Raw genomic sequence first — 57,671 nt, 5'->3', positions numbered from 1 at the left:
GCCCAATTCCATGCACTTGCGGGAAGTGCCCAAGCCGAAAGTATCGGACGTGCCAAATGGCCGCGGCGTGCTGGTGAAAGTGCTGCGCGTCGGGGTTGATGGCACGGACAAGGAGATCAATGCCGCCGAATACGGCGCCGCGCCGCCGGGTTACGACTATCTCATCACCGGCCACGAATCCTTTGGCGTCGTTGCAGAGGTGGGGCCGAATGTGACCGAGCTGAAAGCGGGCGACTATGTCGTGGCAACCGTGCGGCGTCCCGGTAGCTCGCTCTATGATCAGATCGGCACCTACGACATGACCACCGACGACCTGTACTACGAGCGCGGAATCAATCTGCGTCACGGCTTCCTGTCCGAATACTTCGTCGAGGATCCCGAGTATCTCGTCAAATTTCCGCGCGGCTTGAAGGAAGTTGGCGTCTTGCTGGAGCCCACCACTGTGGTGGAGAAAGGCATTGCGCAGGCTTATGAGATTCAGCGCCGGTTGCGTGTCTGGCGCCCACGCAAGGCCGCAGTGATGGGCGCAGGCACAGTCGGTTTGCTGGCAACACTGGTCTTGCGCCTGCGCGGACTCGAAGTCGTGACGTTCGGGCGAACACCCAAGCCCTATCTCAATTCCGACTTGCTCGAGGCCCTGGGCGCGCGCTACGAATCGACCACCAGCATCTCGATTCTCGCGGGCGCGCAGCAGTATGGTCCTTTTGACCTCATTTTTGAAGCCACCGGCTCATCCGCCGTGGTTTTCGAGAGCATGCAGGCGCTGGGCAAAAACGGTGTGCTGGTGCTCGCCAGCGTTACCGGCGGCGGCAAGAGCATCGAAGTGCCGGCGGACAAAATCAATCTCGAATACGTGCTGGGCAACAAGGTCACCGTCGGCACGGTCAATGCCAATCGTGAGTATTTTGAAATGGGCGTGAAAGACTTGGCGCATGCCGAGGCCGAATACCGCGGCTGGCTCAGGCGCCTGCTCACTCATCCGGTCAAAGGGCTGGAAAACTACCAGGAGATGCTCGACAAACTCACCACTGCCAAGGGCGCCATCAAGGTCTTTTGCGAGGTGGCGGAATTGTAGCCGGATTGTGAAGGACAACTTTGCCAGTGGCACCAAAGCCCCGAGCGACCATTCCGGATTCGCCGGGGCTTTGAGATTCGCGTTCAGGCTGCCGGCTGTACACCACAGCGGCATGCCGGCGATTTTTTTTCTCTTGCCATGTAAGTTTTCTGGCCTTCGCCCGACCAAGCTCCAGGCGAATTGACTCTGGCCGGAGGCCTGCCGAGTACGCCGGTCGAATTCCACCAAGGCGGCATGTTACCGCTGAATGCGGCACGAACGATTGTTTGAGATGAATGCTCATGTCTTTGAAGAAGAAACTGGTGATTTGGCTGGCGCATAGACTGCCGCCCTGCCAGGAGGTGACACGCCTGGCCTCGGAGGCCATGGACCGTAGGCTGCCGTTGCAGCATTGGATCAAGATGAAATTGCATTTTCTGACCTGCAGTCTGTGTCTGCGCTACTTTCAGCAGTTGCAGCTCATGCGGGAGTTGGCGCACCGGCACGGCGCCCAAGCCGATGACAACAAGCCTTCGACAAATGCCGCCCTCTCGCCGGCCGCGCGTGAGCGGCTTAAACGCATGCTCGACTCCTCCTCACCGGAATAGAGACGCAACCCCTCGACGCGGCAGAAGGTGCGGCGTTCCGCAGGACGATCGCGGCACGCCGTTCACGTTCAGCAAAATTCACCAGCCGAAGCGAATCATCCTGCCTTGCCGCACCTTCCTTTCCCTCTGCCTTCCCGCACCTCACGCTGTAAGGATTGTCCCCGGCACCCGACCAACCGGAGAAGAAATCAAACCAGGCAGTGAATGCTCGAAACACGAGGGCTACACCGTGGCCACCATTCTGCTCAACGAATCCGATTCCCGCCGCCGGCAATGGCTGCGCGCGCGGCTGCAGCGCCAGGGGCATGTCGTCTGGCCGGCACATCACCTCAATGACATCATTGCCACGCTGCATGACGTTGCCATCGATGTCATGATCCTCGATCTCGACCTGCATAATCTCGACGAGCTGATTGCATTTGCCGGTCGCTGGCGGGGCGTCAAGATTCTGTTGCAAAGCAGCGCACCGGCACCCGCGCACGATTTCCGTTCCTGGATGGCGGATCAGTTTGTCCACAAATCCTACAACAGTGAAGACGTCGTTCGCGCCGTCGCGCAGCTTTTGCAGAAGAATCCCGCGCCGCTGGGTCTCTCCGCCGAGGGGGATGCCGGCCGCGCCTGCCTGCAATTGATGGCGGCATGAACCTGCTCACGAGTCGCGCAAGCCGGCGGCGAGATTGCGCGCGACAACGCCGGCAATCCTGATCAATCAACTCGCGACGATCTCACGGAAACGGACATGGCAATCATTTTCGACAAAGACATCACGCAGAATTTTGCCGCGGCCTCGAGCCGCGAATGGCTCGAGACCAATGGCTTGGGAGGGTGGGCCAGCTCGACGATTGCCGGCGCACACACCCGGCGCTATCATGGCTTGCTGGTCGCGGCCACCCAGCCGCCAGTGGGTCGCATGGTGCTGTTGTCCAAGCTGGACGAGACGATGGTGATCGCCGGGCAGCGCTACGAACTGGGATGCAACCGTTATCCCGGGGCAATACATCCCCGCGGCTTTGAGCACTTGCAGCGTTTCGAGAAGAATCCGTTTCCGGTTTTCGAGTATGCCGCCGGCGGCGTGAGGCTGCGCAAAACCATCGCCGCAGTGCATGGTGAAAACACGACCTTGCTTCTTTTTGAAGTTCTGGCAGCGGCGGCGGCGTTTTTCTTGGAACTGCAGCCGTTCATCGCCTTCCGCGACTACCACAGCCTGGCGCATGCCAACGCTGCCCTCCGGCGCGAGGCGAATTTTGAGGACGGCGTTCTTCACCTGCAACCTTATGCCGGCGCGCCGGAATTGTTCATCGCCGTTCCCGGCAGCCGCTTCGCAGCGCAACCGGACTGGTATCACCGTTTCGAATACGCGCTGGAGCAGGAGCGCGGCTTGGATGATCACGAGGATCTTTTTACCCACGGCCGCTTCACGCTCCAACTGCAAGCCGGTGACCGCCTCGGGGTCATTGTTTCAACTGACCGCCCCGCGCGCCGCGACGCCTTCGCGCTGCTCGAGAAGGAAAGGCGCCGGCGCGCACGACTCTGCGAAAGTCTCCCCAGCCAGGATGAGTTTCTCAAAACGCTGGCGCTCGCCGCCGATCAATTCGTGGTCAGGCGCGGGGAGGCGTTGCGCACGCTCATCGCCGGCTATCATTGGTTTTCCGATTGGGGCCGGGACACCATGATCGCGCTGCCGGGCATTTGCCTGGTTACCGGCCGGTGCGAGGATGCCAAAAAAATCCTGCGTGCCTTCGCGGGCAGCACGAGCCAGGGCATGCTGCCCAATCGCTTCCCGGATGCCGGCGAGCAACCGGAATATAACACGGTCGACGCCACGCTGTGGTTTTTCATCGCCCTCTACAAATATCTGCAAGCGACCGGCGACGAACGCTTCGTGTGCGGCGAGTTGATGCCGGTTTTGCGTGACATTTTGCAATGGCATGAGCGCGGCACGCGCTATCACATCCACGTCGACGCGGATGGCCTCCTGTCTGCCGGCGAACCGGGCGTGCAACTCACGTGGATGGATGCCAAAATCGGCGATTGGGTGGTGACGCCGCGTTCGGGCAAGGCGGTCGAAATCAATGCGCTGTGGTACAACGCCCTCATGGTTTTTGCGGAGTTGGCGCAGCGCTGCGGGAATGCCCAGGAAGCGCAGGCGATCGCACAAAAAGCGACACGGGTGCAGCAGAGGTTCGTGGAAGTCTTCTGGAATGAAAGCGCCGGTTGTCTTTACGACTATGTCGACGGCGAGCATCGCGATGCCACGGTGCGGCCGAATCAAATCTTTGCCCTGAGCCTGCCGTTTCCGCTGTTGGCCGGCGAGCAAGCCAAAAGCGTTCTAAAAATCGTGGAAGAGCAACTCTACACACCATTTGGGTTGCGCAGTCTGGCACGGGGTGAGCCGGGCTATCGGCCGCATTATGGCGGGGATCAATGGTCGCGCGACAGCGCTTATCATCAAGGCACGGTGTGGAGCTGGCTGCTCGGCCCGCTGTTTACCGCGATCGTGCGGCTCGAAGGTGAAGCCGGCCGCCGGCGCGCCCGCCGCATGTTGGAAGATTTCAAACCGCATCTCCTGGAGGCCGGAGTGGGAACGGTCTCCGAAATCTTCGAGGCCGAGCCGCCGCACGCGCCGTGCGGCTGCATGGCTCAGGCATGGAGCGTGGCCGAAATTCTGCGCGCTTGCGCGGAAGACCTCATGAAAGCATCCGCTCCGAACGCCGCTCGCCGCGCCTCTCATCCAGAAAAGATTTCGTGAAGATCTGGACACACTCCCAAGCCATTCACTTGATTTGGTACGGGAGGTTTCTCACTTGACCAGGCCAGATTCGCCGCGGAGACACAGAGTTCGCTGAGTGTTCAGACAAACTTGCGCGTGAAATCCGTGACGCTGGTGTCATTCGGTTCTTTGAAATCGAGTCGCCGCCAGGAAAGCAAAGTCTTGTTCGTAGGGTGCGATTTGGGCCGGTATTGATGCGGGTTTCATGATATTGCTGCCCGCGGGACTTCGGATTTCAGCTTGACGGAAATCTGGCGCAGGCGATAAGGCGCGCAAAGTCTGAATAGAATTCTGAAAGATTCTTGATCACAAAGCAAACGCTTGCACCGCAGAGCCACGGAGTTTTGAATTCAAGAGATTCCTTCCCGGCGGTCTCAGCGTCTCGGCGGTGAGCTTTTGAGGTGTTTGGCGAAGGCGTGTGCCCCAATCTTCACAGGATCCTTACTGGATGACAGCCGGAGGACAGTGGTGGTGGATACCTCGTGCGAGACAACAGTGGACGAATCGGCCTGATTGCTGCCCGCGGGGCTTCAGATTTCAGCTTGACGGAAATCTGGCGCAGACGGTTGTCTTGAAAAACATATCCAGCTTCCCGGGCACCCCGAAGTCACCCGCAAAGACTCAACCACCGCGTCGAGTCTTTTGCGAGATTCCTGCGATTTGCGGGGGGAGGAGGGAAAGCAAATTCAACGCGAGGATGCGGCCTCCAGCCAGTGCACTTCCAGGCTGCGCCGCAGCATGGCGCGGGCGCGATGCAGCATCACCCAGAGATTGTTGGGGGAGATGGCGAGGATTGCGCAGATTTCTTCGCTGCTGTAGCCGTCGATTTCGCGCAGCGTGAACGCTTCGGCGAGGCGCTGCGGCAGTTGCGCCAGACAGCGGTTGAAGACTTTCCAAAATTCTTCCTGCTCGAGCAACTGGCTGGGATCGTTCGCCCATTCTTGCGGCGCGCCCTCTTCCGTCCAGTGCCCCGCCCATTCCCCCGCCTCCCGGAAGAGCTCATCCGCACCGCCTTCAATATCGGCCACAGGCTGCTCGCGCCGGGCGCGACGATAATGATCGACGATCTTGTGCTTCAGAATGCCCACCAGCCAGGTTCGCTCGGATGATTGCCCCGCAAAATTCTGGCGCCCCTTGAGCGCAGCCAGAAACGTTTCCTGCACGATCTCTTCCGCCAGCTCATGATCGCGCAGCCGCAACAGGGCAAAGCTGTACAAGTAGTCGCCGTGCTGGTCAACCCACGATTCCGGATTCACGGCCGGCGTTCGACTGCGCTGCGGGCGCGGGCCGGCGAGGGTTGTACTCGTGCTGGGCATCTCCAGGCTGGTCACAGCATCCACCTCTCTTTTGGTATTGCGAGCCGTTGCCTGATTCGTTGAAACTCACGGCCCGGCCGATTTATTCCAGTACACTCGAGGACAGACCGGCGGCATGCAACAGGTTGCGAAGATCCATACCGGGATTCATCACGCGCATGCTGCCGCGCAAATGGCTGATGAGTATTTCGATGGCAGCGGCACTCAAGGCCCAAACCTGACTGAAATCGAGTAAGATATCCCGCTTCTCACCCGGCTGCAGCGCCGCCAACTGCTCCTGCCACAGCGGCAAAACCTCGTCAGTCACTTTTCCCTCGATCTTGTGAATCTCGACTGAGCCGTTTGCGAAAATTTTTGTCATTCTAAACATGGTGCTCTTGGTCACGTATCGCCGGAGAATTCTCTCTTATCACTCAATCCGCTCAACCGTCTCGACTGATCAGGGGGAGGCGAATCTGATGCAATCACCTACCAAAATCGTGCCGCGCTACCAGCGCTTCGGGCTACACGTTAGGGCCTTGTGTTTCCTGCTGTTGTGATGATGATCGAGATTCACAATTGAGGAGAGTTGCGGCGCGGCTGTCAAAATAATGACAGGTGTCAATATTCTGACAGCATCACAATGACGGTTGGTGCTTGCAGGTAGTTGGTCAGGACAGAGGCTTGTGCGACGGGGAGGAATCTCCGCTCGGCTTGCGCAGTTGCCGGCGGAATCTGCGGCGCTGCAGGCCGCGGAGTTCACTGCGGCTTTGCGATGCCGAGCTTTTTCATGCGGGCCAGCAGAGTGGTGCGATTCAGGTCAAGCCGCCTGGCTGCGCCGTGTGGACCGCCGATGACCCAATGCGCGTCTTGCAGTGCTTGGAGAATGTGCCGGCGCTCAGCCTCCTGCAAGGTCAACACTTCCGCTTCGGGTTTGACCGTCGGCGCCGCAAGCCCGAGGTGATCATGGTGCAGCACGCTGCCGTCGCAGAGGATCACGGCGCGCTCCAGCACGTTGGCGAGCTCGCGCACATTTCCGGGCCAGTCATACTGCGCCAGGCGCGCCAGCGCCTCGGCGGAGACGCGATCGATCTTTTTCCCCAGCCGCCGGGAGAATTTTCCCACGAAATGATGCGTGAGAATCGGGATGTCGTCGCGCCGCTCGCGCAGCGCAGGCAGATGAATCGGGAAGATGTTCAGCCGGTAGAAGAGATCGGCGCGGAACGAGCCGAGCTTGACGCCCTGTTCGAGATCGCGATTGGTGGCGGCGATTACCCGGGTGTTGACCTTGATGGTTTGGGTGCCGCCGACACGCTCGAATTCCTGCTCCTGCAACACGCGCAACAGCTTGGTCTGGGTTTCCAGCGGCAATTCGCCGATTTCATCGAGAAAAATGGTGCCGCCGTCGGCCAGCTCGAAGCGGCCCTTCTTTTTCGTGGTCGCGCCGGTGAAGGCGCCTTTCTCATGGCCGAACAACTCGCTTTCGATCAGGCCGCCGGGCAGGGCGCCGCAATTCACCGTGATCAACGCGCTGTCCTTGCGGTGGCTGGAAGCATGAATCGCACGCGCCACCAGTTCCTTGCCGGTACCGGTTTCGCCGGTGATGAGCACGGTGGTGTCGGTGCGCGCCACCTTTTCGAGATTGCGGAAGACGGCGCGGATGGCGGCGGAGTTGCCGGCCATTTCTTCGAAGTTCTGTTGCGTGCGGATTTCCTCCTGCAGGTAAACGTTTTCCGCCTGCAACCGGTTTTTGAGTTGTTCCACTTCCGCGAGCGCGGCGCGCAGCGCTGCTTCGGCGCGTTGGCGTTCCGCCACTTCCTGTTTCATTTCCTCGTAGAGGCCGGCATTCTGCAGGGCAATCGCGGCCTGCGCGGAGAGCATTTGCGTCACCGCAATGCGGTCCGGCGTGAACGCGCCGGTGGTCAGGTTGTTTTCGAGATACAGAATGCCGGTGAGCTTGCTCTGCTGCAGCACCGGTAAACAGAACAGCGAGCGGGTTTGATGCTGCGCGAGGTAGGGATCATGCGCAAAGCGGCTGTCGCCGGCGGCGTTGGCCAGCACCACGCTTTCGCGGGTGCGCCGCACATAGTTGATAATGGTCTGTGCCAGCGCCGGGCTGGTTTCAGCCGGAAGGCTGCGCCGCACGATGACTTCCTCGTCGCGGCCGGCCGGCGCCGCCGCTGCCGGCATGGAATCCTTTTGCGCCAGCACCGCTTCCGCTTCGATCACGAGGTTGCCTTCCTTTTCCAGCATCAGAATGGCCTTCTGTGCGCCGGCATTCTCCATCACGATGCGCATCAGCTTCTCCAGCAGCCGCGCCAGTGTGATTTCACCGGAAATGACATGCGAGGCTTTGATCACGGCCTCCAGATCGAGCGACTCCGGCCGGCGGCCAATGGTGAGCTGCGTGGCCTGCCAATCGCCGGCGGAGGAGTGGCCGTCAGCGGCCTGCACCAGCAATTGTGGATAGCGCTGCTCCAAATGCTCGACTTTTGCCAGCGCGCCCCATTGCCGATAGCATTGATGCGCCGCGAGCAGGCAACTGCGCGCGATTCGGTCCTGCTTGCGCGCCAGCCAGAACTTCCCATATAACTCATGGGCCAGGGCCTCGTGTTGCAGAATGCCCTGTTCGTGCGCCGCTTGAATGGCCTGCTCGTAGCAGGTGATGGCCTCCTCCGGCCTGCTGCAGATTCTTGCCCACTCCGCTGCCAGCAGCAGCGCCTGGTGCCGGAAGTTTTCCGGGCAATGCTCGGCCCAATGCTGCATTTGCGCCAGCAAGTCTGCGAGCTTTGCCGCGTACGCCTGCCGTTCCGCCGCACCGGCGGAATCATGCAGCGCCGCCAGCGTCAAGCCATGATAGCAGCACAAGGTCGTCATCCACAGCGTGCCGAACAGCGCAGGGATCACCGCTTCGGCACGTAACGCCATGCGGCGCGCCTCGGCATGGTCCTCGAACAGGTAATGCAGATGCAGTTTCGTGGTGAAATAGAACGTTTCGAAAAACGCGGCGCCGGCATACTCGCGCACATAGGTTGCTTCATTGAAATCCGCACCGCTGAGCGAGGTTCTGTCCGCGGTCCCGCCTTGCAGCGCCAGACCCCAATGCAGGATCAGACGCTGCGCCTCGGCAAAGCTGTGATTCTTGATCTGCAGCAGGAAGTCGACATTGGGCGCATACTCTTTGTGAAATTCGTGCAAATCACTGCCGCAGAAGAAGGCATGCCAGCTTTCGTGAATCGCGGCGTAAGTGGCGTAGACGAAGTCGCCGCTCTCCAGCCCGGCGCGCAAGGCATTCTTGGAGTGGGGAAAACACGTGCGGATCGGCCGGCGCCAAAAGTTCACGAAGCAACTGAACATGTGATGCACCTTGGCGCGCAGCTTCACGTCGTGAAACTTGTCATTGACTGCCAGCGCCAGCCGGCCGTATTCATAGCCGGAGGCATAATCGCCCAGACTCGAGCCGACCGTGATGGCGTGCGTCACATAGCCGTAGCTCGAGGCTTCGGTATTACCGTATTGCAGCGACAACCGGACCATCATCGCCGAAACCAGCCGCACCAGGCTGCCGTCGCCCGCGATGTACGCCGGCGCCCACACCGTCATCAAGAGCTTCATGCTCATTTGCATGTCGGCCTCGGCCATTACCGGCAAATGAATCAAATCCGCGATGGCACGCTGGCCGCGCAAGTTGGCGATGGCCTGCAATTCCGCGGCAAAGGCGGTTTGCTTGGCCGGTTCTTCCTCCGGCAGCACGATGCCGAACAGCTCCAATCCCTCGCGTCCCGCCTGCACCGCCGCGGCGTATTGCGCCATATTTTCATGTTGAATGATGCGCAGGTTGTGAATCTCCGTATGTTCCCGCCGGCTCCTGGCCTTGCTCAACAGCAGGGCCAGCCAGCGCTCCGCCGCCTCGAAATTGCCGCAGAGATATTCACACTCGGCCAGCTCGCGGTGCAGGGCAAATGCCAGCGTGTAGTGGGAAGACCAGCCCTCGTCGCCCAGCAGAGCCGTTCCGGTGTTGAAGTAATTCAACGCCGGCTTGAACGCCGCCGCTGATTTGGCCTTGAGGCCGGCGTGCAGATTCAATTCCGCGAGTTGGGCGGCCTCGCCTGCCTCGGTCATCAGATCTCTGCCGCGATTCAGATGATTGACGATGTCAAAGATTTTTTCTTCGCGCTCGGCCGCACCGCAGTGTTGCAGCATCAGCCGCCCAACCTGCAAATGCACCGCCTTCTTGCGCTCCGGCGGGATGAGCGCATAAGCGGCCTGCTGCACGCGATCGTGCAGAAACCGGTATGCCGGCGCCGGGCTTGCCGAAGAATCAGTGGGAAAAAGATCGTTGGGGTTGCCGATCGGCAGGATGAGGCCTTCGGCCAAAGCTTCCCACAGATCCCGCGCGGCTTGCGGCACCGGCCTTTCGAGCACCAGCGCCAGCGTTTTGCAGTCAAACTGATTGCCGATGCAGGCGGCGAGCTTGGCGGCTTGTTGGGTTGCCGCTGGCAGTTTTTGGATCTTGCCCGCCATCAGCTCGACGACGTTGTCGGTCATGCCGAGGCGCTGAATGCGCTCGAGATCGTATTGCCAGTGGCGGCCGCCATAGTCGAACTGCAGCAAGCCTTCCTGATGCAGCGTCTGCAAAAACTGCGTGACGAAGAAAGGATTGCCAGCGGTCTTCTGCATGATCAAGTCGGACAGCGGCGTTGCGCTGCCGGCCTCGCAGCGCAGCGCTTCAGTCACGAACTGATCGAGATGGCTGGGCGCCAGGGCTTTCAACGTCAGGTTGCTCAACTGGCAGCCGGACGTGGTTACACTGTTTTTGGCAATTTCGGCCAGCGTGAGCAGCAGGGGGTGGGCGGGACCGACTTCATTGTCGCGATAGGCGCCGATGACGAAGAGAAACCGGCTGTGGCGGTCCGTCAGCAGCGCGTGCAGCAGTTTCAGCGTGGCGGAGTCGGCCCACTGCAGATCGTCCAGGAAGATCACGAGCGGGTGTTCTTTTTGGGCAAACACACGCAGAAAGCGCTGAAACACCAGCGTGAAGCGGTTCTGCGATTCCGCCGGCGGCAGCTCCGGCACGGCGGGTGGCTTGCCGATAATCCATTCCACTTCGGGAATGACGTCGGTAATCACCTGGGCATTGGCCGCAAGCGCCGCGCTGAGCTTGCTCTTCCACGCCGCAATTTGGGCCTCACTCTCGGTCAACAGCAGCCGCAGCAATTCCTGCAGGGCATGAATGATGGCGCTGTAGGGAATGTTGCGTTTGAATTGATCGAATTTGCCGGAGACAAAATAGCCGCGTTGCTTGATGATCGGTTTGTGGATTTCGTTGACCAGCGCGGATTTGCCGATGCCGGCATATCCCGAAACCAGCATCAGCTCGAGTCCGCCCTGGCTGACGCGCTCGAAGGCCGCGAGCAGCGCCGCGATTTCCGGCTCGCGGCCATACAGCTTTTGGGGAATGTGAAAACGGTCGGAGAAATCCATTTGCCCGGGAATAAAGCCGGTGATCCGTCCGCCCGTCTGCCATTGCGCGAAACAGGCCGCCAAATCCGCGTGCAACCCATGCCCGCTTTGATAGCGGTTCTCCGCGGTTTTGGCCATCAGCTTCATGACGATCTCAGAAAGCGCCTGCGGCACTGCCGGGTTCAGCGCGCGCGGCGGCGCCGGCATTTTCGCGAGATGGGCGTGCACCAATTCCAGCGGATCGGCGAACTCGAAGGGCAGGCTGCCGGTGAGCATCTCATAAAACGTGACGCCGAGCGAGTAGAAATCCGTACGATAGTCGACCGTGCGATTCATGCGGCCGGTTTGCTCCGGCGACATGTAGGCCAGCGTGCCCTCGAGCAAATTGGGATGGCTGATTTTTTGGCTCTCGTGCGGCAGGCGTGAAGCAATGCTGAAGTCGATGAGTTGCACTTGCCGGCTGGCGGGATTGACGACGATGTTCTTCGGCGCAATGTCTTTGTGGATGATGCCGTGCTGGTGGATGGCCGCGAGCGTGGCGGCAAGCTGCAGCCCGATTTCAAAAAACAGGTCGAGCGTGATTCCGCGGGCGTCCAGCAAGTGCCGCAAGGACTCACCGCCGATATCTTCCAGGATCAATACCAGATTGGGGGGATGCAATTCCAGCGCGCAGGCTTGCGCGATCCCCGCGATGGGCAGGCTTCTGAGCAGTTCGTACTCGCGCTCCATCTCCGCCACGGCCGCCGGCTGCGGCAGCTCGTTACCCAGCGCCTTGATAATCACCGGCGCTTCCTCCGGCAGCCGGAGGCCGCGATAGACGATGCGTTTGCGGCCGCGATGAATTTCGGCCAGAATTTTGTAGCCCGGGATCACGCCAATTTTCCTTGTGATTGGAATTCATACGATCCCACCAAGCGCAATTACAGCGGGCATGCCAGTCTTCATCTCGGCTTTCGTGAGACGTATGATAAGAAAAATCGGACAATCCGCAAGGGGGAAGGTAAAATGGTCCCCCACAGAAAGGAAATCCCACGGCGCAGGATTCTACCTGCAAGGCCGAGGGATTTTTTACTCGGGCCGGCGATGATGCCCCTGCCCGAAGTAATGGGTGCCCGCCCGAAAACGTTACAACCTCGGCTGAGCCGAGGTTTCTGAAACTCCGGGGGGCGTGAAAACTCTGAGAGCTTTGAAGCAACGGCCAAGCCGCTGCAGGAACGTTTTCGCAAATATTTGCAGTCTGGGACGGACAGCAATTACAGTTGCAGTCCGCTGGCAATCAGTATTGCCCTCATGCGGCATGCGGCCGCAGTTTGTCGCCGAGCAGGGGAATCTCGTAACGGTGCAGGAAGAGCACGCCCGCGCTCGCCAGCAACACCAGCACCGCCAGCGCGAACAGCAGGCCGCGGTCGTTTTTGACTTCGAGGCCGAGAATGGTGAGATGGCTCAGAATCGCGCCGCTCATCACGCCGAGCGCAAGCAACGCGCCCAGGGTGGTGGTGCGCGGCACGAGCAGCAGCACCGCGGCGATCAGCTCAACGACGCCCGAGCCGATCCGGCCCCAAGGCTCGAGGCCCAGCGTGCTGAAAATGAACTTCGATTCCTCGGCGCCGGTGAATTTGAAAAACAGCGTTTGCAGCAGAATGCCGGCCGCTGCCAGACGCAGTGCCCAGCTCAGGACGAGTTGTGTTTTGGTCAATTCCATCGCAAAGACTCCTTGATTTTAGTTGCAGCCACGGTTTTGAGCAGATTCCATCTTGCGCCGCGCCCGCGCGGAAATGCCGAGCTTCAGCTCACCATCATGGACGCCTGCCGGTGGGCAACACCTGCCGGCGCATTACGCACGAGGCGGTGGGCAGAGGCATAAGCGTTCAACATGCGCCCCAGCAGCTTGCGGCCCCGGCTCAGCCGCGACATGACTGTGCCGAGCGGGCAGCCGACCGCGTGCGCGATTTCCTTGTAGCTCAAGCCGCTTACGTCGGAGAGCAGCACGATCATGCGATAATGCTCCGGCACGCGGTCGAGCGCAGTGGCGATGGTGTCATCAAACAAATCTTGGTAGTTCTCCGCCACCCCGGCATTGGACAGCCGGTCGGCGTCATGTGTTTCCTCGTGGGGTAAGACTGCATTGCCCGCCTCGAGACTTACCCAGCGCGGCTCGCGCTTCTTTCTGCGGTAACGATTGATGAAGTTCGTGATCAGGATGCGGGATATCCACCCGCCAAAGTTGGTGCCGGGAGTGAATTGATGATAGAAGCGACACGCCTTCAGAAACGTTTCCTGCACCAGGTCTTCAGCATCCAGCCGATTTCTGGTCAGGCGCAGCGCGGTGTAGTAAAGTTGGTTGAGCAGGGGCATGGCGAGGGCTTCAAAGGACTCGCGTTCGCCTGCCTTGCCGAGAGGTCGAGCATTGGTCGGTGCTTCTCTTGTCATGAGCGCCTCCTTTCCTCCATTCGTCGCCGGCGGCGGACAATCCTTACAGCCGGCCCCCGGAAAATTTCCGGCCTCAGGCGTGGGCATTCGAGGCGTGTTCGTTGCTGCCGCAGTGCACGCACGGCTGGTGTTCGCCGGTGGCATGCTCGCGGCTGCGGCAATGCACGCACGGTTTGTGCTCGCCGCTGCTGTGCGCGTCTCCGCCGCAATAGGCGCAGGGTTTGTGCTGGCCGCTGCTGTGCTCGCGGCTGCCGCAATGAATGCAGAACATGGTGATTCTCCTTTATGGCTGCGAAACGTTCGACTCGAATGCTGCCGGCCGGCGTTGCCAGACAGCACACGCGTGGTCTGTTACCTTGAACTGTATGGCCACCACCCATGTCATCCTGCAAGGATCCTATGAAGATTTGAGCACGCGGCCAAGTACCTCGCAAGATTCCTCCCGAATGACACGCGCAATCACTTGTACAAATCAAAGTCACGAAGCCCCAACGATAAACCGCAACTCAAAGGGAATCGCCAACGGATTGAAACAACCCAGCGGACTAAAAATATCCGCTGGGTTGTTTCAAGTCGTTGGAGAAATCTCTTGCCGGTAGGGCAACGATTTCACCTTGAATAAACTGTGCTTTTCCCATGACTCCGCTTGGGAAAAGTGGCCCTTCGGGCAGCAACAAAGCGACTTCTTTGTTGGCGACAATTTTTTGTCGATCGGGCGCTCACAAGCGCCTAGTCATCCTTTTGCTGTTGCTTGGCGCGCAGTCCGGGCCAGTTCCGGTCGGCGCTGGCGATGTACTCGTCCCGCTTTTCACGCCATTTTTTCTGGACAGCCTTGCTGTAGTTGAGATACAGCTTGCCGTTCACGATATCCCAGGCCTCGGGATCGACCGGCGCGGTATAGCCTTGACTGACCGCATAGGCGCAATAGCCGCCGTATTGTGGCGCATATTTTTCCGGCTCTTTTTGGAACCGCACAAGATTCTCCCGGCTGGAGAAACGATACGTTGCTCCCCGCCATTCCTGCTCGAATTTGGAATCACCTTTTACCGGTTTACCGGCTGTGAAATAAGCAACGGGATCGTAGCCTCTGATTTTCAAATTGTCGTTGACGCCGAATAGCAAAGCAACAACGGCAACGAAAGCAGGAAGTTGCGTGAGCATTTGATTCTCCTTTTGCTTTTGCAGCGGTTTTCAATTGGGTGAGCAAGTTTGTAGTTCCCGCCCTTTTGCTTGTGGGCGGCTGTCAAAGCCAATAAGCTTGCGGCTGCCACCGTGCCTCATGAGTGGGCAGGACTGCGATTCCTGCGCCCGCATTTGAAAAACGCTGGAGTGAACTGGATTTGTCTTGCAGAAAGCGGAGGCCGGCGCCAACATATCTGCCTCAAACCTCCATTCCTTGCCAACGATAAAGTCTCTGCCGTCTTGAGATTCGGTCACAAACTGATCCGCCATACCGCAGTGAAAATCCTGCGCAAGCCTCGGCGAGCTGCTCTGCAATAGAATTCTGATGCCGCGCCAGCAGTTGGTCAAAGCGAAGCGCGATGAGGCGCCCTTGTCGTTGCAGGCACCGGTGCAGCAGCTTGGGCCGCGCCCGGCCGGTTTCGTTGGGTGAACCGGTCGCCATGGGTGTGTGTTCCGGCAGATGTTCACTGCCGTTCCGTCGGCAATTGTGCCCTCACTGCTTCAAAAAAAAGCCGAAAAAGTACTGTGGCTTCGCCAACACATTTTCGCCATACGCCGCAAAAGCAACGCGCGCATTGATGCCGAAATTTTGATAGAAACTGTAAAACACCCCCGGGCCATATGCGAGATATCGTTGGTTGTTCGCATACAAGCCGCCCATGCCGCCGGTGACCGTGTCATCGCCGTTGCGGAATGGCTCCGTCCCGTTCACTTTCAAATTGACACTCAGGGCGCGGCCAATCGTGCAGCCAAGCTCCGCCTCGTAACGAAACTCATCCGAATAGCCGTTCGCGCGGTTGTTGACGCCGGCCTCACTGGTGAAGTACATCGGCATCGGATGGAAGGAATGCCCCAGCTGCAGCGAGAGGATTTGGTTGAACTCGCGGTCGCCGGTGAGCAAACCGTTCGGCTGGCTGTTGTCGCCAAATGGCAAACCGAACTTCAGACCGGCGCTGAGCACCGTAGGCCCGCTGCGCAGCAAGCCGACACGCACGCCAATTTCGGCGTCGGCAATTCCGCTGACCGAGTCGCCGGGAAAATAGACAAAACCGGTGCTGCGGCCGACTTGGCGGTTGAGCGAGATGTGCTTACAGACGGGAATTTCCCCCACCAGGGTCAGCCACTCAGTGAGGCCATATTCGCCGTAGAAGCTAAAGGTATACTCTCCCAAAGTCGGAATGGTGATGACATTGCCATCCGGCTCATAGTAACGATCGGCGCGAATAAAATAGAACTTCAGCTCGTAGTAGCCCAAGCCGCGTCTTTGTGTCCAGGCGCCGGCATGAGCGCCGCCGGAGTCCAGGATAAGACCCGCGAGGGTGGCCATATAAACGAAAGTGCGTTTCACAGTTTTTTTCCTTCTGTTTTGCCGCCTGGTTCTTCGCTTGACCCGATTACCGGCATAGCTTCCATTAGCCAGCCAACCCGGGAACCGCCGGAGGCTCTATCGCAACTGCGCATGGCCAAATGTTACATTGAACGGCACGCAGTGAATGATCACCCAGTTGTAAGTTGTCAGCGGCACGCCGGCCGGCACGTTGTAACTCTGCGCGCCGGAAGTTCGCTGCAGCCGGCCAAGATTGAGACTGTTGCTGCCAACGGTGCTGGTGGTAGAGAGAAAAACTTCGAGTCGCGGGCCATTGCTGCTGCTGAAATCGCTGCCCAATCGCAGGACGAGACTGCCATTCGCCTGTTGCTCGAGCGTGGCCGTGCCGCTGACGTTATAAGAGGTGTTGGGATTTCCAGTAAACGTGCCGCTACGGCTTGTTCCCAAAATGGTGAGACGAACTGCCGAACTTTCGACGCCTTCGACTGTCGCGATGATATTCACTCCGCCTGGCTTGAAACCGGTTGCCAAACCGGTGCTGCTCACCGTCGCGATGGTTGCATCCGAGCTGCGCCAATTGACAGATCTGCCGCTCAACACCTGGCCGTTCAAGTTTTGGGCGATGGCCGCGAATTGCAGCATTTCGCCAATACCGATGTTGCCACTGTCCGGCACAACGACGACACGGGCAACTTGATTGGGGTTGGCCACCACCGTCAGGATGGCCGCGCCGCTCGTCACCCCACGCGCACGGGCGGTGATTTTCGTTTGACCGGTGTCGTGGCCCGAGGCCTGGCCGGTGGTGTCTATCGAAGCAATGTTCGGATCGGAGCTGCTCCACTGCAACGCGACATCAGGAATTTGAATTCCCTGGTTGTCATAGTAGACGGCCTGAAAGCCGGTGGTTTTGCCCACCTCCACGGCCGTGTTCGTTGGAGCGATGACTATCCGTGCCGGCACCGTCATGGCCGGCTCCGCGATGAAATCAGTGCCAACGCAGGCCACCAGAAAAAGGGCGGTTGTTAAGAGAAAGCGTTTTAGGTGTTGCACAGGGCAATCCTTTGCTAATTTGCGGTCGCGGCGTTTCCTATTCGGAAGACGCATTCAAGGTCCAATCGTAAGGAATCAAGTCGATCGAGAAATCAATTGGGATTTTCTCGGTGCGATATTGATTCATGTAGTCGATAACCGTTCTCCCTCCGCTGGCGAAATCGGCCTCGTACCATCTGAAAATCTCCGAGAGAAGAACCTTCCGGGCGCCGGAGTTCACGCGCACGTACGCGGCATCGTTGAGTGTCGCCCGGGCGCGCAAGTCGAGTTGCTCGTCCAAATTCTCGCTGAGGTATGCGTAATCGAGCAGAGTTGGACAACCTTTGGCCGCGCACACCAGCGCGAAATGAATGCGCGCGTCATTGAATTTTTTGCGCAGCTTGTCGTTTTCAATTTCATTCAATGTCAGCGAATCGCCGGCAACGCGATGCTTGGCGCGATCAAAGAAACCCGAAATGTCCAACGGAGATTTGACGGGGTAGCGGCTGACCACAGAGCTGATAACCAGCAGATTATAGGCGTTTATCCAGAAGGCCTTTTCGCCATTGGCGTCAGTCAGGCTTTTTAAGTCAAAATTGGCCAGCGTAGTAACAATTTCCTGCATTGCTCGCGGATTCTTTTTGATGGCCGCATAATTGACCCGACCTTCGTGAACGTATTTGCCGAAAAAGCTGCTTGTCTGAGAATAAAATTTTGCAGAAGGATTTTGCGCGTTCACCAATGCGGCAAGAATCAACAAAAAGAGAAAAGCGCATCTTGCTCGATTCATTTCTTCGACATTCTCCTGGCTATCGATGTCATACTTTCCGCCTGAATGACCATTGACTCAGCACTCATTGCTTTCTCCTATTGCCGGACTCGTCGCCAGCGCGTGATTTCGGTCGTCCAACCCTGGTGCTTGCGCAATTCGAATGAAGCTTTCAGATGCGGCATCATCTTGTGCAGCTCCAACGCCTCGTCGTTGCGCCAGACTTCGTAGCGCATGAACTCGTTTTTCTTTTCCGGTGATTGATAAAGCTCGTACGTGAGGCAGCCCGGCTCAGCCAACGTTGGAGCCGTGAGCGAGAGCAAATGATTCTTCATCTCTTCTTCCTTGCCCTCCAAGCCATGAATGAACGTCACCGCGGTCAGCAATTCCTCGGAATTATTTCCGTTCATGCCCATTCCGCTCTGCTCTTTCAGCTCCACCATAATTCCGTGCGCATCGCTGTCGCCGATGTTCACCGGCGAGTGCGTCACCGCCTCGCTGAACAGCACGTCGCCCGCTTTCGTCTCGCGAACCACCGTGCGGCCATCCGGAAAAGTGAAGCGAATCTTGAAGCCGGTGAGAATGTACGCCACGTGGGGCCGGTGCGAGTGGAAGTCTTCGGTGTCACCCTTCCTCAAAACGAAGTCGATCACCCGCACGCGATCGTTTTCCAGGAGAACCTTGTAGTTCTTCGGATAAAGCGGAACCGGGTCCTGGCTCAGCGCGCGTGTTGCAAAAAACGCCAACGCGGCGAAGCCCAATGTACAAATTCTTTTGATTAACATAAATTCTATCCAGTTGCTATTGTGTTAAGAGTCAGGATAAAACTCTGCTTGCCTTGCTGCATAGAGTCGGGTGAAAGTTTTCACCAACGAGTTAGGCATCAGAACTTGTAACCGATGAAGAGCCAAGTATTCGGCACAATCTTGTGGGTTCGCACAGTCGCATCGCCGAGCTTCGTCTCTTCGATCCCGTTGAAGTAGAAGCGTACGGGCATCGTGAGATTGATGTGCAGGCGGCGAATTCCGAACAGGTTCGCCCGGGAGTAGCCGATTGCGATCCCGGCGGTCAGGGTTTCGTTCCAGATCCGCTGGAGAAGGGTCACGTGCCGGAATTCGTTTGCAATGTAGCCGGCATTGGCGCCGTAGTACCAGTTGCCCCCGAAAAATCGGTCGACGCTCATCTCATACACCCGCAGGTAGCCCTCGACGCCTTTGCCTTCGACTGCGGCGGACCACCACCCCGCGAGGTCGCGCTCCGAAACCGCAACTTCCATGACAGTGAGACGTACCTGGTGCTTTTGGTCGAAGCGAAAGCCAGCCTCGCCTGCGAAATTGCGGAAGTTGTTCACCGCCATCTCCGTGATCTCGTAGGATGCGAATGCGCCGCGGGGTTGCAGTTGGGCGGTCTGAGCGCCAAGTGACACGGGAATGGTCAGGAGTAAAGCGAGAAAAACCGTGAGGGCGCGAGTTTGCCGCGTGAGAATCATGAAAAACTGCCGCATCGTTTATCTCCGATGTTTTCCTTACATGCGAACCAGGATTGGGCGGATTAACATGGATAAAACAAAAAAAATCCATGAGAATCCGCGCAATCCGTGTTCAAAAGCTCTTGAGAGTTCAATGGTCCCTCAATTTGTTCCAGCGTTAAACGTCGCGCCTTTCGTATTCAGCCGGATGCGATAGATAGCGGTGTTCGAGGTGATGAACAACGTCGAGCCGTCTTCACCCCAGTTGCAATTGCCCGTGGGCACGCCGAAATCAAACGTGCCGAGGTGTTTGCCTGCCGGCGAAAAAACATAGATGCCACCGGGGCCGCCGCCGAAAATATTGCCGTGCGTATCCACCTTCATGCCGTCCGGACTGCCGGGACGATTCTTTTTGAATTCGGCCGCATCGAAGAACGTGCGCCCGTTGGCGATCGTGCCATCGTCTTTGACGTCGTAAACCAGCCACGCCGCGCGCTTATAGTCGGAAAGATACAGCTTCTTCTCATCCGGCGAAAACGCGATGCCGTTCGGCGCGCCGAGTTCTTTCGTAAGCAGCGTGAGTTTGCCGTTCTTGCTCAAGCGATACACGCCGCAAAAATCTAGCTCGCGCGCGGGATCGTCGAACGCTTTCGGCAAGCCAAACGGCGGGTCGGTGAAATACATGTCGCCGTTGGATTTGAAAACCACGTCATTCGGACTGTTGAGGCGCTTGCCTTGATAACGATCCACGAGTGTGGTTTTCGTGCCGTTCATCTCGAGCCGCGAAATGCGCCGATCGCCGTGTTCGCACAGCACCAGCCGGCCCTCGTGATCGAACGTCAAACCGTTGGAACCCGGCTCGAGGCCGGCAAACGGTGCGGCGCCGGTGTAGCCGCTCGGTTTCAAAAACAAGCTCGCGCCCTCTTGTGCATCCCATTTCATCACGGCATTGTTCGGGATGTCGGAAAAGAGCAGATACCCTTCGGCGCGATTCCACACCGGGCCTTCGACCCACGAGAAGCCGTCGGCAATTTTTTCCAACACCGCGTCTTTCGGCACGATGCGGTCAAAGGCGGGAACCAGACGCACGATCTTTGCGGGCTGCGTCTTGTATTGTCCCGGCTGGGCAGTTGCATCGCGCACCGGGAAAGCGATGACGAGTATCGTCATAGCCATCCCAGGAATGGACAGAAGCTTTTTCAAATGCATTCTCCTTGTCAGAAGTCAATCGCCTTACGCACGAAATCGGAGTCCCACAGCGCGTCCAAAGAATAACGGCCGGCGCCGGCAAAAAACAGTATGAGCGCCATGGCGATGAGAACGATATTGTACTCGAAGCCTTCGCGTCCGGCGGGAAGCTGGCCGAAATAGTTCATGAAGAAACCGTCCTTGATATGGGAGAGATAAATTGCCGCCATCATTTGCAGGATGACGATCAGGGCAGCAAATCCGGTCGCGACGCCAAAGATGAGTAGAATGCCGGCGGCTAATTCCGCAAAGACGCCGAAATAGGCCAGTGCCGCCGGAACACCCAGCGTGTTTTGAAAATAACCGGCAGTGCCGCGGATTCCGAAGCCACCGAACCAGCCGAAAACTTTTTGCGCCCCATACGCGAAGAAGACTCCGCCGAGGGTAACTCGGGCACCGAGCAATGCAATTGCATGAGCGGTTTCTTGACTCATATTGTACCTCCGAGGTTATTGAGATTCACCGGCTCGACATCGAGGCCGTATTGTTGAAAGCACCCGTGCCCGCAATATTCAGCCGCATGCGATACAACCCGCTGCGGGCGCAGAGATAAAGTGTTTTGTGGTCATTATCGCCCCACGCCATATTGTGCGGATGCTTCGGCGCGATAATCGTGCCGAGATGCTTACCCGCGGAAGAAATTACCCAAAGGCCGCCTGGCCCGGAAACATAGAGATTGCCCTGCTGATCTACTTTGATGCCGTCAATCGCGTCTTCACCTTTGGCGCCGGTCATGTCAAAGAAAACTTTGCCATTTGACACTGTCGCATCGGCATTAACTTCGAAGCGCATGACGACGATCTTTTTCTCATCGGCTTTCCCGTTGGTGTAGAGATTGGCGTCATACCAATTGCCCACGTAAAGATATTTTTCATCCGGCGAAAACGCGATGCCGTTCGGCCCGCTCAATTCCGTGCTGAGCAGTTGCAGTTTACCTTTGTAGATTGAATAAACGCCGCTGAAGGGCAATTCCTTGCGCGGGTCTTGGTAGAATTTCGGAAAACCGAACGGCGGATCGGTAAAGAACAACGCGCCGTCCGAGCGATACACCAGATCATTCGGGCTGTTGAGGCGTTTACCTTTGTAGCGATCCGCGAGCACCGTCACTTTACCGTCTTTCTCAACGCGTGAAACGCGATGATTGCCGTGCTCGTTAATCGTCAGCCGGCCTTGCGGATCGAGCGCCAAGCCATTCGAGCCGGGCTGGCCGTATTCGGCAAGGTCCGGCCCGGAGTAGCCGCTGGGTGTGCGAAACACTTCGAGTTTGCCGGTGTTGCCGTCGGGCATGTATTTGTAAATGATATTGCTGTTCGGATCACTGAAGAGCAGATATTTGCCCTCGCGCACCCACACCGGTCCTTCGGTAAATTTGAAGCCTTCGGCGAGTTTGAAAACTTTCGGATTCGGGCCGACAATCGCATCCATCGCCGGATCGAGACGAACGATTTCGACATTCACCTCCGCCGTCGTCAAAGCGAGCGGAGCTGCCGGCGCCGCGTTTTTGTAGAAATCCAGTTTGGCGTAGCGCATCCAAATAAAATTCGTCGGCGGATTCGAAAGGGGGCCGTTGGCGCCGAAAATCGCCAGTTGAATTTGCTGGCCGGGTCTTACGTTGCGGCCAACGACGAGGCGATTCGCCGCATTCCAGCCGCTGATCACCGAGCCGCCCATTTGTCCCAACGCGCGCGATAGTTCGCCATCAACCCAAATTTCGGCGTAATCATCCAGCGCGGTCTCGAAAACCACCGTCGCGCCGGTCGGATCGAAATCGCCGACCCGGGCGGGAACGGTGATGCGGATGCGGTACCAATTGAAGCACAATCTCCCGGTTCCGCGACGCGCCTGCAAAGCTGCCGGCTCGATCACCGGCCAGGCCGAATCATCGAAGTCAGCCGCGCCGGCATGCGGTGTGTAATCATACGTCTTCACCGGAACGCCGGTGGGTTGATTATCCGGTCCAGGGCCTTTGAAGTCGACGGTGATGATCGCGGTGTCACTGTAGCGCCACTCGCCGTTGACGGCCTGCACGCCCGCGGCAGTGGCGAGATCAATCGTCGCCTCGGCCGGGCCTGGGGGGGTGTCAGCGGCGGTTTGCGCGATCGCTGCAAGAGTCGCGATACCCAACATCATCATCACGGCCAGAATGAATACTCGACTTTTCATTTCGTTCTCCAAGTTGTCCCGCCTTGCCGCATTTTCCATTCGGCTAAATCGAACCCTGTTTGTTGTCATTCTGCAGGAGTCCTCTCCAGCACTGGGCCCAATTCGCAACAGGACGATCGTTCCAGTGCCGGGGAAGATTCCTGCGGAATGACCCTCAAGGAGGTGGATAACAGAATCAAGGTGAAAGCACTCTGGCGTGCCGTTACTCTTTGGGTTGGACGGCTCATTTCACTTGCCATCCTGCGCAGGACGACGGATCAGTTGATCGATTTCACGACATAGTAATTGAACGGTGCCTTGACTTCTTTGAACCAGTGCGGCACACCCTGCGGCACGACGACCACATCGCCTTTGACCAGCTTGCGGGTTTCACCACCTTCGATGCCGGCGCCGCGAATTTCGCCGGGAGAAAGCGCCTGGCCGTCGAGGACTTTGCCGCCGGTCACGAATGTGGCCGTGCCTTGCAGCACGTAGATGATGTCGGTTTCGTGTTCGTGCACTTCGGCTTTGCCGGGGCCGTCGCGATGGCTCGCGTGAATTTTGTATTGGCTGTTTTCGAGCAACGGTTGCCCCTTTGCGAACGCGGCCGCCACGCTGGCGTTGTCAAAAAAAGTCACTGCGGAAGTTGCCGCGCCATTGGCGTTACGGCTCAATGCCTGCGCGCCGGCAAGCGCAAGTTCCTCGTCTTGTTGCGCGCTGGCGGCACCGCTCACGCCCACCGCACCGACGATTTGCCCGTCGATTTCAATCGGCACACCGCCCTGCAGAGGCGTGAAGTCATGCAGCGCCACCATCGGCGTGCGGCCTTCGCGAATGATCTTCTCGAACACGCTGGTCGGGCGTTTGAAAATCGCGGCCGTGCGCGCTTTGCCAATGGAAATGAGACCACCGGCGGCAAAGGTGCCGTCCAGCCGCTCGACCGCGATGAGATTGCCGCCGTCATCCACCACGGCAATCACACCACCGGGCGCATTCACTTGCCGGGCCTGGGCAAGCGCGGCGGCGATGACTTTTTTCGCGCCCGCCAGCGTCAGCGTCTGTTTCGGCAGCGTTGATTGCGCCTGGCCGCTGGTTGCGAGGAAAGCAGCCAGCAGCGCCGCTACGGTTGTTACAAATGTTCTCACGAATGAACCTCCTTGCAAGTATTCGGTGAAGTGCCTCAACGGGCGCCTGGACTGCAGTCGAATCGTTGCGTGGCCTTGCGGTGATCCATCGACCGGATCACCGGAAGCAACCGATGAACCCGAATCCGGCCAGACGCTCGCGTTCAACAACCGGCCGGTTGATCAAGCGCAGGCCCGGTTTCGCACGCAGATCGAAGCAGCAGCGGGCGAAGCGCTCGACCAACCGGCCGGCCAACGACAGCGACAGGTTACTTCATCACGGGCTTGGCAAAGGAGGCTTCGCCCAACAGCACTTCGGCCCAGGCACACCAAATTTGCACCTTGGCAACGTCCTTCACATAGGCCGGAACCACGAGGGTCTTGTTGTATTTGTCGTCTTTGATCTTCAAGCGGTTGAGCAAATACACGTTGCCCTTGGAATCGACCAGTTGCCAGTGCGGCGCCGGCGTGTCCGGAACCACGAAATCATCCGACAGCGTCAACACCAGCTTGCCGCCTTCCTTGCTGGCGGTGGCAAAGCCGGTATTGGCCTTCACGCCGGCAAACGGCGAGCTTTTGGTCATGTCGTTGGCAAACCCCGCCGCCACCGTCAACACCAGCGCCGCGGCCCAGACAGAACGCAACACGTTGCGAAGCATTTGAAACCTCCAATGAATGAGTGAGAATGATGAGATACTGATGATCTCGGTGATTGATGATTCAGCCAGAAGAGGAGAGGCCTTTTTGTGGCTCCCTTTGCTTTTTGTCGTCCCGTCCTTGTGAAAAGCTATTGCAAACTGCTGCCGGCCGCGGCTGGGACCGCTCATTCGAACCGTGCCGTGCATTATCCGGTCGGCTTGCCGCAGAAGATGCAGCGTTTCACGTTTTGATGATGCAGCTTGGCGCACGCCCGCGGCGGCGCGCCTTTTGTCATCAAATACACTTGCGCCGCCGTCAGCATGCCGAGCAGGGGAGCAGTGAAGTAGATCCACCACGCCGTCCAAACCTGCGCGGGCAATGCCGAGCCCAACGTGCGCGCCGGATTCATGCTCATGCCGGAGAACGGCGCCTCGAAGGTGATGTAGGCCGCGATCAACGCGCCGGCGCACAAGCCTGTGCGCGGCGCATAGCGCGCATGGTTGGAGACGAGCAGCACCACGCTCATCAAAATGAAGGTGATCAGGCTCTCCGCAACGAATGCGAGCGCGATACCTGCTGTGCCCGGCACCGTGACGACATAATTGACGTTCGGATGCGCCAGCCGCATACCCAACACCTGCGACATGAGCAGCACGCCCGCCAGCCCGCCAGCGAACTGGGCTATGATATAAAAGAACGCATCGTGCCCCTTGAGCTTGCCCAGGCGATAAAACGTCAGCGTAAACGAGGGATTGAGATGCGCGCCAGACTGTTTGCCCCACGGTGAATAAACCAGAGCAATCGCCGTCAGTCCCATGGCCAGGCCCATCACCACGCGCCGCACGAACGCGCTGTCAATCGCCTGCCGCACCGGCGAAGCCGGATGCTCCAGCAGCGCCCCAAAACCGCAAGCCGAAACCATGAACAATCCCAGCCCGGCGGCCTCCATCAAATATTCCGGCCAGTGTTTTTTCAGCGCAGCTAACATGGTATTCCTTCCGGCAAGCGGATGGTTGCAATCGGCACGGCGCTGCGGCCATGCGTTTTTGTTGGACTCGCCGCTTTGTCGCCGCGCGGCGGATTTCCTTACAACGCGCCGGCCATGGGCCGCGTCGCCACGCCTGCGCCAGCGATGTAAGGATTGTGCGCGCATCACGACCAAACAACAAAATCAATTTGGCAGAAGAACCTCAACACTCGCGCAATGCTATGAACTCAGTCAAGCCTGTTCGCATCGTCATTCTCGGCGGTGGCTTTGGCGGGCTGTACACTGCCCGCTATCTGGACAAAATGCTGGCGCGTGATCCCGGCGTGGAAGTGACGCTGGTCAATAAAGAGAATTTCTTTCTGTTCACGCCCATGCTGCATGAAGTCGCTGCCAGCGATCTCGACCTCACGCACATCGTGAATCCCATCCGCAAGCTGCTCGAGCGGGTGCGTTTCTTCGACGGCGAGGTGGAAGCGATCGATCTGGTGAAAAAGCGGGTGATCGTGTCTCACGGCCTCGCCGGGTCCGGCCATGATCATGAATTGGAATACGACCATCTCGTCCTGGCGCTCGGCGCGATTACCAACTTCTTCAACCTGCCCGGTCTGGCGGAGCGCGCGCTGACCATGAAGTCGCTGGGTGACGCCATTCATCTGCGCAATCGCTTGATCGAGAATCTCGAGGAATCGGATTTCGAATGCGCCTTGAACCGGCGCGATCATCTGCTCACCGTGGTGGTGGCGGGTGGCGGCTTTGCGGGAGTGGAAACGATTGCCGGCGTGAATGACTTTCTGCGCGAGGCAGTCGCGTTTTATCCGCATCTCAAGGAGGAATACCTCCGCACGGTTCTGGTGCATCCCGGCGGGGTGATCCTGCCGGAATTGGGCGAGCAACTCGGCCGCTATGCCCAGGAGAAGTTGCGGCAGCGCCAGGTCGAAATTCGCACCAACACGCGCGTGCAGGGAATTTCGGACCGCGGCGTGGAGCTCAGCGATGGCGCCTTGATCAAGGCGAATATCTTGGTGTGGACGGCCGGCACTTCGCCTCACCCGTTGCTCGCAAAGTTGCCGTGCCGACTGGAGAAGGGGCGTGTAATGGTGAATGCTTTCCTGGAGGTGCCGGGTTGGTCCGGGGTGTGGGCCTTGGGCGATTGCGCAGTCGTGCCGGATCCCGAGGGCAAGCCCTATCCGCCCACGGCGCAACATGCCATCCGGCAGGGCAGGGTGCTCGCGCAGAACCTCACGGCCGCGGTGCGCGGCGGCAGGAAGCGTCCTTTCGTTTTCAAAACCATCGGGCAATTGGCGGCCATTGGCCGGCGCACCGGCGTCGCACGCATTTTCGGATTCAACTTCTCCGGCTTTCTGGCCTGGTGGATGTGGCGCACGATTTATCTGAGCAAGCTGCCGCGCTGGGAGAAAAGAATCCGTGTGGCGCTGGATTGGACGTTGGATTTGTTTTTCTCCAAAGATCTCGTGCAATTCGAAACGTTGCGCGCGCCCGCGGTTTCGCACCAACATGAGGACGGCCAGCCGGCCCGCAACGGCCAGACGGTTGCCGAGCCGGCGAGTCTCGCAACGCTGCCGGGCCGGTGAACAGTTTCGCGCAGGTGTAAGTTTCCCGTTGGGTTTTCGACCAATGTCTGAAGGGCAGTGCATCAAGTAAGCGACAACCTCAGGAGAAGACCATGGCCAGTGCCAATCATTATGACGTGATCATTATCGGCAGCGGCGCGGGCGGCGGCACGCTGGCGTATCAGCTTGCGCCCTCCGGCAAGAAAATCCTGATTCTGGAACGCGGCGATTATGTGCCGCGCGAGAAGGATAATTGGAGCACGCGCGCCGTGAACGTGCAGGCGAAATACAACACCAGGGAAGAATGGCAAGACCAGCACGGCAAGCCGCTGCACCCGCACACCAACTACTACGTCGGCGGCAACACCAAATTCTACGGCGCGGCGTTGTTCCGTTTGCGCCGCGAGGATTTCGGCGAGCTGAAGCATCACGGCGGCCTCTCGCCGGCCTGGCCGGTTTCCTATGATGAGCTGGAGCCGTACTACACCAAAGCCGAGCATCTCTACCACGTGCATGGCGAGCGCGGCGCCGATCCCACCGAGCCGTGGGCCAGCGCGCCCTATCGCCATCCCAAGGTGAGTCACGAGCCGCGCATTCAAAAACTGCATGATGATCTCGTCAAGCTTGGCCACCGGCCTTTTCACGTGCCGCTCGGCATCCTGCTCGACGAGCAGGATCGGCGGAACAGCCGCTGCATTCGGTGCGACACCTGTGACGGTCATCCCTGCTTGATCGATGCCAAGGCCGACGCGCAAGTGGTGTGCGTTGATCCGGCGCTCAAGCATGCCAATGTCGCCTTGTTGACCGGCGCGCATGTCCGCCGCCTCGCGACCAGCGCCTCGGGACGGGAGGTGACGCAGGTGCAGGTTGAGCGCAACGGCGCAACCGAAACGTATTCGGCAGATATCGTCGTGGTTTCCTGCGGCGCTATCAATTCCGCCGCGCTGCTGCTGCGCTCGGCGAACGACAAACATCCGCACGGCTTGGCCAACGGCTCGGGCGTGGTGGGACGCCATTACATGGGGCATCTCAACTCCATCGTGCTCGCGATTTCGCAGCATCCCAATCCCTCGATTTTTCAGAAAACGCTGGCGCTGAACGATTTCTATTTCGGCACGCCGGAGTGGCATTATCCCATGGGGCACATTTCCTTCGTCGGCAAACTCGACGGCACCACGCTTTCCGCCGGCGCGCCGCCGTTTGTGCCCGGCTTGACGCTCGATTTCATGGCAAAGCACTCGCTCGATTTCTGGCTGACCTCCGAAGACCTGCCCGATCCCGACAATCGCGTGACGCTCGATCGTAATGGCAACATCATGCTGACGTACACGCCGAACAACGAAGAAGGCCACCGGCGCCTGCAGGCGAAGCTCAAAAGCCTGTTGCGGCAAATCGAGGGCATGGAGCACATCATTCCGCTGCAGCGCTTCCTGGGACAACGCATCCCGCTGGCAGGCGTCGCGCATCAAAACGGCACGATTCGTTTTGGCAATGATCCCCGGACTTCCGCGCTCGACCCCCACTGCAAGGCGCATGAAGTCGACAATCTCTACGTTGTCGATGCCAGTTTCTTTCCCTCCAGTGGCGCGGTGAATCCGGCGTTGACCATCATGGCCAACGCGCTGCGGGTGGGAGATCATTTGCTGGCAAGGCTGAAATGAATGCCAAGGGTTGGGGCACTGCAGCGGTTTTCAATTAGGTGAGCAGGTTAGTCGTTCCCGCTCCTTGCGGGCGGCTGTCAAGGCCAATAAACTCACGTTTGCCACACTGCCCCACGTGGGGCAAGACCGCGATTCCTGCGTACGCATTTGAAATACGCCGTCAGGTGGCGATTTGATCGGGCGACGGATTTGTCGTGCAACGGATGATCAGCCCTCGTTGCTGCAGGTCTCCCGGTCACGCCTTCTCCCACTCGCGTCATCGTCGCTGTCACAAGAGCAAGAACATGACCACCGTCCCAACAACTTTTTGTCCGCTCTGCGAATCGCCCACGCCGGCTGAACAATTGTTGCCGGCAGGCTGGATCGCACCGGAGGTGGAAGCGCAACTGCGTCTGGATCATCCGGAGTGGCGCCGGGCTGACGGCGCGTGTCCGGCTTGTGTGCAGCAGTATTTGCTGCACACACTGCTGCACCAAGGCGAAGCGGCGTTGCATGAGAGCCTGCAAGCGGTCTGGCCGCTGGATGCCGAAGCCGCATTCGGCGCACTGCCCACGCCGCTGCGTCTGCATGCGGATCCGCGCTTCACCGGCAGGAACGTTACGCTGGCGATGGTTGACAGCGCCTTCTATCCGCACCCGGATTTGGTGCAGCCGGTGAATCGTATTCGCGCCTGGATCGATGCCAGCGAGCCGGTGTTGCAGGCGCGCTCCTTCAAGGCGAATGAAATGCCGAGTTGGCCGGGAGCGCAGGAGGCCGCTGCCGGTCAATGGCATGGCACCATGACCAGCGTGGCTGCCGCCGGCAATGGCTGGTTGAGTCAGGGCTTCTATCGCGGACTGGCGAGCGACGCCAGCCTCGTGTTGGTGCAGACCATGAATCGCGACGGCCGGATCACCAATGACAGCATCGTTCGTGCCCTGCGCTGGCTGCGCGAAAATCGTCTGGCGCTGGCGCTGCGTGTGGTGAATCTGTCGCTCGGCGCTGATCCGATCGGCACGCTGAAGGACAATCCCATTGATGCCGAAGTCGAGGCGCTGGTGCAGGAGGGAGTGTCTGTCGTTGCTGCTGCCGGCAACAATGGCGAGCGCCGCTTGCTGCCGCCCGCCACCGCGCCCGCTGCGCTGACCATCGGCGGCCTGGATGACAAAAACACTTTCAATCATGATGAAGTCGAGTTGTGGCACAGCAATTATGGCGAATCCCTGGGCGGCGCGTTCAAGCCGGAACTGGTGGCGCCCAGCATTTGGGTGGTAGCGCCGGTGTTGCCGGGGACGGCGCTCGCAAGGGAAGCGCAGGAGCTTTTTGCGCGCCGCCGCCGCGGTGATCGGAACTGTGAAAGCCGCATCGCCGAGTGCAAATTGGTGACGCCGTTTTATCAGCATGTGGATGGCACCAGCTTCGCCGCGCCGCTGGCCGCCAGTGTCGCGGCCTGCATGCTGGAAGCCAATCCCAAACTCGTGCCGTTCTTGTTGCGCAGCGCTTTGCTCGAGTCCGCCGTGCCAATTGCCAATGTGCCGCGCGCGCGTCAGGGCGCGGGTGCATTGCATGCCGGCCGCGCGCTGGCGCAGGCGTTGCGTGAAAAGCACGGCGCGCGCAACGGCCATTTTCATTCGCCGCACGTGCAGGGCGCGAAGCTGAATTTTGTTTTGCACGATCATCAGGCGCGTCGCGTGCAAGTCTTCGGCAGTTGGAACGGCTGGCGCACCGGCATCCCCGCCAAACAGGTGGAGGGTGGCCTCTGGCGCGCCGCCCATTCTTTGCCGGCAGCCGGCCGCTATCAATACAAATTTCTGATCGACGGTGAGCGCTGGTGCGATGATCCTGCCAATCCCGAAAAAATGCCGGATGGGTTTGGCGGTTTGAATAGCGTGGTGGTTGTTGCGCCAGATCGAAGCTGAGAACAAAAGCGATCCGCCGAGGGCGCAGAATTTCGCAGATCGGCTGCGTCGCTGAAGTTGCTGCCAGCGCTGTGCAGGAGATCGACAAGCAAGGGATTCGATCCGCAGAGGGCGCAGAATTTCGCAGATCGGCTGCGTCGCTGAAGTTGCTGCCGGTGCTGTGCAGGAGATCGACAAGCAAGGGATCCGATCCGCAGAGGGCGCAGAATTTCGCAGATTGGCTGCCTCTGCGTAGTCTGCGTGGATCTGCGGACAATAACTCAGGACTGCGCGCCTTCTCAGCGAACCATCCCAGCGGATGATGGAATTGACTAAGCCAAACTTGCAAAGGATGCCTATAGCATGAAGTCACAAAGCCAACACACGAAGATCCGTTTGTTGCTCAGCTTCTTGGTGATCGCCTGGCTGGCACCGTCGCGATTCTCCTTCAGTCAAGAGGCTGTCAACGCAGTCGAGGCGATCGGGCTGACCGTCTCAGAACTGGATCGCGCCCTTGATTTTTACACCAGCGTTTTGCCCTTTAGAAAGGTGTCTGAGGTTGAAGTGGCCGGCGAGGCTTACGAACATCTGCAGGGTGTGTTTGGCCTGCGCCAGCGCGTTGCCCGTTTGCAGCTCGGTGAGGAATTCATCGAGCTGACCGATTATCTCGCGCCCGAGGGCCGGCCGGTGCCGGTGGATATGCGCAGCAATGATCACTGGTTTCAACACATTGCCATCGTCGTGAGCGACATGGACAAGGCCTATGCGCATCTGCGGCGACACCACGTGCAGCATGCTTCCACCGGCCCCCAGCGCATTCCGGATTGGAACCAAGCCGCCGCCGGCATTCGGGCGTTCTATTTTCGCGATCCCGACGGCCATCATTTGGAGATCATCTATTTCCCGCCGGGAAAGGGCGATCCCAAGTGGCAAAGCAAGGGGCAAGGGGCCAATGGCAGGCTATTTCTGGGAATTGATCATACCGCGATCGTTGTTTCGAATACGGAAGAGAGTCAGAAATTCTATCGTGATTTGCTGGGTCTGCAGGTGGCGGGCGAGAGTGAAAACTACGGCACGGAACAGGAACATCTCAATAATGTGTTTGGCGCGCGTTTGCGCATCAGCGGCCTGCGCGCCGCGACCGGACCGGGCATTGAGTTTCTCGAATATCTTGCCCCACGTGACGGCCGCCCCACACCATTGGACATTCGCGCCAACGATTTGATTCATTGGCAGACGACGCTGGTGGTCGCGAATGCCGACGCCATGCTGCAGCGCCTGCGCCAGAGTGGCGCACGCTTCGTTTCGCCGGCTGCGACTGTGACGATGCCTGCGGCTGAGTTGGGCTTCCGGAAAGGCGGCCTTGTGCGTGATCCCGACGGCCACGCGCTGCGATTGGTGGAGAGATAATCTGTTTGGTGCCCGCCCCAGAATGTTCCAACCTCGGCTGGGCTGAGGTTCATGAAATTTCGAGTCGCACGAAGCCTTCGAGCTTTGATGCAACAGCCAGGAAGTTACAGGAACACCTTTTCAAGTGAGGGAGACTCTATGAACGCGGAGAAAGAACGTCTCGCCGAAGCCCGCTCGCAAAAAGCCGCGTGGAAGAAGTGGGGGCCGTATGTCACCGAACGGCAATGGGGCACGGTGCGCGAAGATTACAGTCCGTATGGCAACGCGTGGGAATATGTCTCGCACGAAGCGGCGCGCTGCAAGGCCTTTCGCTGGGGTGAAGAAGGCCTTGCCGGCATTTGTGATGAGCGCCAATTGTTGTGCTTTGCACTGGCCTTGTGGAACGGCCGCGATCCGATTTTGAAAGAACGCCTTTTCGGTCTCACCGGCAACGAGGGTAACCACGGCGAGGACGTGAAGGAGCATTACTACTATCTCGACAGCACGCCGACGCATTCCTACATGAAGATGCTGTACAAATATCCGCACGCCGAGTTTCCCTACGGCTGGCTGGTCGAAGAAAATCGCCGCCGCGGCAAGGGCGCGCCGGAGTTTGAATTGATCGATACCGGCATTTTCAATGACGATCGCTATTTCGACGTGTTCATCGAATACGCCAAAGCCGCGCCGGATGATATTTTGATTCGGATCACGGCACACAATCGCGGACCGGAAGCAGCAACCCTGCATCTGCTGCCGACGGTGTGGCTGCGCAACACCTGGGCGTGGGGCGTGAACGGCCACAAGCCGAGCCTGGGCGTTACCGCGCGCGGCGGCATTGAAATCAATCAAAGCGATCTCGGCAAGAGGTGGCTGCTGTGCGAAGGTGACCCGAGATTCTTGTTCTGTGAAAATGAGACGAACGTCAAGCGCTTGTATAACGTCGAAGGCCGCGGCTATTTCAAAGATGGCCTCAACGAGTACGTCGTGCATGGCGACCTGGCGGCGGTGAATCCGGCGCAAACCGGCACGAAGGCGGCGGCGCATTATCGCCGCGAAATTCCCGCCGGCAAGTCCGCAACGCTGCGCCTGCGTTTGACGAACCTCTCGATCACGGCGGATCAGGCGTTCGCTGATTTTGAACAGACCTTTGCCCAACGCCAGAAAGAAGCCGACGAGTTCTACGCGGAGATTCAGGCGCCCATCAAAGAGGCAGACGCCAAGAACGTGCAGCGCCAGGCGTTTGCCGGCATGTTGTGGTCAAAGCAGTTCTATTACTTCGACATTCCGCGATGGTTGAACGGCGATTCGGGACAACCGCCGCCGCCGGAAGGCCGCAAGCACGGCCGCAATCACGAATGGCTGCATCTCAACAATGCCGATATCATTTCGATGCCGGACAAGTGGGAGTATCCGTGGTACGCCGCTTGGGATCTGGCGTTCCACTGCATTCCGCTGGCGATGATCGACGCGGATTTTGCCAAGGCGCAGTTGGTGCTGCTGACGCGCGAGTGGTACATGCATCCCAACGGCCAACTGCCGGCGTATGAATGGGCATTTGGTGACGTCAATCCGCCGGTGCATGCCTGGGCAACGTGGCGTGTCTTTCAGATCGACCGCAAGCGCAACGGCGGCAAGGGCGATCTCGCGTTCCTCGAACGTGTTTTTCAAAAACTGCTGCTCAATTTCACCTGGTGGGTGAATCGCAAGGACGCAGAAGGGCACAACATATTTCAAGGCGGCTTTCTTGGCCTGGATAACATCGGCGTGTTCGACCGCAGTGCCATGCTGCCCACCGGCGGCCACCTCGAGCAAGCAGATGGCACGAGCTGGATGGCGATGTATTCGCTCAACCTGATGCGCATCGCGCTGGAGTTGGCGCAGCACAATCACGTCTACGAAGACATGGCGACCAAATTCTTCGAGCATTTTCTCTACATCGCTGGCGCCATGGCGAACATCGGCGGCGATGGCATCGACTTGTGGGATCAGGAAGATGAGTTCTTCTACGATGTGCTGCATTTGCCCAACGATGCCCATGTGCCGTTGAAAGTCCGCTCGATGGTGGGTTTGATCCCCCTGTTTGCCGTGGAAACGCTGGAGCCGGAGCTGCTCGACCAGGTGCCCGAGTTCAAGCAACGCCTGGAATGGTTTCTCAATTACCGTCCCGATTTGGCGAGTCTGGTGTCGCGCTGGCATGAGCCGGGTTCGGGCGAGCGGCGCTTGCTTTCGTTGCTGCGCGGCCATCGCATGAAGCGCCTGCTCAAACGCATGCTGGACGAGACCGAGTTTCTGGCGGATTACGGCGTGCGGGCCTTGTCACGGTTTCACGAGGATCACCCTTACGTTTTTCAGGCCAACGGCCATGCCTTCACGGTGAAGTATCAGCCCGCGGAATCCGATTCCGGCTTGTTCGGCGGCAACTCGAACTGGCGCGGCCCGATCTGGATGCCGGTGAATTATCTCATCATCGAGTCGCTGCAGAAGTTTCATCACTACTACGGCGATGATTTCAAAATCGAATGCCCGACCGGCTCCGGCCGCTTCCGCACGATCAACGAAGTGGCCAACGAGCTGTCCCACCGCCTGACGCGCATCTTTTTGCGCGATGAAACCGGCCGGCGTCCGGTGCTCAATTATCATGAGAAGATTCAGAACGACCCGCACTTCCGCGATTACGTGCTGTTTCACGAATACTTTCATGGCGACAACGGCCGCGGGGTCGGCGCTTCGCATCAAACCGGGTGGACGGGCTTGGTGGCGAAGCTGCTACAGCCGCGCGCCGAGAACGTCGTCGTGGCAAAATGAAGAGTTGACGCCCAATCCTTCACCCTCCTGCCAGCAACGGCGCCGGCAAACCCGGCGCCGTTCCCTGCCCCTGCCAAAATCCAGCTTGACAAATTCACGACGGTTTCGCATTATCGCTGCGTGATTGACGAATGATTGTTCGCAGCAACTTCCTGTAGTGCTGGCGGAATCCGATGAGTATGGTCATGCGCGCCGGGTTGTTCCCCTCTGTCGCTTTCCCTGCCTTTCGACTTCGCACGCCACGCTCGAGTAAAAACGCCCCGCGGCCACGGTTCCCTGCCAGGCTCTTGATGACGTTTGTCCCCTCCGGAGGCGCCTAACGGTCGAGCCCGCGGCGCAGAGATTCGGTTTCCTACGCTCTCCAACCGCGAACCGGGTTAGCGGAACGACCGGAACGAGATGCGGCCAAAGCACAGGTGAAACATGTTCAGCCGTCTCTTTTCCAGAACCAGTTTGTTGATCGTGTCCCTCCTGATTGCCGCCCTGGCCATTGTAATCGTGGTATTCACCCCCACCGGCCCGGAAGAGGAAGAAGACACCAAGGTCACGACCCTCTACTTTGCCGACAACCTCTCGGCGGCGCAACAAACCATCATTGACCGTTTCAACGCGCAGTACCGCGGCAGCCTGCAGGTCGTGCCGGTCAATCTTCCCTTCACCAAATTCAGCACCAACGAGCGCAAACAGCTTCTCACCCGTGCGCTGCGCAGCAAAAGCTCGCGCATCGACATCTTTGCGGTGGATTTGGTGTGGACGCCGCGTTTCGTCAAATGGGCCGAGCCGCTGACCGGCTATTTCTCCCCAATGGAACAGCAGGCCTTTCTGCCGCAGGCCATCAGCTCGTGTTATTCCGGCGGGGAATTGGTGGGCGTGCCGTTTTATTTTGACATCGGCATCCTGTATTACCGCCGTGATCTGCTGCAAGCGTTGCCGGATTTCGCCGAGGTGGAGCGCAAGCTCAAGGCGGCGATGACGTGGGGAGACTTCATTCAGCTCAGCCGGCGTTTCCTGCCGCGCCCCCCGGCATTCTACCTGTTTCCGGCGGACAGTTACGAAGGCCTGATTTGTTCCTTTGTGGAGAATATCGGGCATCAAAGCCCGGCTTTGATTACGGGGGATTCGCTGCGGGTCAACACACCCGCGGCGCGGCGCGCGCTGCAGTTGCTCGTCGATTTGGTGGGCAAATACGGCATGACCCCGCCGGCGGTGACGAATTACAAGGAAGGCGATGTCTATGAGCACGCCCTGGCCCAGGATGCGATTTTCTTTCGCGGCTGGCCGGGCAATTTGCGCGACTATGAAAGCCGGTATGGCGAGAAGATCAAGTCCATTTCATTCGCGGCGCTGCCGCATTTTGCCGGCTCACAGCCCACGGCCGTCTTCGGCGGCTGGAATCTCATGATCGCGCGCGATTCGAACAAAAAGGCCGCGGCGATCAAGTTCATCAAGTTTGCCACCAGCAAAGAGATGCAGCGCGCCGTCTATGAAAAGATGGGTTACTTGCCTGCCATCAAGTCCGTTTACGAAGATTCGGCGTTTTGCCGCCAGCATCCTGATTTGCTGTACTACCGCCAGCTTCTCGCCACCGGTGTGCACCGCCCGGCGTTGGTGGAGTACACCAAGATTTCGGATATTCTCTCCTTTTTTGCCCATCAGGCCATCAAACAGGAAATCTCCGTCCCCGCCGCGCTCGCCGGCGCGGAAGCCATGATTCGCTCGCAAAAAGTGTTGATCAACTGACCATGAATTCTCCGCAAGATCGCCTCGTCGCCAAGCTGCGCCGCTACCATTTTGAATTGAAACACGTGCTGGTGCTGTTCACGATCATGGTGGCGTCGCAAGTGCTGGTTTCCTTCGTGCAGAAGGATTCAGTGAAGGATTTCCTGGTGCGCGCCCAGGAATGGTATCAACGCGATTCCGCCGAACGCTTCGCGAATTTGGCCGCGACTTCGCTGGAACTGCTACTGGAGACGACGTCGCCGGCGCACCGCCAGAGCGCCGCCGACCGCCGCAAACTGATTCAGGCGTTCGACATCATTTTCAGCCAGCAGTTGCTGTTGCAGCACGTTGAAGAAGCCTGCGTGCTGGTGTCGCAGGGCGAGCGCGTGTTCGCCATCGACAACGGGGCGGTACTCTACCGTTTCTTCTTCGAGAATCTGACCGACCTGCCGCCCTCCGACATGCCGCACACCGAGGCCACTCGCCTCTACGGCCAGGTACGCAGCCAGCTCCAGTCCACCGAGCAGGTCTACAATCTGCTCGAAGGCAAGCAGACCTTTCACGTGTTCGTGCCCTTCGTCCCCAAGGGTGAGTTTGCCGGCGCGGTTTACATCAAAAATGCGCCGGACTTCGGATTCGTCACCCGCGAGATCATCACCAGCTTCAATCAGTCCGGCATGGTGTTCATGGGCATGATCCTGTTCGGTATGCTGGCGCTGTTTTTCGTTTCCTCCTATTCCGTGCAGGAACGCGACGAGGCCCAGCAACTGCTGTTCAAGGAAAGGGAGGAGCAGCTCAAGGAGCGGATTCATTATCAAAAGGAAGCGCAGTTCGCCAAGCGCATCTACCACACCCATCACAAAGCCGAAAAGGTGATGGGCTTCATCAAGGAAGACGTGCGCATGCTTGCGGCCGCCAACATCGAGGAAGTCAAGTATCGCGTCACCAAATACGCCAACTACATGTCGCGCGTGATCTATGATATGAAGTGGTATGAGCCGCCGGTGCTGGCGATCCGCGGCCCGATTTTCCAAACCAACTTGAATGAGGTGCTGCGCTTCATCGTTGAGCACATTTGCCTGCGCGTGACCCGGCAGTCGGAGGAGTTCAAGTTCGACATGGATCTGGATGACGCGCTGCCGCCGGTGCAGGTGAATGAGTTCGTCGTGTGGGAGATTTTCGAGCCGCTGTTGCAGAATGCGCTGGATCACAGCGGCGCAGGCGGCGTCACCATCACGGTGCGCACCCACTGCGATCCGGTCGCGGGCGTGTCGCGCGTCGTCATCGCCAATGACGGCAAGGCCATTTTGCCCGAGCTGTTGGAAACCAACGAGCACGGCATCAAGCGTCTGTTCTTGGAGAATATCTCCACCAAAGGCGACGGCCCGCATTCGGGCTATGGCTGTTATCTGGCTTACGAAATCTCGAAACAGCGGTGCGGCTGGGATTTGGACGTCGAGAATCTGCCCGGCGGCGGCTGCCAGTTCACCATCTTGATCCCGCCGGCCTGAGGCCGGGCCCGCCGGCCGCGGCGGGGGCACGGAGGAAACCATCAGCATGAAAACGAGCGACGTCATCAACCTGCTGCTCATCGAAGACGAGGAATTCGACGCACGGCGCGTGCGCAACACGCTGCGTCCCTTCGCCGAGCGCATTCACATTCGCGACGTGGTCGCCGACGGCCAGGAAGCCCTGACGCTGTTGCAGCGGGATAACGGCAAATATGACGTGGTGATCATGGATTTTCAGATCCCGGGCGCGATCATCGGCGAGAGTTTGATCCGGCGCATCAAAGAAATCGATGCCACGCTGCAGGTCATCATCGTCACCAAGATGACGATCAACGTCACCGACTTCGAGTTTGCCCACCGGCTGCAGGAGGCGGGCGCGATTTGGTATTGCACCAAATACCCCGGCGATATCGAAGCTTATATCTACCAGCCCACCGATTTCGTGCTCAACATCATCAATGCCTTCGAACGCAGGCGGCTGCTGCAGGAGCAGCAACGCTCGGCCCAACGCCTGCAAAAGACGGTGCTGGACCTGCTGCGGCGCAAGCGCATCATCGGTGAATCGGCGGCCATGCGCCAACTGCGCGAGTTGATCGCCAAGTTTGCCGGCAACAACGCCAACGTCATGGTGCGCGGTCCCTCCGGCACGGGCAAAGAGCTGGTGGCGATGAATCTGCACTACAACAGCCGCCGGCAGTTCGAGAATTTTGTGCCGATCAATTGCGGCAGCCTGCCGGATCATCTCATCGAGAGTGAGTTGTTCGGCTTCGAGAAGGGCGCGTTTACCGGCGCCCATGCCACCAAGAAGGGATTGTTCGAAGTGGCCGACGGCGGCACGGTGTTCCTCGATGAAATCACCGAACTGCCGCTGCCCGCGCAAGCCAAGCTGCTGCGCGTCATTCAAGAAGGCGAAATCGACAAGATTGGCCGCACCGGCACCATCGCCGTCGATGTGCGCATCATCGCCGCCACCAACAAGGATTTGGAAAAGGAGGTGGAAGCCAAACGTTTCCGCGAAGATCTCTACTACCGCTTGAACGTCGTCACCATCAGCGTGCCGGCGCTGGCACAGCGGCGCGAAGACATTCCGCTGCTCATCAATCATTTCATGGATCTCTTCAGCGCGGAAATGAACCAGATGCCGCCGCGCCTGGCCGAGGAGGCGCTGTCGGCGCTGGTCAAGTATGACTGGCCGGGCAATGTGCGCGAGCTGCAAAACGTGGTGCAACGGCTGTTGCTTGCCCACGCGGATCCCATTGCCGTTGCGCAAGTCAACGCGGCGTTGGGGATTCAACCACAGGCAACGGCGCCGGCGGAATTTTCCCACTGGGGCCGGTGGGATGGCAAGCAGGTCCTGCCCTGGCGGGAAATGGAGAAGCAGGTGCAGGCAAGATATTTTCGTTTTGTGCGCGACCATGCCGGCTCGGACGCCGAGGCGGCACGGCTGTTGGGAATTGCGCCGCCCAATTATCACCGCATGTGCAAGCGTTTGGGCATCAAATAGAGCCGCGCCGCATTGCGGCGCGCTCCCGTGATTAACGTTTCAAACGCAGCACAGCATTCCCAAAGGCTTTGACCTCATAGCCTCTGTTTGAAACGACTTCTGCAGAGTGACAAAACCGGGTTGATGCTGTCCATTGTCGATTCTCGTGGAGTTGCGGTTTGTGCACGTTGCGGGAGTTGCGCAAATTTCAGCGCATGCGCGCACGCAGATGGTGCCGCACTTCGTGCAGGCGGCACAAGGCAACGCAATGGCGCCGGGACTGCGAAGAGGGAGACCGCAAAGCGGCAGCACTCCGGCGCGGCCGGCTGTTATCATGAAGATAAGGCAGGATTATCGAATTGATAACCTGCGTTGAAAACTGAGCATTGCGCTTCAACATTTACAAGCGGATAAACTGACGGCGGCAGTGGCACCATTCTTGATAATTCTCCCGACATGCAACCGAGTTGTTCCCAATTCTGAGGCTTTATTGAGGTCTTTATCAAGCGGGAGCATGAAGTGGAGAATCAACTTGTTGGGCTCGACTATGTAGTGATTGGGCTCTACTTCGGCGTCCTCTTTTGGATTGCGTGGTGGTCGACCGCACGCAGCCGGACCGCGGTTGACAGTGCGGTGGGATACTTTCTCGCGGGGCGCAATGTCGGCTGGTTCGTGATTGGCGCTTCGCTGTTTGCTTCGAACATCGGTTCGGAACATCTGGTGGGACTGGCCGGCACGGGTGCGGCCAGCGGCGTGGCAGTCGCGCAGTTCGAGATTCTCGCTTCGCTCATTCTGCTGATCCTGGCTTGGGTCTTTGTGCCGTTCTATATGAAAACCCAGGTCTACACCATGCCGGAGTTTCTGGAGCGGCGCTATTCGCCGGCGGCCCGCATCTATCTGTCGTGGATTTCCATCATGGCGTATGTGTTGACCAAAATCTCGGTGACGATTGCGGCCGGCGGCATCGTGTTCGAATCGTTGATGGGAATCGATTTCTGGACGGGCGCGCTGATCGTGGTGTCGGCCACCGGCCTCTACACTGTTTGCGGCGGACTGCGCGCCGTGGTCTACACCGAATTGATGCAGATGTTCATCATGATCTTTGGCGCGGTGGTGGTGACCGTGACCGGCCTGGTGGCGGTGGGCGGCTGGGGCGCGATGCAGGAAATCGCGGGCAGCAGCTTCTTCAACATGTGGCAGCCGGTGACCGATCCCAACTTTCCGTGGACCGGCATTCTGTTTGGCGCACCGATTTTGGGCGTGTGGTATTGGTGCACGGACCAGCTCATCGTGCAGCGCGTGTTGTCAGCCCGGGATCAATGCCAGGCGCGGCGCGGCGCGATCTTCGGCGGCTATTTGAAAATCCTGCCGGTGTTCATCTTCGTCATGCCCGGCATTGCCGCCTATTGCCTGGTGCAAACCGGCCGCCTCGTCCTGCCCAAGCCTGATCATGCCCTGCCGGCTTTGGTGGCCGCGTTTCTGCCCGCCGGTCTGCGCGGCCTGGTGGTGGCGGGCTTGCTGGCTGCCTTGATGAGCTCGCTGGCCTCGGTGTTCAATTCCTGCTCCACGCTCATCACCTGGGACATTTACAGAAAGCTCAATCCCCACACCTCGGAAAGGCAATTGGTTCTGGTCGGCCGGGTGGCCACCGCCATTTTGGTGATATTGGGCCTGTCATGGATTCCCTTCATCAAGTCGATCTCCGGCCAATTGTATCAATACCTGCAGAGCGTGCAGGCCTACGTCTCACCGCCGATTGCCGCGGTGTTTCTGCTGGGCGTCTTCTGCAAGCGCCTGAATAGCCGCGGTGCGATGGCGGCATTGCTCACCGGCCTGGTCTTGGGCCTCGGCCGGCTGGTCGCGGAGATCAACAAACACGCGCTCACCGGTGTGCTGCAGCGTTTCGCCGAGCTGAACTTCCTGCATTTCGCCGTGTTCCTGTTCATCGTGTGTTCCGCCATTCTGGTAGCGGTGAGCCTGACCGCACCGGCGCATTCCGAGGCCCAGCTTGCCGATGTGACCTACTCCACCTATCGCGGGCCGCAGGAAAATCCGGCGCGGCGCCGCCTGGACGTGCAGCTCTCGATCGTGCTCGCGCTGGCGGTCGCGACCGTCTGGCTTTATTTCTCCGGATGAGGCGTGCATGAAGAAACCGATCGGCATACTTTTCCTGCTGGCCGTTTTGCTGTGGGCGACGACCGCGCCGGCACAGCTCAAGGCCTATCGCGGCGCCGAACTGCGCACGCGCACCGCTGTCACCTACGGCCGCTGCGAAGTGCGCATGAAATCCGCGGCCGGCAGCGGTTTGCTGGCCTCGTTCTTCACCTATCATGACGGCAGCTCGAATCCGGTTGCCAATTGGAATGAGATCGACCTCGAAATTCTCGGCCGCTATCAAAACCAGGCGCAGTTCAACACCATCACGCCCGGCCAGGTCAATCACGTCTTTACCAGCGTGACACCCTTCAACCCGCATACCGCTTTTCACGTTTATGCCATCGAATGGACGCCGGACTATGTCGCCTGGTTCATCGACGGCCATGAAGTTCACCGCCAAACCGAGGCGCACCTCGCCACGCTCACGCGACCGCAAAAGATCATGATGAATATCTGGCCGCCGGCTTCGGTCGACTGGGCGGGCGCGCTCAATCCCGCGGTGCTGCCGGTGTTTGCTTATTACGACTGGGTCAAGTACTACGCCTACACGCCCGGCCAGGGAGATAATTTCACCCTGCAGTGGGCGGATGATTTTGCCGCGTGGGATCAAAACCGCTGGAGCAAGGCCACGCACACGTGGGACGGCAACAATTCCAACTTCATTCCCGAAAATGCCGTTTTTCAGGACGGCTATCTGATTCTCTGTCTGACCAGCAGCGCGCAAACCGGCTACTCTGGCCGAGCGATCATTGCGCGCGATGTGGAGCCGCCTTATCTGGCGTGGGCAAGAGCCTTTGCGCATCGCTTTCACGTTTACTTCTCCGAAGAAGTCGAACCGGCCAGTGCCGAGGCCCTGGCCAGTTACAACATTCCGGGCGTCACGGTAACTGCCGCGCGGTTGCTGCCCGACAATCGAACGGTGGAATTGGTGACGGCGGGATTGGATCCCGGACTTACCTATGTCTTGGTCGTCAACGGCGTGAAAGATCGCTCACCCGGCGCCAATCGCATGAGCCTGCAATACACCAACGTGACAGTGGCGCCAGCGCTGCCGCTCAACCTCAATGTTGGTGGGGAAGGGCAGGAGGGCTTCCTGCCGGATCAAGTGTGGCAGGGCCGGCTCGAATACGGCGCGGTTGGCGGCGCAGCCATTGCGGCGCCCGCCGGTACGCAGATTTCCGGAACCGCGCATCCGGAGGTTTTTCTCTCCGGCCGAGAAGGTTTGACGTTCTATCAAGTGCGGCTGGCGCCCGGCAATTACCAGGTCACTCTCATGCTGGCGGAGACGGTGTGGGAGGCAGCAGGCCGGCGCGTTTTCGAGGTTTGGGCGGAAGGCCAAAAGGTACTGGAGCATGTCGATCCGTTCGCGCAGGCCGGCAAAAACCGGGCATTGGAAAAGACCATTGCCAATCTCAGCGTCACCGATGGCATGCTCGATCTCTATTTCAAACCGGAAACCGGCAGGACGCTGCTCAACGGCTTGATGATCACCGCAGTGACGAACGCGGTAACTCATGCAACCGCGCCGCCCGAAAGTTTTCAATTCGAGGTTTTTCCCAATCCATTCAATTCCGCCACCCAAATCGCGTATGCGCTCACCAAGCCCGGTCGCGTCGCGATCACGGTGGTTGATGTGCAGGGGCGTGTCGTGCAGGAAGTGTTGCGTGAGTTTCGTACCGCCGGCATGCACACGTTGCGGTTGGCGGCCGCAAAATGGCCGGCCGGCATCTACTTCGTGCGCGTGCAGGTGGAGGGCCGGACGGTTGCAGCCCGCAAAATTACCTATTTGAAATGAGGGCAGACACGCCCTGGATAGTGAGGATTCTTATGATGAAGAAATGTCTTGGTGTGACGCACGCCGCCTGCCGGTTCGCCGCCCTGGCCTGGTTGTGCCTTGCCGCCTGGTTGCCGTCGTTTGACGCTCAAGCGCAATCCCAAAAAGTTGAATTCACCTCCTCGAATCTGCCGATCGTGGTGATCGATACGCACGGCCGGGAAATCGTTGACGAGCCCAAAATCATGGCCGACATGGGCATCATCGATAACGGCCCGGGCGTGCGTAACAATCTCTCTGATCCGTTCAATCACTACAACGGCAAGATCGGCATCGAAATCCGCGGCTCCAGCTCGCAGATGTTTCCCAAGAAGCAGTACGGTTTCGAAACCTGGGACGCGCTGGGAAATGATGTCGATGTTGCGCTCATGGGCATGCCGGCGGAGAGCGACTGGGTATTGTCCGCCTCCTACTCCGACAAAACGCTCATGCGCAACATGCTGGCCTATCACCTCGCCAATCAACTGGGCCGCTACGCCAGCCGCACGCGCTTCTGCGAGGTTGTGTTGAATGGTGACTACCGCGGCCTTTACATTTTCATGGAGAAAATCAAACGCGACAAGAGCCGTGTCAACATCTCCAAACTCGAGCCCGCGGATGCCTCGGGCGACGCGCTGACCGGGGGCTACCTCATCAAAATCGACAAGTGGGAAGGCTCGGATACGCAAGGCTGGTACTCCTCCTTTTTGCCCTATCCCGGCTCGCCGCACCGCATCTATTACCAGTACGACTATCCCGATCAAGATGACATCGTGCCGGCGCAGAAAACCTACATTCAGAATTTCGTGTACCGCTTCGAGAGTTTGATGGCCGGGCCGGACTTTGCCCATCCGCAAAACGGCTATGCGAAGTTTCTCGATCCCGCTGCGGCCGTCGATTATTTCCTGGTCAACGAAGTTTCGCGCAACGTTGACGGCTATCGCTTGAGCGCGTTCATGCACAAGGATCGCGACAGCAAGCACGGCCGGCTGACCATGGGCCCGGCATGGGATTATGATCTGGCCTTCGGCAATGCCGACTACTACAATGGCGCCAAGATTTACGGCTGGCAGGTTGACTTTCGCGTGGAATCTGACGGCTTTCAAATCCCGTTTTGGTGGCCGCGCCTGCTGCAGGACTCGACATTTACGCGCCTGCTCGCCAGCCGCTGGCAAAATCTGCGCAAAACCGTGTTCGACGTGCAGCGCATTCACGCCTTCATCGATTCCACCGCGCAACTTCTGGAGGAATCCCAAAAGCGCAATTTCGAGCGCTGGCCCATTCTGGGCGTTTATGTCTGGCCCAACGCCTACATCGGGCAGAATTATCGCGAGGAAGTGGAGTATCTCAAGCAGTGGGTGAATCTGCGCATTTTGTGGATGGATGCCAACCTGCCGGGCCAGGCAGTGGCGGTGAAAGAACCGCCGGCCAGCGCGCCACAAAATTTCACGCTGGCGCAGAACTATCCGAATCCCTTCAACCCCGCGACGACCATCAGCTTTCAACTGCCCGTGCGCAGCCGTGTTGCGCTTACGATTTTTGCGGCGGACGGCCGCGAAGTGGCCGAGCTTTGGGAAGGGGAGATGCCTGCCGGTGCGCATGCGTTGCGCTGGCACGCCACGGGCCTGGCCAGCGGCGTTTACTTCTGCCGATTGCAGGCCGGCGCGCACGTGGCGGTGAGAAAGTTGATCATCGCAAAGTAGCGCAGCGCGCTCGGGCGGCAGCCATAAGCCAAAGCCCCGGCGGTTGGCATTTCTAGCTCAGGATGAGATGCTGAAGAATTTTTGATCACCAAGGCACCGAGGCACGAAAAAAATGGCAGTCATGCCGTCAAGCTTGTCTCGGTGTCGTTGCGCCTTCGTGCTGTTCCAAATCTGACCGGTTCATAGCGGCCCGCAGGGCATCAGATTTCAGCTTGTCTGCAATCTGGCGTAGAGCCTCACCGTCTCGGTTCACTTCGTTTTCTTCGTGGCGAGAATTCTTACTGCTTGGCCGCGAATGAGGATGCGGTGGACCAATACGACAACGTTCAGTACACACCGTCTTCTTCAGAAGGCCGGCTTGACCCCAACGCGGGCGCATGTAACAGCCCACGGGCAGCGCCCTGGAAACTGATCGAGTTTGTCGCATTTAGCCCAGCAGCGGCGGCATTCCTGGCGTGGTTCCATGGCGCCCCGGTCGGGGCTTGGTGATATCTCATGAATACCGGTTTTCCCGGGCGTTGCCCTTCGCTTCAACATTTCGCCCCTTGGGGCTATTTGTCTGTGCGACAGAATTCGACCTAACGTTGTAATACTAACCATAGCGATCTCACCTCAAGGAGTCCATGGCGAAACGAGCACCTCGGCGCAAACCGGCTGCCCTCAAACCCGCGCCCCAGCCCAGCGCACTGCAAAAGCGGCTCTTCGCGGCAGCGCTGATTCTCATGCCGGCCGTGCTGCTCGCGCTGGCGGAAGGAGGGCTGCGGCTGTTTGGCGTCTTCGCGCCCGAGGCGTTCGTCCGCGCAACCACCAAAGCCGGCAAGCCCCACTATCAACTCAACCAGTGGGTGGCGAAGCGTTATTTCGATCCCGCCCGCGTGACCGTGCCGGGCATGCAGCCGGATCTTTTCGTCAAGCACAAAGGCCCGGAAGTTTTTCGCATCTTCTGCGTGGGCGGCTCCACCACCGCCGGTTTTCCCTTTGATTGCCAGGTTCCCTTCCCGGTGCAGCTCCGCTATTTGCTGGCGCAGACCTATCCCCAGCGCCGCTTCGAAGTGATCAACGCCGGCATCTCCGCGGTCAACAGTTTCACGGTTGTCGATCTGCTGCCCGAGATTCTGGCGCACCAGCCTGATTTGATCATCATCTACATGGGGCACAATGAATTCTACGGCGCCTATGGCAGCGCCTCCACGGTTTCGCTGGGGCAGAACGGCAAGTTGATCCGCGCCTATCTCAAGCTGCAGAAGCTGCATTTGGTGCAAATGCTGCGGCGCCTGATTTTGTGGCTCCGGCCCGCGCCGAACCAAGACGCCCGCAAACCCTCGTTGATGGCCGATGTCATTGGCGATCAGGCCATTCTCCTCGGCTCGCCCAAATACCAGCGCACGCTGACGAATTTCCGGGATAATCTTGATTTGATTCTGCGGGAATGCGCGCGCCGCGGGGTGCCGGTGCTGCTCAGCAATCTGTTCTCGAACCTGCGTGACCTGCCGCCCTTTGCCAGTGCGCCGCCGGATTTGCCGCCGGCCAGCCGCGCGGTTTATGAGCAGGCCATCGCGGCCGGTGACAGCCTGCGGCAGCTTCGCTTGCTTGTGGAAAGTGAGAACGCCTATCGCACCGCGTGGCTGCTGGATTCCAGCGCGGCGGTGCTTTGGTACAAACGCGGCCTCGCCAGCGCCGGCCGGGGTGATTCCACTGCGGCGCGGCATTTCTTCACCGGCGCGAAAGACCGCGATCTCATTCGCTTTCGCGCCAGCGAGGAGGTCAATCACCTCATCGCGGCGCTCGCGCAGCAGCACGGCAGCCGCTTTGTCGATCTCGACTCCCGCCTGGCGCAGCGTTCGCCGCAGGGGTTGCTCGGCAACAACCTGCTGGTCGATCACTTGCATCCCAGTCCCACAGGCTATTATCTCATGGCCACCGGCTTCTATGATGCCATTCGTTCCGGCGGCTGGCTGGCTGATCCTGCTCCCCATTTTCAACCTGCCGATGATCCTTATTATGTCACTGACTTGGATTGGGACATCGGCCTGATGAAGATTCTCGAAATGACGCATCGCTGGCCTTTCCCGGAGAAGCCGGTTGCGCTCGACGATTACCGGCCTTACGGCGACCCCGCCACCGTGCCGATTGTGCGGAATTATTTGCTGGCGGAAAACGTCTGGTCGCGGGCGCACTATCGCATGGCGGAAGTCTATTTGCAGCGGCGTGATTTCGAGCGGGCGCGACGGGAATATCTCGCGGTCAGTGTCTTCGCGCCGGATGATCCCTATCCCTACCAACAAGTGGCCAAGACCTTTGAGTTGGAAGGCGCCTGGGACCAGCGCGAAGCTTATCTCTGGAAAACTCTGCCGCTCTCCGAACAAAAGGGCATGCTGCTCTACCAAATCGCCATCGCGCAATGGCGGCAGAAGAAGCTCAACGCGGCGTGTGAAACGATGCTGGCGGCGTTGGAGCAGGTCGATCTCAATCGTCAGGAACGGCAGAACGCGAAATTCTATCTCGCCGGCTTCTACGCCGATGCCGGCGAACCCGCCAAGGCAGCCGAAACGCTCACCGGTTTGCTGCGGGAAGATCCCAACTTTCAGCCGGCCAGGGTGTTTCTGCAGAAGCTGAGACCGCCGGCGCAATAAGCTGCACCGGATTTCAGACAGGCTGAAATCCGAGGCCCGCGGGCAGGAATAAGGCCCGATTCTTACACTGTTGCCTCGCACGATGTACCCACCACCGCTGTCATCCAACTGTCATCCAGTAAGGATCCTGTGAAGAGTGAGGCACACGCCCGTGCCATTCACCTCAAAGGTTCATCGCGAAGGCGCGACGAACGCGGAGAAGGACTCTCTTGATTTCAAAACTCCGCGGCTCCGTGGTGCAAGCGGTTGCTTTGTGGTCAAGAATCTTTCAGAATTTCATTCTGACTTTGATCGCCTCATGGCCCAGCCCGGCGGTTGTGGCTGCTCTCGCGGTTCATGATGAGGACAGACTTGTGGCCATTGCGCAGTTCTCCGAGCCTTTACCAGCTTTGCAAACTTGAGAATCTGATTATCAATTTTATAACAGGTTCATTATCAAATTGATAAATCCTTGCCTGGCGACAGTCTCCTGCTGCCCTTAAGCTCTTTAATATCAGAAGCAGATTTTGGAGAAAACGCTGGCGCAATTTTTGTCAATCCTGTATCAAACCTGGCCGATGGCCCAGGATTTTTCAGCGCGCTGCAAATCACTCTGACTGACTCGAACCGATGCCGCCACAGCCGTTTTGAGTGAGGCTCCCATTCCAGGCAAGGATGAATGATGAAGATTTCCGTCCCAGCTCTCATCGTGCTCATGAGTGCCGGTGTTCTCGGCCTCGCTTCTGCATTTGGGCAGAGCATTCCCAAACCCGATTTCACCGCGCAAGTGGACAAATTGCTTGCGCAAATGACCGTGGAAGAAAAAGTCGGCCAGATGACGCAGGTGACGATCGATGTCGTTTCCAAGGACATGCCGGCACCCATCCAACCCGGCGCGCGTCACCAGCTCGATCCCGCCAAGTTGCGCACCGCGATCACGAAGTATCACGTTGGCTCGATTTTGAACGTGATGGGTTCGGCGTATTCTGTGGATCACTGGCACGAAATCATCACGCAGATTCAGGACGTGGCCACCCGCGAAACGCGCCTGAAAATTCCGATCATCTACGGCGTCGATGCCATTCACGGCGCGAACTACACCACCGGTGCCACAATCTTCCCGCAAAGCTTGGCCATGGCCGCCACCTGGAATCCCGGCCTCATGCGCCGCGACGGTGAGATCACTGCCTATGAAGTGCGCGCCAGCGGCATTCCGTGGAATTTCAACCCGGTTTTGGATATTGGCCGGCACCCGCTGTGGCCGCGCTTGTTCGAGACTTTTGGCGAAGATCCTTACCTGGCTGCCACCATGGGCGTGGCCTATGTGAAGGGGCTGGAGGGCGAGCAGAATCAGATCAATCAAAAAGACAAAGTGGCGGCCTGCTTGAAGCATTACCTGGGTTACAGCTTCCCGCTTACCGGCAAGGATCGCACGCCGGCTTACATTCCCGAAATCATGTTGCGCGAGTACTTTCTGCCGACCTTTCAAGCCGCGGTCGAGGCCGGTGCGCACACCGTGATGGTCAATTCCTCCGAAATCAACGGGGTGCCGGTGCATGCCAGCCATTACTATTTGACGGAATTGCTGCGCGACGAGCTGGGATTCAACGGCTTCGTGGTTTCGGACTGGGCTGATATCATCAATCTGCACACGCGCGAAAAAGTGGCGGCCACTCCCAAAGAGGCGGTGCGTCAGGCCGTGATGGCCGGCATTGACATGAGCATGGTGCCGCTCGATTTCAGTTTTTATGATCACCTGCTGGCACTGGTGCGGGAAGGCGCGGTGCCGATGCGCCGCATCGATGAGGCCGTGGGCCGCATTCTGCGGGTGAAATTCGCGCTCGGCCTGTTTGAAAATCCCTATCCCGACAAGACGCTGCGGTCCAAGTTTGCCTCGGCGGAGTTCCGCGCGGTCGCGCTGCAAGCCGCGCGGGAGTCTCTGGTTTTGCTGAAGAATCAGAACAATTTGCTGCCGCTGGCCCCGTCGACCAAGCTGCTGGTCACCGGCCCGACCGCCGACAAGCTGAGCGTGCTCAACAGCGGCTGGACCATCACCTGGCAGGGCAATGAAGAGTCGCTTTATCCCCACGAACACCATACCATTCTCGAAGCGCTGCAGGAAAAATTCGGCAAGCCCAATGTGACTTACGTGCCGGGCGCAAGTTTTCACGAAGAAGTCGACGTGGCCGCGGCCGTGCAGGCGGCGCAGACCGCGCACGCCGTGATCCTGTGTCTGGGAGAGGAGGCTTATTGTGAAACGCCGGGTAACATCACGGATTTGAGTCTGCCGCGCGCGCAGCTCAAACTGGCGCAGGCGCTGCAGCAAACCGGCAAGCCGGTCATTCTGGTTTTGGCCCAGGGCCGGCCGCGCCTGATCCGCGAGATTGAAGAGAAAAGCGCGGCGATCGTGGCCGCGTTTCTGCCCGGCATGCAGGGCGGCACGGCCATCGCCGAGGTGCTGGCCGGCGAAGTGAATCCCTCCGGCAAGCTGCCCATCACCTATCCGCGCCATCCCAACGACCTGACGTTGTATGATCACAAATTCAGCGAGCAAGCCAGCGAGCATCAGACTTACAAGCCGCAGTTTCCCTTTGGCTTTGGCCTGAGCTACACGACGTTCGCGTACAGTGATTTGGCGCTGGACAAAACCAAACTCAAGCCGGGCGAAGCGCTGACGGTCAGCGTCACGGTAAAGAACACCGGCATGCGCGCCGGCCAGGAGATCGTGCAGCTTTATCTCACCGATTTGTATGCCTCGATCACGCCGCACAATCAGCGGCTCAAACGGTTCGAGAAGATCCCACTGGCGCCGGGCGAGAGCAAGAGCGTAACGTTCACGCTGCAACCGCAGGATCTTGCTTTCATCGGGCGTGACCACCAGCCCACGATCGAAGCGGGCGAATTCAAAGTGGCGGTCGGACCGCTGGCGCAGCGGTTTTCGCTGGAATAGCAGGCCGGCCGGCTTGCGTTCGTGGGTCGCTGTCGCAGCCAATGAACACGCGGGTTGGAGCAATGCCCCGCAAGCACGAGTGGCCCTGCCGACTGCCCCAACTTCGGCTGAGCCGCGGCTGGTAGAATCTTGAGTGTCGTGGCAATTCTGATGATTGCGAAGCAACGGCCAAGCCGTCGCAGGAACGTCTCTCAAGAGATCGCGATTTCGAGAGGATAATTCTATCCGGGGACGTTTCAACTTCGGCTGAGCCGAGGCTGGTAGAATCTTGAGTGTCGTGGCAATTCTGATGATTGTGAAGCAACGGCCAAGCCGTTGCAGGAACGTTTCTCAAGAGTTCGCGATTTCGGACGGACACGGACTAGTGGAACCGCAAGGAGGTGATCGCCAAAAGAATTGTTTGCAGGTCGATTTCAGTTCAGCAATCCGCTGTTCAATTCAAGTGGAGGCACGAGATGAAAAGGTACAACTTGTTACTCTCGCTGTTGCTCTTTCCCTGCCTGGCGTTTGGGCAGGAGGCGCTGAACACGTTCGATGCGGCGCTTGATTCCTCCTATTGGAATTTCGAGCACGTTTCCAGTTCGACGCAGACGTTCACCAATCTGTTCTACGTGAACGATCTCGTCAAGCAGGGCACTGGCTCGCTCAAGGTCGATTATGCGATTCAGGGCACGGAGAGCTGGGGCGGTTACGCCAACATTATGCACGGCGCCGACACCACTGCGCTCTTTGATTTTTCGCCCTACACTCACCTGAAGGTTTGGTACTACAACGCCGTGCCGCAGAGCAAACCCGGCACCACTCACATTCGCGTCCTCCTGAAGGACATGAGCGATGTTTCGGTTGCCAACCGGACCATGGCCAACATCACCCAGGCTGAGTACTGGTATTCCCATTTCTTCATTCTCGATGCGCAGCCGGGGTGGAATGAATTAGTGCTGCCGCTGGTCGATGTCGCGCAACAGTCCGACCAGGGCTTGTGGCGGCCGGGATGGGCGGGCGCGGCCGGTAACAATACGCTCAATCTGGACGCGATCAAGGCGTGGAAGATCGAATGGTCGGTCGATGCCTCCGTCTATGATGCCGCCAATCCGCAAAACTCCGGCATCTCGGCGGGAACGATTTACTTCGATAACATCGCGCTCTACGGCCATGCCTTCCCGGTCATCAACTACTTTGACACCACCGCCACCATGACGGCCTCTTTTGCCGGCACCGGCACCAGCAGCATCAGCGTGACCGACAACAAACTGGAATTTTTCGAGACCGCCTCGGCGCAGTTCGATTGGAAGGTCGATGCCACCGAATCCTGGGGCGGTTTCGCCAGCCTGAAATACGGCAACGACACCGACTTCCTGCCGGACATGAAGGGTAATACCCACATGACCCTGCGGTATAACAACTTCCTGGCCTCCAGCAGCCCCGGTAACGTGGTTTTCCGCATCCAATTGTATGAGTACAGCGAGGGCGCCAACTCCGAAGAGCAATGGATTTATGAGACGCGTGACGTTCTCGACGCGGCCACGGGCTGGAAGAAACTGCTCATTCCGCTCGAAGATCGCGGCACCGGCGTGACGCCGAACGCCGAAGGCTTCTCGAATCCGGGCTGGTCCGGCGTGGCCGGCAACAGCAAGCTGGATTGGGACAAGGTGAAGAAGTATGAGTTCGCCTTCTCCGCCGCCCCCGCGATACAAGGCACGGTCTCCACGGGTGGAGTGCTGTTCGACAATCTCGAACTCTACGGCAAGCGCCAAACTGATTTCGAGCCGCCGGCAGCTCCCAAAGGGGTGGCCGCAGTGCCTGATGCCGCCGGCAATTTCAACCTGGTGATTTGGCAGGATGTGCCCAATGAAGCCGGCGAGAAGTACACGGTCTACGCCAGCAAGCAGCCGATCACCGATGTCACCGCGCCGGGCGTGGAAGTGCTGGCGGAAGGCGTTGCCGAAAACACCCAGACTTATGTGCACTACCTGTATCATCCCTTGGCGGATCAGGCGGTGACGTACTACTATGCCGTCACGGCCGCCGACAAGGTGGGCAATGTCAGTGTGCCAGGCGTGTCCTTCCCCGGTGTGAACAACACCGCCAAGGGCATTGCCACCATCTCCCTCAATCCGCCTGCCCAATTCAAGGCCGACGGCATTCTGACGGAATGGGAAAACAGCGGGATCAAACCGTTCGTCTTCAAGAAGTCGGTCAGCCACATCGGCCTCGGCGTCTTCGACAACGACGATGATCTGACGCTCACCATGTACATGGCGATGGACAACCAGTATTTCTACTTCGCGGTCGATGCCATTGACAATGTGTTTTCCTACGATCCCGCCGGCGACTGGTGGCAAGACGATGCCATCGAGATGTTCTTTGGCCTGTACGATGGCCGGCCCGGGCCGCCCCACGCGGCCCGGTTGCGCGGTGCCAAGCCGGATTACGCCTTGCAGTTCCGTTACGACGGCTTGTTTCATCCGGACAATTCCAACCGGCAGCTCTACACGCGTGACTCCACCGATTACTATTTCGAAGGCTTCGGTTCGGATTACATCATCGAGACGCGCGTGAAGTTGACCGACATCACCTTCGGTGATGACGCGCCCTTCCTGCCCGTCAACGGCATGCGGATTCCGCTCGACTTCACCATTCATGATGCCGACGTGCTCAATACCCGCGACGGCATCATGAGTCTGTCGCCCATCAACAACGACAATTCGTGGCAATCACCGCGCAACTGGACCTACACCTGGATCGGCGATCGCGAAAGCCCAACGGCAGTCGCGGACAATCGCAACGACGGCGTGCCGGCCAGCTACAGCTTGAGCCAGAATTATCCCAACCCCTTCAACCCCTCGAGCAAGATCACGTACGCCATTCGCACGGCGGGTCTGGTGCAGCTCGAGCTGTACAACGCGCTCGGCCAGAAGGTCCGCACTTTGGTGGATGGCGTGCAGGCGGCGGGCACCTACACGCTCGAAGTGCAAGCGGATGGCCTGCCCTCCGGCATCTATTTCTACCGCATCAGCGCGGGCGATTTCAAACAAACGCGCAAGATGCTGTTGATGAAATAGTATCGAATGACCGGTCGATAGCCCACCGTCGGGTACGACTTGCGGCTGTCAGGCATTCTCCCTGAAGCATGTTTCGATTTGGTGAGGACACCCCACTGCGGGTGTCCTCCCACATGCTTGGGGTCCGGCTTGCCCGGGACGGGGCGCTCGCCGGACCATCTCGACTTGCAGACCGGATGATGATATGAAAATCGCCTGGAGTATTTCGCTGTGCGCGGTGTTGTGCTGCCCTGTGCTGGTTGCCGCCAAGAATTACAAAGGCGCCGAGTTGCGCACGCGGGAAGCGTACTCCTACGGCCGCTTCGAAGTCCGCATGCAAGCAGCGCAGCGCGAGGGGATGCTGGCTTCGTTCTTTACTTACCATGACGGCGGCGGCCCCTGGAATGAAATCGACCTCGAGATTCTGGGCCGCTACAGTGATGATGTGCAATTCAACACCATCACCGCCGGCCAGAACAGTCATCTGCGCCATCAGGCGGTCTCGTTCAATCCGCATTTGGATTTTCACACCTATGCCTTTGAATGGACGCCGGCGTATGTCGCCTGGTTCATCGATGGCGTGGAAGCTTACCGGCAGACGGAAGCGCATATTGCCATGCTGGTGAGTGAGCAGAAAATCATGATGAACGTCTGGAAGCCGGCGTTCACGAATTGGGTGGGAAGTTGGAGTGACGACGCCTTGCCGGCCTTTGCCTATTATGACTGGGTCAGTTATGCCGCCTACACCCCGGGTGCGGGCGACACCGGCACGGACAACAACTTTTCCCGGCAGTGGAAAGATGATTTTGATTTTTGGGATCAGACGCGTTGGGAAAAAGGCACGCACACCTTCAACGGCAATGATTGCGATTTTGTGCCGGAGAACGTCGTGTTTCGCGACGGCCTGATGATCCTCTGCCTCACGGTGCCCGATAATCTCGGTTATGACGACCGCAATCCGCCGGTGGCCAGATGGGCGAGGCTTTCCGGAAACAACGTCACCGTCAGGTTTTCGGAGGAAATCGCTCAGACGGTTGCCGAGCAGCGAAGCAACTACGTGATTCCGGGCGTGGCGATTTCCGCGGCGCAGCTTCTCCCCGACCAAATGAGCGTGCTGCTTGCAACGGCCGGCCTGGACTCCTCCCTGACGCACACGCTGGTGGTGATGCGCGCGCGCGACCGCGCTGCCACGCCCAATACCAGCGCCGCGCGCGCCGTGAGCGTGATCAAGGAGGCGCCGGTGACCTTTCCCTTGCAGATCAACGTCGGTGGCGCGCAACAGGACGATTTCTCAGCCGATCAGCAGTGGCATGAGCAAGTCGAATATGGTTTTCAGGATGGCAGCACCAAATCGTGGCCGGCTGATTTGGAAATTGCCAACACCGACGACGACGCGATTTATCGCAACGAGCGCGGGGGATTGGTGTTCTACCGGGTGCGCGTTCCCAACGGCAGCTATCGCGTGACCTTGATGATGGCGGAGAACAACTTCACCGCCGCCGGCATGCGAGTCTTTGACGTTTTCGCCGAAAGCAAAATGATGGTCGATGATCTCGACCTCTTTCAGGAAGCTGGAGCGCATGTCGCTCATGTGAAAACCCTCGAGGTGGTCGCAGTAACCGATGGGATTCTCGATCTGCATTTTGCCGCGGTGATAAAAGATCCCGTGTTGAACGGGCTGGTCATTGAACCCGCGACTGCCAGCGGCATCCGCGCGCCCGCGCCCGCGCCCGCGCCGCGGCAGTTTCATTTGGCGCAATGTTTTCCCAATCCCTTCAACGGCGCCACCAGAATTCGCTATGAACTTGCCGCAGCGGAGAGAATGCAATTGCGAGTATTCGATCTGCTCGGCAATGTCGTTTTCCAAAAAGATCTCGGCGTGCAGCCGGCGGGAACGCGCGAATTCACCTGGCAGGCGGTTGACACCTCCGGCCTGCCGTTGCGCTCCGGAGTCTATTTCTACTCGTTGGGCGGCACGCAGGGATCGGCGGCTGGAAAACTTCTGTTGGTGAAGTAGTCAGATGCCAGATACGAGTGATCAGCAAGCAGTAAGCAGGGAATGCGATTGCTTCCACTCGGAGGACGACCCTATGATCATGTGGTACCAAACCAGATTCTTTTTAAGAGTGGTATTGGTGTCTTTCCTGCTGCTTTCATTTCAAAACTCCGCGGGCCAAATTGCCACGCTCGATGCCACGCTGCGGCTGCAAACCGTGGCAGGCATTGCCATTCCCCAGCAAAACGGCATGCCCGTTCCCGCTTTTGAAAAGCAGCAGCGCACCACCATCAATCTTGCCGGCCTGTGGCGCAAACAGCGCTTCGCGGCCAATCATGATTTGACTTTGAAAAAACGCGATACCGCGGGGTTTGCCGAGTTGCTGGCGGAGACTGCCGGCCGCCACGAGCCGGGCTATGATGACAGCGGCTGGCCCAGCCATCAGATTCCCGGCGTCGAGAATACCATCAATGCTTACGAGAAGCGGCCGGAGTACTATCAGGATGGGGTGTGGTACCGCCGCACGTTTGCGGTTCCCGCCGCGCTGCAGGGCAAATTTGCCAAGTTGATCTTCTATGCTGTGAATTATGTCGCCGACGTGTGGGTCAACGGCCAGTATCTGGGCTACCACGAAGGCGGGTATACTTCGTTTGCCTTCGATGTCACGCCGGCGCTGCGTTACGATACGCTCAATGTGATTGCGGTTCGGGTCGATAATCCGCCGTGGGGAACGCGCACTGACATCGTTCCGTATTCGCGCGTTGACTGGTTCAACTACACCGGCATCATTCACGACGTTTACTTGGAGTTTGCCGACGAAGTCGCGGTGGTGCGCGCCGACGTCGTGCCCAAAGAGATCAACGGCAGAATCCAAACCACGGTGACCGTGTTCAACGCCTCGGCGGCGCCACAGGATTTCGAAGTCGCCCTGCAGGTCTACACCGCGCGGGTCGACTCACAGAACATTCGTTCGGAAAGAGCCGCGGATTTGCTCGGCGAACCGGCCGCGGTTTCCGGCGAGACGCGGCATGCGGCCAGCGCGGCGGCACGCGCGGCGGCAGTATGGCGCACGACGCTGACTGTCCCCAACCCGCGCTTGTGGTCGCCGCAGGCGCCGCATCTCTACGTCCTGCAGGTCACGCTCACGCGCGGCGGCCGGGTGGTGGATGAGTTCCACACCCAATTCGGCATCCGCACCACCAAAACCGCCGGCACCAAATTTCTGCTCAATGAGAAGCCTGCCTTCTTTGTCGGCGTGGCGCGCCACGAAGATCATCCGGTTTATGGCCGCAGCATGCCGGTCGAGGCGATCTATGATGATCTTGTCAAGATCAAAGGCCTCCACGCCAACTGGCTGCGCACCGCGCATTATCCCAACCATCCCTTCACCTATCTCGCCACCGACCGGTTGGGCTTCGTAGTGATGGAGGAAATTCCCCTTTGGCAATTCGACGTGGCGTTGGCGTGGGTGCTGCAAAACCTGATTCGGCACATTCACGAGCAGATGTTCAAGGAGATGGTCTTCCGCGACTACAACCGGCCCTCGATCGCGCTGTGGAGCACCAACAATGAGAGCCTGGATATCGATAATCGCCAGACGTTCATCAAGCGCGTCAATGATGAGCTTGACAGCCTTTATCCCGACGGCCGGCTGGTGGGCCAGTCAGCGGCGGCCGACCGGCCCGGGCCGCATGATCCCTCGCAAGCGGCGAGTGATTATGCCGGTTGGACCATGTATTTCGGCATCTTCTACGGCAAGGACGCCTACCCGGAAACCAAATACTTCCTCGTTGACGCGAACCTCGCTCATCCCAAGAAACCCATACTCAATACTGAATTCGGCT

38 protein-coding genes (2 of these 38 only partly in view) are annotated in these 57,671 nt (G+C 58.8%); 20 read left to right on the top strand and 18 right to left on the bottom strand.

Annotation, left to right across the window (positions count from 1 at the left end):
* The 4 genes from L6R21_13975 to L6R21_13960 form a co-directional block, all read left to right on the top strand.
* Positions 1-1,075, top strand: partial view of a glucose 1-dehydrogenase gene (locus L6R21_13975; GenBank protein ID MCK6560301.1) — the 3' portion only. The gene continues 29 nt to the left of window position 1, outside the view; only the last 1,075 of its 1,104 coding nucleotides appear in the window; its start codon lies beyond the left edge, outside the window; it ends in the stop codon at positions 1,073-1,075.
* 281 nt (positions 1,076-1,356) lie between these two features.
* Positions 1,357-1,662: a hypothetical protein gene (locus tag L6R21_13970; GenBank protein ID MCK6560300.1), complete on the top strand. Its 306-nt coding sequence runs from the start codon at positions 1,357-1,359 to the stop codon at positions 1,660-1,662.
* A gap of 229 nt (positions 1,663-1,891) precedes the next feature.
* On the top strand, positions 1,892-2,305 hold the full coding sequence (locus tag L6R21_13965; protein MCK6560299.1) for a hypothetical protein: 414 nt from the start codon (positions 1,892-1,894) through the stop codon (positions 2,303-2,305).
* A gap of 96 nt (positions 2,306-2,401) precedes the next feature.
* Positions 2,402-4,411 (top strand): amylo-alpha-1,6-glucosidase, encoded by a 2,010-nt coding sequence (locus L6R21_13960; GenBank protein ID MCK6560298.1) that lies wholly within the window; start codon positions 2,402-2,404, stop codon positions 4,409-4,411.
* 707 nt (positions 4,412-5,118) lie between these two features.
* Here L6R21_13960 and L6R21_13955 read toward each other — a convergent pair.
* The 18 genes from L6R21_13955 to L6R21_13870 all read right to left on the bottom strand — a co-directional run bounded on the left by L6R21_13955 (position 5,119) and on the right by L6R21_13870 (position 25,536).
* On the bottom strand, positions 5,119-5,772 hold the full coding sequence (locus tag L6R21_13955; GenBank protein MCK6560297.1) for a sigma-70 family RNA polymerase sigma factor: 654 nt from the start codon (positions 5,770-5,772) through the stop codon (positions 5,119-5,121).
* 58 nt (positions 5,773-5,830) lie between these two features.
* On the bottom strand, positions 5,831-6,109 hold the full coding sequence (locus L6R21_13950) for a hypothetical protein (protein ID MCK6560296.1): 279 nt from the start codon (positions 6,107-6,109) through the stop codon (positions 5,831-5,833).
* A gap of 377 nt (positions 6,110-6,486) precedes the next feature.
* Positions 6,487-12,063: a sigma 54-interacting transcriptional regulator gene (locus L6R21_13945; protein ID MCK6560295.1), complete on the bottom strand. Its 5,577-nt coding sequence runs from the start codon at positions 12,061-12,063 to the stop codon at positions 6,487-6,489.
* A 415-nt stretch (positions 12,064-12,478) separates the two neighbouring features.
* Entirely contained in the window at positions 12,479-12,892 is a 414-nt protein-coding gene (locus tag L6R21_13940) for a DoxX family protein (GenBank protein ID MCK6560294.1), read from the bottom strand.
* Positions 12,893-12,975: 83 nt separating this feature from the next.
* Positions 12,976-13,620: a sigma-70 family RNA polymerase sigma factor gene (locus L6R21_13935; protein ID MCK6560293.1), complete on the bottom strand. Its 645-nt coding sequence runs from the start codon at positions 13,618-13,620 to the stop codon at positions 12,976-12,978.
* Positions 13,621-13,693: 73 nt separating this feature from the next.
* Positions 13,694-13,891: a hypothetical protein gene (locus tag L6R21_13930; GenBank protein ID MCK6560292.1), complete on the bottom strand. Its 198-nt coding sequence runs from the start codon at positions 13,889-13,891 to the stop codon at positions 13,694-13,696.
* A 458-nt stretch (positions 13,892-14,349) separates the two neighbouring features.
* Positions 14,350-14,781 (bottom strand): YHS domain-containing protein, encoded by a 432-nt coding sequence (locus L6R21_13925; GenBank protein MCK6560291.1) that lies wholly within the window; start codon positions 14,779-14,781, stop codon positions 14,350-14,352.
* A 514-nt stretch (positions 14,782-15,295) separates the two neighbouring features.
* Positions 15,296-16,150: a transporter gene (locus L6R21_13920; protein MCK6560290.1), complete on the bottom strand. Its 855-nt coding sequence runs from the start codon at positions 16,148-16,150 to the stop codon at positions 15,296-15,298.
* Between the two features lie 96 nt (positions 16,151-16,246).
* Positions 16,247-17,179, bottom strand: coding sequence for a DM13 domain-containing protein (locus tag L6R21_13915; GenBank protein MCK6560289.1), 933 nt, complete (start codon positions 17,177-17,179; stop codon positions 16,247-16,249).
* A gap of 37 nt (positions 17,180-17,216) precedes the next feature.
* On the bottom strand, positions 17,217-17,918 hold the full coding sequence (locus L6R21_13910) for a DUF547 domain-containing protein (GenBank protein ID MCK6560288.1): 702 nt from the start codon (positions 17,916-17,918) through the stop codon (positions 17,217-17,219).
* A 107-nt stretch (positions 17,919-18,025) separates the two neighbouring features.
* Positions 18,026-18,712 carry an antibiotic biosynthesis monooxygenase gene (locus L6R21_13905; GenBank protein MCK6560287.1) on the bottom strand — a complete coding sequence of 229 codons (687 nt, stop codon included), beginning with the start codon at positions 18,710-18,712 and terminating at the stop codon, positions 18,026-18,028.
* Between the two features lie 98 nt (positions 18,713-18,810).
* Entirely contained in the window at positions 18,811-19,431 is a 621-nt protein-coding gene (locus L6R21_13900; GenBank protein ID MCK6560286.1) for a hypothetical protein, read from the bottom strand.
* A 126-nt stretch (positions 19,432-19,557) separates the two neighbouring features.
* Positions 19,558-20,598, bottom strand: coding sequence for an SMP-30/gluconolactonase/LRE family protein (locus tag L6R21_13895; GenBank protein ID MCK6560285.1), 1,041 nt, complete (start codon positions 20,596-20,598; stop codon positions 19,558-19,560).
* Between the two features lie 14 nt (positions 20,599-20,612).
* Positions 20,613-21,077, bottom strand: coding sequence for a DoxX family protein (locus L6R21_13890; protein ID MCK6560284.1), 465 nt, complete (start codon positions 21,075-21,077; stop codon positions 20,613-20,615).
* Positions 21,078-21,102: 25 nt separating this feature from the next.
* Positions 21,103-22,806: an SMP-30/gluconolactonase/LRE family protein gene (locus tag L6R21_13885; GenBank protein MCK6560283.1), complete on the bottom strand. Its 1,704-nt coding sequence runs from the start codon at positions 22,804-22,806 to the stop codon at positions 21,103-21,105.
* Between the two features lie 257 nt (positions 22,807-23,063).
* Positions 23,064-23,930, bottom strand: a complete 867-nt coding sequence (locus L6R21_13880; GenBank protein MCK6560282.1) for a heme-binding protein — start codon at positions 23,928-23,930, stop codon at positions 23,064-23,066.
* A 248-nt stretch (positions 23,931-24,178) separates the two neighbouring features.
* Complete coding sequence (locus tag L6R21_13875) at positions 24,179-24,568, bottom strand: hypothetical protein (GenBank protein ID MCK6560281.1); 390 nt, start codon at positions 24,566-24,568, stop codon at positions 24,179-24,181.
* 185 nt (positions 24,569-24,753) lie between these two features.
* The gene (locus L6R21_13870) at positions 24,754-25,536 is read right to left on the bottom strand and encodes an aquaporin (GenBank protein MCK6560280.1); all 783 of its coding nucleotides are present in this window, start codon (positions 25,534-25,536) and stop codon (positions 24,754-24,756) included.
* A gap of 221 nt (positions 25,537-25,757) precedes the next feature.
* On the opposite strand from L6R21_13870, the gene L6R21_13865 reads away from it, so the two are divergent.
* The 16 genes from L6R21_13865 to L6R21_13790 all read left to right on the top strand — a co-directional run.
* A complete protein-coding gene (locus tag L6R21_13865; protein ID MCK6560279.1) occupies positions 25,758-27,128 on the top strand; it encodes an NAD(P)/FAD-dependent oxidoreductase in 1,371 nt (456 codons plus the stop codon).
* 92 nt (positions 27,129-27,220) lie between these two features.
* A complete protein-coding gene (locus L6R21_13860) occupies positions 27,221-28,768 on the top strand; it encodes a GMC family oxidoreductase (protein ID MCK6560278.1) in 1,548 nt (515 codons plus the stop codon).
* 284 nt (positions 28,769-29,052) lie between these two features.
* Positions 29,053-30,666 (top strand): S8 family serine peptidase, encoded by a 1,614-nt coding sequence (locus L6R21_13855; GenBank protein ID MCK6560277.1) that lies wholly within the window; start codon positions 29,053-29,055, stop codon positions 30,664-30,666.
* A gap of 342 nt (positions 30,667-31,008) precedes the next feature.
* Positions 31,009-32,055 carry a VOC family protein gene (locus L6R21_13850; GenBank protein ID MCK6560276.1) on the top strand — a complete coding sequence of 349 codons (1,047 nt, stop codon included), beginning with the start codon at positions 31,009-31,011 and terminating at the stop codon, positions 32,053-32,055.
* A 138-nt stretch (positions 32,056-32,193) separates the two neighbouring features.
* Positions 32,194-34,842, top strand: a complete 2,649-nt coding sequence (locus L6R21_13845) for a glucosidase (GenBank protein MCK6560275.1) — start codon at positions 32,194-32,196, stop codon at positions 34,840-34,842.
* A 423-nt stretch (positions 34,843-35,265) separates the two neighbouring features.
* A complete protein-coding gene (locus tag L6R21_13840) occupies positions 35,266-36,582 on the top strand; it encodes an extracellular solute-binding protein (GenBank protein MCK6560274.1) in 1,317 nt (438 codons plus the stop codon).
* Positions 36,583-36,584: 2 nt separating this feature from the next.
* Entirely contained in the window at positions 36,585-38,072 is a 1,488-nt protein-coding gene (locus tag L6R21_13835; GenBank protein MCK6560273.1) for an ATP-binding protein, read from the top strand.
* 46 nt (positions 38,073-38,118) lie between these two features.
* Positions 38,119-39,576 (top strand): sigma-54 dependent transcriptional regulator, encoded by a 1,458-nt coding sequence (locus L6R21_13830; GenBank protein MCK6560272.1) that lies wholly within the window; start codon positions 38,119-38,121, stop codon positions 39,574-39,576.
* A gap of 498 nt (positions 39,577-40,074) precedes the next feature.
* Positions 40,075-41,691, top strand: a complete 1,617-nt coding sequence (locus tag L6R21_13825; protein ID MCK6560271.1) for a sodium:solute symporter — start codon at positions 40,075-40,077, stop codon at positions 41,689-41,691.
* A 7-nt stretch (positions 41,692-41,698) separates the two neighbouring features.
* Positions 41,699-43,507 carry a family 16 glycosylhydrolase gene (locus tag L6R21_13820; GenBank protein ID MCK6560270.1) on the top strand — a complete coding sequence of 603 codons (1,809 nt, stop codon included), beginning with the start codon at positions 41,699-41,701 and terminating at the stop codon, positions 43,505-43,507.
* Between the two features lie 32 nt (positions 43,508-43,539).
* Positions 43,540-45,228 carry a CotH kinase family protein gene (locus tag L6R21_13815; GenBank protein MCK6560269.1) on the top strand — a complete coding sequence of 563 codons (1,689 nt, stop codon included), beginning with the start codon at positions 43,540-43,542 and terminating at the stop codon, positions 45,226-45,228.
* 623 nt (positions 45,229-45,851) lie between these two features.
* Positions 45,852-47,861, top strand: a complete 2,010-nt coding sequence (locus L6R21_13810) for a GDSL-type esterase/lipase family protein (protein ID MCK6560268.1) — start codon at positions 45,852-45,854, stop codon at positions 47,859-47,861.
* A 658-nt stretch (positions 47,862-48,519) separates the two neighbouring features.
* Entirely contained in the window at positions 48,520-50,790 is a 2,271-nt protein-coding gene (locus L6R21_13805; GenBank protein MCK6560267.1) for a glycoside hydrolase family 3 C-terminal domain-containing protein, read from the top strand.
* A 455-nt stretch (positions 50,791-51,245) separates the two neighbouring features.
* A complete protein-coding gene (locus L6R21_13800) occupies positions 51,246-53,852 on the top strand; it encodes a T9SS type A sorting domain-containing protein (GenBank protein ID MCK6560266.1) in 2,607 nt (868 codons plus the stop codon).
* 184 nt (positions 53,853-54,036) lie between these two features.
* Positions 54,037-55,848: a family 16 glycosylhydrolase gene (locus L6R21_13795; GenBank protein MCK6560265.1), complete on the top strand. Its 1,812-nt coding sequence runs from the start codon at positions 54,037-54,039 to the stop codon at positions 55,846-55,848.
* 73 nt (positions 55,849-55,921) lie between these two features.
* Positions 55,922-57,671, top strand: the 5' portion of a protein-coding gene (locus L6R21_13790; protein ID MCK6560264.1) for a beta galactosidase jelly roll domain-containing protein. The gene runs 599 nt beyond the window's last position; only the first 1,750 of its 2,349 coding nucleotides appear in the window; it begins with the start codon at positions 55,922-55,924; the stop codon falls past the right edge of the window.

Source organism: bacterium, from assembly GCA_023150945.1.
Lineage (GTDB): Bacteria > Zhuqueibacterota > Zhuqueibacteria > Zhuqueibacterales > Zhuqueibacteraceae > Coneutiohabitans.
Note: the sequence above shows the minus strand (reverse complement) of the source record. Positions and strands in the feature narration are given on the sequence as shown.

Bases quoted from the DNA above. Each gene is read 5' to 3' on its own strand.
- L6R21_13850 (MCK6560276.1), top strand. From the start codon at position 31,009: ATGAAGTCACAAAGCCAACACACGAAGATCCGTTTGTTGCTCAGCTTC.
- L6R21_13935 (MCK6560293.1), bottom strand. From the start codon at position 13,620: ATGACAAGAGAAGCACCGACCAATGCTCGACCTCTCGGCAAGGCAGGC.
- L6R21_13960 (MCK6560298.1), top strand. From the start codon at position 2,402: ATGGCAATCATTTTCGACAAAGACATCACGCAGAATTTTGCCGCGGCC.
- L6R21_13855 (MCK6560277.1), top strand. From the start codon at position 29,053: ATGACCACCGTCCCAACAACTTTTTGTCCGCTCTGCGAATCGCCCACG.
- L6R21_13805 (MCK6560267.1), top strand. From the start codon at position 48,520: ATGATGAAGATTTCCGTCCCAGCTCTCATCGTGCTCATGAGTGCCGGT.
- L6R21_13815 (MCK6560269.1), top strand. From the start codon at position 43,540: ATGATGAAGAAATGTCTTGGTGTGACGCACGCCGCCTGCCGGTTCGCC.
- L6R21_13800 (MCK6560266.1), top strand. From the start codon at position 51,246: ATGAAAAGGTACAACTTGTTACTCTCGCTGTTGCTCTTTCCCTGCCTG.
- L6R21_13890 (MCK6560284.1), bottom strand. From the start codon at position 21,077: ATGAGTCAAGAAACCGCTCATGCAATTGCATTGCTCGGTGCCCGAGTT.
- L6R21_13840 (MCK6560274.1), top strand. From the start codon at position 35,266: ATGTTCAGCCGTCTCTTTTCCAGAACCAGTTTGTTGATCGTGTCCCTC.
- L6R21_13900 (MCK6560286.1), bottom strand. From the start codon at position 19,431: ATGCGGCAGTTTTTCATGATTCTCACGCGGCAAACTCGCGCCCTCACG.
- L6R21_13865 (MCK6560279.1), top strand. From the start codon at position 25,758: ATGAACTCAGTCAAGCCTGTTCGCATCGTCATTCTCGGCGGTGGCTTT.
- L6R21_13870 (MCK6560280.1), bottom strand. From the start codon at position 25,536: ATGTTAGCTGCGCTGAAAAAACACTGGCCGGAATATTTGATGGAGGCC.
- L6R21_13950 (MCK6560296.1), bottom strand. From the start codon at position 6,109: ATGACAAAAATTTTCGCAAACGGCTCAGTCGAGATTCACAAGATCGAG.
- L6R21_13835 (MCK6560273.1), top strand. From the start codon at position 36,585: ATGAATTCTCCGCAAGATCGCCTCGTCGCCAAGCTGCGCCGCTACCAT.
- L6R21_13830 (MCK6560272.1), top strand. From the start codon at position 38,119: ATGAAAACGAGCGACGTCATCAACCTGCTGCTCATCGAAGACGAGGAA.
- L6R21_13885 (MCK6560283.1), bottom strand. From the start codon at position 22,806: ATGAAAAGTCGAGTATTCATTCTGGCCGTGATGATGATGTTGGGTATC.
- L6R21_13905 (MCK6560287.1), bottom strand. From the start codon at position 18,712: ATGTTAATCAAAAGAATTTGTACATTGGGCTTCGCCGCGTTGGCGTTT.
- L6R21_13795 (MCK6560265.1), top strand. From the start codon at position 54,037: ATGAAAATCGCCTGGAGTATTTCGCTGTGCGCGGTGTTGTGCTGCCCT.
- L6R21_13860 (MCK6560278.1), top strand. From the start codon at position 27,221: ATGGCCAGTGCCAATCATTATGACGTGATCATTATCGGCAGCGGCGCG.
- L6R21_13845 (MCK6560275.1), top strand. From the start codon at position 32,194: ATGAACGCGGAGAAAGAACGTCTCGCCGAAGCCCGCTCGCAAAAAGCC.
- L6R21_13970 (MCK6560300.1), top strand. From the start codon at position 1,357: ATGTCTTTGAAGAAGAAACTGGTGATTTGGCTGGCGCATAGACTGCCG.
- L6R21_13925 (MCK6560291.1), bottom strand. From the start codon at position 14,781: ATGCTCACGCAACTTCCTGCTTTCGTTGCCGTTGTTGCTTTGCTATTC.
- L6R21_13810 (MCK6560268.1), top strand. From the start codon at position 45,852: ATGGCGAAACGAGCACCTCGGCGCAAACCGGCTGCCCTCAAACCCGCG.
- L6R21_13875 (MCK6560281.1), bottom strand. From the start codon at position 24,568: ATGCTTCGCAACGTGTTGCGTTCTGTCTGGGCCGCGGCGCTGGTGTTG.
- L6R21_13820 (MCK6560270.1), top strand. From the start codon at position 41,699: ATGAAGAAACCGATCGGCATACTTTTCCTGCTGGCCGTTTTGCTGTGG.
- L6R21_13940 (MCK6560294.1), bottom strand. From the start codon at position 12,892: ATGGAATTGACCAAAACACAACTCGTCCTGAGCTGGGCACTGCGTCTG.
- L6R21_13930 (MCK6560292.1), bottom strand. From the start codon at position 13,891: ATGTTCTGCATTCATTGCGGCAGCCGCGAGCACAGCAGCGGCCAGCAC.